Source organism: Mesorhizobium sp. P160927 (assembly GCF_057766385.1).
On record NZ_JBYMDW010000001.1, the window covers coordinates 2,271,599 to 2,329,269 of the forward strand.

The following is a 57,671-nucleotide window of genomic DNA, read 5'->3' on the forward strand; positions in this document are numbered from 1 at the left end:
CTCCCACAGTCTTCGCAGGTCCTCCAGCAGAGCTTCATGCTCAGCCTGATCGGGCGCAATTATATTGAGGTGATCGCTTAACACGGCTTCGCCCTCAATCCGCATCAGCAGATTAAACAGGTCGTTTGAAATTCGCACACTGTCAATGCTGGAGTGGTTCGGAATAATCTCGCAGACAGTCTCCTGATGATCTCGCGCTGTGTAAGCACGGGTTTGATGGAGGGAGACTGAGGGAGGCAAGGAAATCGCAAGCGCAGTCCAATCCTGCAGCGTTGCAGCCCGTTTTTTTACCAGGAAGGGCCCGACCACAAGTCCATCCAGCTCTGTCGTCAAAAATGTGGCAATCGCGTCTGCAACCGTATCCACGATCGGTTCAGCATTGTTGTTAAAGGACGTATTGAGCAGAATTGGAGTGCCTGTCCGCTTCTTGAACGCATTGATGACCTCCCAGTAAGCGGGGTTGGCATCGCGCGATACTGTTTGCAGCCGAGCCGTACCGTCGACGTGCGTAATGGCACCCAACAAGGCGCGCTTTGAGTCACGCACGCGAACGACGAAATTCATGAATGGAAATTCGTGCTTACCGTCCGGGAGGTCGAAAAATTCGCTCGCATCCTCTTCCAGCACAGATGGTGCGAAAGGCCTATAGCCTTCGCGCTTCTTGACCATGGCATTGATCCGGTCCTTGTTTGCAGCGGGCCGAGGGTCGGCAAGAATGCTGCGGTTGCCCAGCGCACGTGGCCCAAACTCCGAACGACCCTGCACCCAGCCGATCACGGCGCCGTTGGTGATCCAGTGGGCTGCACTGCTCGCTACGTCATAAGAGCGTTCAACCTCGAGATGTCCGGACCATGCATTCAGTTCCTGTTCCACGGCGCGGTCGCTCCCGAGATCAGGACCCCAATAGACCTCCTGCAGTCGCTCACGCGGCGCGGGGCGGCCCATCTCGTTAGAGACTATCAGCGCAGCTCCCAATGCGCAGCCAGCGTCGTGAGACGCGGGTTGCACGAAGATGTCTTCGAAAAGCCCTGAATACAGCAGCTTGCCGTTCATCGTGCAGTTGTGGGCTACCCCTCCCGCCAGACACAACCGCTTCATGCCGGTGGCCTCACGGTGGTGCCGGAGAATGTGGAACACGATCCGCTCAAGCGCTTCCTGCAGTGACGCACTCACATCTCGATGCTGCTGGGTGAAAGGCATTCCCTTTCGCCTGATCTCGATGTTGCGGAGCAACGCCGGACCGATGCGGTCGAGGTGAACACGGTAGCCACCGTTGGCGGAGAGCTCGTAGAACTGCTCGAAGAGCTCGCGATAGGGAGCGGGGTCGCCATAGGGCGCGAGTCCCATTACCTTATACTCGTCGAACATGCCGTAGCCGAGACAGCGGATCGTCTCGAGATAAAACAGCCCAAGAGAATTGTCCTCCGGGAAAGCCTCGATTTGCGTAATTTCTGTGCCAGACCCTACCGCCACAAGGCCCGACAGGAAATCACCACAGCCATCAATCGCTAGAATGAGACTTTGTTCGAAGCCCGACATTGCAAAGGCGCTCACGGCGTGCGCCTGATGATGACCTACGAATGAAATACGCGAACTGTCCAACTTAGTGCCGAACTCACGCGCTAACAGGTTCTGCACCAACATTTTAGCATCCAACGGAGTGGAGAGAATGTCCGGTTGGGAAGCGGACATACCTTCAAGCATGGCGTTGGCATAGGGCTCGCTGGCGTAGACCGCGACACGATCAATGTCGCTGAGCTGAACCCCGGCCGTCGAGAGACAGTATTGAATCGAACCACTTGGCAGCTTGTTCGAGTGCTTGATTCGATTGAGGCGTTCCTCTTCTACGGCGGCTATCACCTTTCCGTCTCGGACGAGCACCGCGGCGCCATCGTGCATAAAGGCGTTCGGACGCTCGAATCGGTTTTCATGGACTTGGTCAAGTCCGCCGCTGATTCCTAGGCACAGCATTTCTTTCTCCAAATAGTAACGGGAAGCCAAATTGGCTTACCTCGACTGTTTCCAACTAAATAGGCCGTGTTGTCGCCTGCAGCTGCGACCGCCCGTCAGGCATCAGCGGCATCGAAGAAAGCCTCATAAACGATCAATGAGATGCTTCGACTGTGACGCCTACGGTGCCATCACGCCGAGAGCTTGGCTGGATCATCCAATCCTGAGCGGCTGCTGACATGTATCCGGCGATGTCGTTTTCATCGGCAGAACCAACTTGCGATGCCGCCTGTTCTTGGGAAGGGCGGCCGTCGACGAATAACAGTACCGCCCCCGCGAACTGGCCCGATTTCATTCTCCGAAGCGACCATGGTCGCACCGCCCGACATTGTCGGCCAGTTGCAACTCACTTTCTCGGCACGACCTCCACTGCACGTCAGGGCGCATCGAAGATTTTCTCCTTTGGATTATTCCCAAGGCAGCTTTCGTCACGCGATAGAGCAGCGTGTGATTGGTGCGTGAGGCTCTTTTTTGTCCATGCACGATTCCGGAAGAGTGATGAAATCGATTGTTTTGATCAAAGTCATCCACGCTATGAATAACAGCCGCAGCACATGCGTTTTCAAAGCGCTTCAGGCTTCCCGGATGGCTACTCCGATGTGAAGCGCATGGCATTCCAAGCGCTCTGTCAACCAAACAATGAGTATCGGCGTCGACCCTCATTGCCTTCGTCTTCGCGACTCCGTGACAGCGGCTGACATTGTGTTTGTAGGGCATCGGGCGAAGATCATGTCGATCGGCCATCTCGCCTGCCTATCGGCAAACCCTTGAACAATGATCCACGCACCAGCGCGATTGTGATCACGAGCGCCTCTGAGCTCGGGAGGTTCGGTTTTCTGAGGGTCCTGGGTCTCCGAAGCGATGGAGGTAGCTAGCCTTCCTGGTGCTATACGGTTGTGCTCTTCATGGAGTGGACGCATTTGCGTCTCGAAAGCGGTTCTTCAGTGGAACCGGCGCCAAGGCCCGTCTGTGGTCGTTCAGACCACGGGGTGCCGTCTCCAAACGGGATATTGCAGCGGGCAGCCGCCGGAATTTGACCCATGGAAATGAGCGCCTGTCAGGAGGCGTTCGAAAACGGCGCGATCTTCATCGCGGCTGTTTCATGGTGTCATTTCTGACATGTTCTTTATAATCGGCAGCTTGCGGATAGTCTTGCCCGTCGCCGCCCGTAGCGCGTTGGCGACGGCCGGGCCGATCGGCGGCACACCTGGCTCACCAACTCCCGTGGGCGGCTCCTCGGACGGCACAATGTGCACCTCGACTCGCGGCATCTGCTCGATCCTGAGCGGTGTATAGGTATCGTAGTTCTCTTGGTCTACGACACCGCCATTCAGGGTCAGCTCCTCCTGGAGGATCGCGCCTAGCCCGAAGCCGATACCGCCCTCCATCTGAGCGCGAATCTGGTCAGGATTTATCGCGGTGCCGCAATCTACCGCGCAGACGACGCGGTCGACCTTGAAACCATTTTCATCGTTGAGGGTGATCTCCACCACATCGGCGACATAGGTCGAGAGGCTTTCATGCAGGGCCACGCCGCGGAAACGGCCTTCCGGCAGAGGCTTGTCCCAGCCTGCCTTCTCAGCAGCCACTTTAAGCACGGCGGCATGCCGTGGGTGGTGACCGAGCATTGACAAGCGGAAGTCGACCGGATCACGGTTCGCAGCGGCGGCCAGCTCATCGATCAGGGTTTCCACCGCGTAAGCGGTGTGGGTGGAGCCTACCGAACGCCACCACAGCACCGGGATGTTCACGTCCGTGGTGGTCAGCTCGACCTTCAGGTTCGGGATCGCATAGGGCAGGTTGGTGGCGCCCTCTACGGAGGTTGGATCGATGCCGTTCTTGATCATCGCCGCAGAGGTCGAACCGCCCAAGACCGATTGGCCCACGATGTGGTCATGGAGAGCGACGACATTGCCTTTCTTGTCGAGCCCCGCCTTGACTGCGTGCACATAGGCCGGCCGGTACCGCCCACCCCGCATGTCATTCTCGCGGGTCCACTGCACCTTCACTGGCTTGCCGCGTCCCAGTGCACGCGCTGTGGAAACAGCTTCGATAATGACATCTGCATCCAAGACCGCGCGGCGGCCGAAACTGCCGCCGGTCTTCATCACGTGCAGCCTCACCTTGTCCGGCGTGGTGCCGCCTACCTGAGCGGCAGCCGCCTGATAAAGGTCGGGCATCTGGTGTCCGCCCCAGACGTCGATGGTGCCGTCTTCGTTGATTCGGGCGGCCGCGTTGAGTGGCTCGATCGAAGCATGGACAAGATAGGGGAATTCGTAGTGCCCCTCGATGATTTTCTCAGCACTGGCGAACGCTGCGGGAGTGTTACCGTCGTCGCGCGCGGTGGCCGCGCCCAGATCGTCTGCTGCCTTGTTGTATTCGGCCATGATCTCGGCCGTGCCGCGCCCTTCGGCCTTCTCCTCGTTCCAGGTCACCTCCACGAGGTCGCGGCCCTTGAGCGCCGTCCAGGTGTCCCTGCCAACCACGGCAATGCCTCGCGGCGTCTGGACGACATCGACAATGCCGTCGAGTGCCTTGGCCTTGGTTGCGTCGAAGCTCTCGATCTCGGCGCCGAACTTCGGCGGATGGATCATAACGGCCGTCTGGAGCCCCTCCATCATGAGGTCGATCGTGTAGGTCTGCGCGCCGTTGGTCTTGCCGGCGGAATCGTAGCGCTTGACGCTGTCCGATCCGATCTGGGCCCACTTGTCGCGCGGCTTTAGCGGCACGTCGTCGGGAACCGGCATTCCCGCTGCGGCTTCAGCCAGGTCACCGTAGCGCGCCTGCATCCCTGAGGCGTGCGACACGACCCCGGAAGCGACTTTGACCTCGCCGGCTGGCACATCCCACCGCTGCGCCGCGGCCGCCACCAGCAAGGCCCGTGCGGCAGCACCCGCCTTGCGGTAGCGTTCCCACGACGAACTCATCGACGTGGAGCCACCAGTCGCCTGTGCGGCCCCGCCCCAGGCGAGATTGCCGTAGAGCGCGGTATTGCCATATCCGCCGACCACGTCCACCTGCGCCCAGTCGCCGTCGAGCTCTTCCATAACCAGGGTGGCGATGCCGAAATAGGAGCCTTGTCCCATCTCGAACTGCGAGGAGTGGATGATGATTCGGTTCTCCTTTGTGATCTCGACATAGGTCTGGAAGGGGTTCGCCTGAACCTTTGCAGTAGTCGTTTGTGCGATGTCGGACGCCGCCAGCACTAGCCGGTAGCCCACGGCGAGGCCAGCGGTGGTGGCGCCCGCGCCGACGAGGAACCGGCGGCGCGTGGGCCGCACGGAGTTATGCTTCGAGAGAAACTGCGACATGCCTCAAGTCTCCAGCCGGTTGGCGGTCTCGTGGATGGCCGCGCGGATGCGATGATAGGTGGCGCAGCGGCAGAGGTTGCCGCTCATCGCCGAATCAATATCATCGTCCGACGGCTTAGGCGTCTCTGTAAGGAGGGCCACGGCCGACATGATCTGGCCAGACTGGCAATAGCCGCATTGAGGTACGTCGAACTCGGCCCACACGGCCTGGACCGTTTCGCCTATCTTGCCCGACACACCCTCAATGGTGGTGATCGAGGCTCCTTCGATGTCGCCGACTGCGGTCTGGCACGAGCGCGTCGGCATGCCGTTAACGTGAACCGTGCAAGCGCCGCACTGGGCAAGCCCGCAACCGAATTTCGTTCCCGTGAGTCCGATGACGTCACGGACCGCCCACAGCAGCGGCATCTCTGGATCGACGTCGAGTGTTCGCGCCTCGCCATTGAGGGTAAAAGCGACCATTGCTTGCTCTCCTTGTCCTGAGCTGGCTATCTCGTTGAGCCTCCGCCCGCCTGGCAACCGAGCTCTTGTTGCTGAGGCCTAGCGACCACACACTAGGAACGCGCAGCTCAAGCAACAAGCCGCTAGGTTGGCGAGTTACGAGATCGTGAAGTGGGTCGTGTCGAAAGGCTGGAGGCAACTGAATGTCTTTGGGCGGACAGGCCGCTTTAGGCTGGGTTACACGAGACTGGACATTCGGGTCGTCGCGAACATCGACCGCTGGTCGGCCGCGTCCGGCAGGGCCCTGATTGGCTACACGAAATGAAATGGGACTACTATCGATGGGGGCCTACCTCGACCCGCAACCTCCACGACTGGACCCTCAGGTTTCCGGCTATCGTCCCGGGCGGTGGCCGAGCTCGGCGCCTCGGACGCGATAATAGACGGTGAGGCGTTCGTCGTTGACCAGAAGGCTTGTCGCGCATTCCCAGTCTTCAGCGGGCTCTTGGCCGCGGCGGGAGACGTCAGGACCATGCTTGCCGGCTTCGACCTGCTCGAGATCAACGGCGAGGGTCTTCGCGATCGGCCACTCGTCGATCGGCGCAAAGCGCTAGTTAACCTGCTGAGACGCCGCCAAACGGCATCGTTCTGAGCGACGAGATCAGCGGCGGCAGCGACATTCTCGCGCAAGTCTCCCAGTTCGGCCTCGAGGGCATCGTCTCCAAGCTGCGTGTCAGTCCATATCGATCCGGCCGGCGCCAAGAATGGGTGAGACAAAATGCGTGCTGAGTGATGAGTTCATCGTCAGCGGCTGCGAACCCGGCAACAGTTACGGCGGTCGGGAAGCGTGCTCTGGCGAATGTCGAGGACGGAAATCTGGTGTTCGCCGGCGGCTTGGCACCGGCTTCAATGCGCGCACCGGGCCGGAAGTAAAGCGCCGGCTCGATGCCATTCCAATGGATAAACCACCGATTCCTAGTTTGAAGGCGAACGGTGCGGCATGGGCGGAGTGCCCTGCGCAGTCTGTACCTCAGTCGATTGTCGAGTTCGAAGGGGGTGTGATTGGCGTCGAGACCGCTCCAGCCATGGCTATCAGCACGCCGAGTGCGTTGTTTTCGATCAGTTCTCGAAATGAGCGGGTAAATACCTTTCACTTGCCGAACGGGGTTTGCTGTTCACCGGCTGGCATCCGATGGCAAACCTTTCAACGCGGCGGCGATCTGGCGCTTCGCTGCTGGGGGCAGAGGTAGGATGGGACGCGGGGGTTCGGCACTGCAAACGTCGAGCAATTCAGCGAGTGCATAGACGACGCGAAGGCTCGAGAACTCCTTGAAGAGGCTCCAGATCGGGACCAGCGCGGCATTGATCCGTCGCGCTTCGGCCGCATCGCCCTGTTGCGCCGCTGTGACGATCGTCATGCAGACCTCGGGCAGGATGCCCGCGAGGACGCTGTACCATGTGTCGGCGCCGGCGATCATGGCCTCGGCGGCGTTCCAGTCGCCGCTGTAACCAATCGAGAACCCTTCCGGCAGTGTGCGCCTCTGGGCGGTCAGGTGGTTCTTGATCGCATCGCTTTTGTCTGTCGGATTCTTGATGGCGACAATCCCAGCCACCTTTGCCAGGCGGCTGACAAGGGGTGGACTGAAATGGAAATGCGTCGTTCCTGGATTGTCGTAGACGACGATCGGCAGGCCACTTTCGCGCGCCACAGTGGAGAAATGATCGAACACCTCGTCATCAGTAAGCGGGGTGTAGGAGGCGGCGGCAAGCAACCCCGCAGCTGCTCCAAGGGCCTTGGCGTCTTGCGCGAGCCCCACGGCTTCATCGGTGCGCAGCGCGCCCACACCCACCACGACCGGCATTTGCCCCGCCGTTTGGTCCAAGGTCTCGGAGAGCGCCCGCCGCCGTTGCTCGCGCGACAGATAGATGTATGTGCCGGTGCTGCCGAGAAGACCGATGGAATCGACCTGAGCAATGCCAAGCCGAGCAATCAGCCTGCGCAGGGCAACGCTATCGACGCGGCCGTCACGATTGGTCGGGGTGATGGGGAACGCGGAAAGACCGCTCAGGAATGCCATGGCAAGGCTCCAGATCTATGTGTGAGCGCAGAGGTGGCCGCACGCCAGGTCATTACAAGACGTCCAAAGCCCGCCGCAGATCGGCGATCAGGTCATCAGCGTCTTCAAGCCCCACCGAGAGACGCATGAGATCCTCGCCGACTCCATCGGCCAAATGGGCATCCTTGCGGATCGGCTGCCGAGCACGGGTGAGGCTTGCTGGATGATAGATGAGGCTGTCGGCATCGCCGAGGCTGACGGCGCGAATGATCAGGTTGAGCCGGTCCATCATCCGGCGCGCTCCTTCGTATCCAGCGTGGAGGCCAAAGGCCAACATGCCCGATCCGTTGGACATCTGTTTTCGCGCCGTCACCTGATCAGGGTGCGAGTCGAGGAACGGATAACTCACAAATGCCACCGCCGGGTGCGCTTCCAGCGCCCGAGCCACCGCAAGGGCTGTGGCGCTGTGCCGTTCCATACGCAGCGTCAGCGTCTTGAGACCGCGCAGGATTAGGAAAGCTGACATGGGCGAGAGCGCTGCGCCGGTGATGTAGCGCAGGCCCGTTTCATGCAGCGTACGGAGCGTTTGGGCGTCGCCGAGAAGCGCCCCGCCAAGGGCATCGCCATGACCATTGATGTACTTGGTCATCGAATGGAGCACGATGTCCGCCCCGTGCTCAAGCGGTCGCTGGAGCGCGGGCGAGGCGAAGGTGCTGTCGACTGCAACCCTTACACCGCGCGCGTGAGCGCGCTCGGCAATTGCCGCTATGTCGAGGATGCGGCTCAGCGGATTCACCGGCGTCTCGAAGAAAACCAGCCGCGTCCGCTCGGTGATCGCAGCATCGAGATTGTGGGGATTTGACAGATCGACCGCGACGACCTTGATGCCGAAGCGGGGGACCGCCTGTTCGACCATGGCAAGCGTGTTCGCATAAAGCGTCTTGTGGACGATGAGTTCATCGCCCTGGGACAGGAGCGACAGGATCAGAGTGCCGAAGGCCGCCATCCCCGAGGCAACAACCAGCCCCGCCTCGGCTCCTTCCAGATTCGCGAGCCGCTGCTCGAGGATCTCGGTCGTGGGATTGTATTCGCGCGCATAGAGCCTTCCACCAAGGGCGGCGGCGGCATCGTTTGCTGCCACGCTTTCGAACCCATAGGTTGACGTCAGGAACACTGGCGGCTGGACGGCATTGGAAAAGCCGGCCGGATCGTAGCCATGATGGATCGCCCGGGTGGCAAATCCGGGGCTGGTGCGGTTGAGCGACCCCGTGGGAGCATCGGTTTCGGATTGATGGGAGCTGGTCATTCGGCCTCTGCGATCTCTCTTGGGGTTCCGAAAGATTGACGGCAACCTGGCCAATGTGAAATATCCAGTTGGCGATGAAAGAGATGGTCCAGTCTTCAAGTGCCGGGTCTGCAGCGCGCTCGCACGCGATGGGTGCACGCCAGATATACGAAGCCCTTCGCGAGCAAATCCTCGGCGGCGTCTACGAAACCGGCAGTCAGTTGCCATCCTCCCGGGCCCTGGCAAATGACCTCGGCGTTTCGCGAACCACGGTGACGGTCGCCTATGAGCAACTGGCTGCGGAGGGTTTCATCGAAGTCCGTCAAGGCGCACGACCTCGCGTTGCGTCTTCGTTGATCGGCCATGGGACGGGGCGCACTCACGCGCAACGGGTCGGCCCGATCCACCTGTCCGCATATGGCGAGCGGCTGCGCGCGACGTCACCCTGGCCAGATTATCTGCCGACTGGGCTGAAGGTCGAGTTCCGCTATGGCGACCTGGCACCGTCGGATTTCCCATCATTGGTCTGGAAACGCGCGATGAACGAGGCGATGGGGCAGCGCCCGCTGCGTCTTGCCTATGACGATCCTCGCGGCTCGCGCCGGCTTCGCCAGGCGCTTCAGGGCTATCTCTGGCGCGCCCGGACCCTGAGCTGCGACCTCGACCAGATCATAGTTGTGAACGGTTCGCAGCAGGGCCTTGATCTGTGCGCGCGCCTGCTTCTCGATCCCGCCGACCGTTTCGTCATCGAGGATCCGTGCTACAGGATGGCGCGTCAGGTCTTTGCCAGTACGGGTGCCTCACCCATCCCGGTCATCGTCGACGAAGACGGGATGAGGACCGAGTTGCTGGCGGGGATCGGAGCACGACTGGCTTATGTGACGCCATCGCATCAGTTTCCGCTGGGCGGCGTCATGCCGATCGCGCGCCGCCATCAGCTTCTGAAATGGGCGCGGCACAACAACGCCTATGTGATCGAGGACGACTACGACAGCGAATATCGCTACGACATCAATCCGGTCCCTCCGCTGCACAGTCTCGAGGACCACGGGGCTGTCATCTACCTCGGCACGATCTCCAAAACGCTCTCGCCGATGCTGCGCATCGGCTACCTCGTCGTCCCGCCCGAATTGCAGGAGGTCTTCGCAACCGCCAAACAATTCGCAGACCGGCATTCGCCGGTCGCTGAACAGGAAGCGCTGGCATCGTTGATCGAGAGCGGCGGCTACGAAAGCCATGTGCGCCGTGTGCGCAGGCTGAACGGCGAGCGTCGGGAAACGTTGTTGGGTGCCTTGCAGCACAGCTTCGGGGATCGCATCACTGTCCAGGGAGCAGATGCGGGACTTCACGTCGCGGTTTGGTTCAATGACCTGCCACGATCGCGGGAAACGGCCTTGGTCGAATCCGCCCGCGACGCTGGCCTGGGGCTACACCTGATCTCGCCGCTCTACGAACGGCCATCGGACCAAGGCCGCACCGATCGCGTCGGACTTGTCATGGGCTATGCCGCCTTGAGCATTCGGCAGATCGGGAAGGGCGTTGAGGTCCTGCGAGAGGTTGTCAAGCAGGTGCAAGACGCGATGCCGGCGCGGAACAACTGAGCCGGGGCGACGCCGAAAGCTGGCGCTGAAAACGGTCCGAGGGCCCCCCGTATTTCTTTCCAAACAGCCAACTGGACCGGGAAAATGCCATGCAACTGGCGCTGTTGATCAGGCCAGTTTTGCAGCAGGTTTCCACGAGACGAATTTCCGAGAGCGATGATGACCTGGCGAGGAAAGCTGCTTCACGTCCATATCGCGCCTGCCGCCTCCTATGAAATGGAGGAGCTGGCGCAGGCGCAGCTTATTGCCGGCCAAGGCGTTGTCGGAGACCGCTACTACCTGGGGACGGGGACCTATTCCGCGCGTCCTGACGTTCGCGAAGTGACGCTGATCGAAGCTGAAGTCTTGGACGCCATCGCGCAGGGCGAACCCAGAATTCCGGGCTTCAAGGCCAAGCTCGCACCCGAAGATCACCGGCGCAATCTGACGACACGAGGCGTTCCGCTTAGCCATCTTGTCGGCAAACGCTTCCGGGTCGGGGAAACGATTCTCAGGGCCGCCCGGATGAATGTGCCGTGCAAGTATATCGAGGAGTTGCTCGGGCTTCCGGGTCTCTACGAGGGGCTTCTGAACCGCTCCGGCCTGAACTGCACAATCGAGGTCGGGGGCGTGATCCGCCCCGGTGATCTGATCTTGCCCATCGACGAGTGAAACGCCATGGCCTCGCCGCGCATCATCATGAAGCTGACCGTGACCGCCGCCCGCAAGGAGCCGGGCGACGTGCTGGTCATCGACCTGAAACACCCACGCAAACCTGCGCTGCCGGCGTTCGAAGCGGGTTCTCACGTCGACGTCCATCTGCCTGAAGGGAAGGTGCGTCAGTATTCACTTTGCGGCGACCCGACCGAGCTTGGCCGCTACACCATCGCGGTGAAGCGCGAGAATGACGGCCGTGGCGGCTCGGCGTGGATCCACGAAACCATTGCCGTCGGCTCCACACTGCCTGTCTCCGCGCCACGCAACCATTTTGCGCTCAAGCCAGGCGAGGGGCCGACTTTGCTGCTGGCAGGGGGAATCGGGATCACCCCGATTCTGGCCATGGCGCGCGCGCTCACCCGGCAGGCCAAGCCCTTCGAGTTGCACTATTTCACCCGCAGCCGGGCGCTCACGCCACTCTTGGCGGCGATCGGGAGCGATCTTCCTGGCGGCAATGTGCGGATCCATTTCGACGACGAGCCTCAGACCCGGCAGAACATCGCCGCGCTGCTGGCGAACCGTTCGGACGACGCGCAGACATACTACTGCGGACCGCCTGGCTTCATGGCGGTTGTGGGGCGCGCGGCTCAACACTGGCCCGAGGGTACTGTTCATTTCGAAACTTTCCAGCCTCCCGAGTTTGATGGCGCGCCACCGGAACCGTTCGTCATAGAACTGGCTGAGGGCAGGGTGGTTGAGGTTTCGGCTGAGACCACGGCACTGGCCGCCTTGCGTGCGGCCGGTGTGCCGTTGATGGCCTCGTGTGAGAACGGGGTGTGCGGGACCTGCGAATGCGCAATGCTGGCGGGACAGCCGATCCATCGGGATGCCGTCCTGTCCAAGGAGGCACGCGGCCACCGCTTCATCCCCTGTGTGTCGCGCGCGACAGGTGTGTTGAAACTCGATCTTTGACCATTTGGGCGGGGGTCCTGTGAGACCGGCAGCTGATTTGCGGGAAACTGAATGACGAGGAAACTGGAATATCTGAACGAGATCGAGCGCTGCGTCTCCTGGCTCGCAGCCTGGACGATCCACCACGCCAACCACGTCCGCGAGTGCGATGAGATCAAGGTCGGGGGGCATCAGGCCTCGTCCGCGTCGCTGAGTACCATCATGACCGCGCTCTACGGTTCGGTCCTGCGCCCGCAGGATCGGGTGGCGGTCAAACCCCATGCGGCGCCGATCTTCCATGCACTTCAGTATCTGGCGGGCAACCAGACCCACGAAAAGCTCATGAACTTCCGCGGCTACAAGGGCGCGCAGAGCTACCCTTCGCGGACGAAGGATGTCGACGATGTCGACTTCTCGACCGGGTCGGTGGGCCTCGGCGTTGCTCAGACGCTGTTCTCGTCGCTGGTGCAGGACTACGTCTCGGGTCACGGCTGGATGAAGGAGCGTGCCGAGGGCCGAATGGTCAGCCTGATCGGCGACGCCGAGATGGATGAGGGCAACATCTACGAGGCCCTGATCGAAGGCTGGAAGCACGGGCTCAGGAACTGCTGGTGGGTGGTCGACTACAATCGCCAGTCGCTCGACGCCGTGATCCGGGAGGGCCTCTGGCAGCGTTTCGAGCAGATTTTTCGCAACTTCGGCTGGGACGTGATGGTCCTGCGCCACGGCGCTCTGCAAGAGGCTGCCTTTGCCGAGCCGGGGGGCGAGAAGCTGCTCGAGTGGATAGAGCGCTGTCCGAACCAGCTCTATTCGGCGCTGACCTTCCAAGGGGGTGCTGCCTGGCGCAAGCGGCTGCTCGACGAGATCGGAGACCAAGGGCCGGTCACCACTCTGATCGAACGCCGCTCCGACGACGAGTTGCAGGCGTTGATGACGAACCTTGGCGGGCATGACATGCCGAGCCTCCTCGAAGCCTTCGAGGCGGCGTCCAGGCATGACCGTCCCGTCTGCTTCATCTGTTACACCATCAAGGGCTACGGTCTGCCGCTTGCCGGACACAAGGACAACCACGCGGGGCAGATGACGCCCACGCAGATGGAAGACTACCGCCTGCAAATGGGCGTAAAGCGGGGTGAGGAGTGGGACAAATGGGCGGCCGCCACCTTGCCGGAAGCGGAACTTGACGCCTTCTTCGCAAAGGCGCCGTTCTTCAGTGAGGGGCGTAGGAGGCTGTCTGCGCCGTCGGTGCCGGTGCCTGAAACCCTTCCGTCACCGGGGCAGCCCGGCAAGCCGCTCTCGACCCAGATGGGGTTCGGCCAGATCCTGAACGACATCGCACGCGAGCGCAGTCTGCTTGCCGACCGCATTGTCACCACCTCGCCCGATGTGACGGTCTCGACCAATCTCGGTGGCTGGGTCAACCGGCGCGGCCTTTTCGCCCGGGAGACCATGGCGGACACCTTCAAGGCCGAACGCATTCCGTCGACCTTTACCTGGGAATTTGGGCCGAAGGGGCAGCACATCGAGCTCGGGATCGCCGAGTCGAACCTGATGATCATGCTCGGGGCACTCGGTCTCTCGCACTCGATCAATGGCGTGCGCCTGCTGCCGATCGGGACAGTCTATGATCCCTTCATCTACCGATCGGCCGACCAGCTAAACTACGCCTGCTATCAGGATGCGCGCTTCATGCTGGTCGCAACGCCCTCGGGCGTGACGCTAGCGCCCGAGGGCGGAGCACACCAGTCGATCGGCACCCCATTGATCGGCATGGCGCAGGATGGGCTTTGCGCCTTCGAACCGGCCTTCGTCGACGAACTGTCCGTGATCATGCGCTTTGCCTTCGATTACATGCAACGTAATGGCGAGGGGGATCCGGATGAGACGACGTGGCTGCGTGATCAGACCGGAGGATCGGTCTATCTTCGCCTGTCAACCCGGCCGCTCGAGCAGCCGCTGCGCGACATGAACCCGGCGCTCGCGCGGGACATCGTCAATGGCGCCTATTGGCTGCGTCCGCCTGGGCCCAACGCGAGTGTCGTCATTGCTTATCAAGGCGTCGTCGCGCCGGAGGCGATTGCCGCGACGGGTCTTCTGGCGGAGGACCGGCGCGATGTCGGGCTGCTCGCGATCACCTCCGCGGACCGGCTTAATGCGGGCTGGCAGGCGGCGGAACGTGGCCGGCAGCGTGGCGCGATTGGCGCCCTGAGTCATATCGAGCGGCTGCTCGCGCCGCTATCGCGTGACTGCGGCATCGTCACCGTGATCGACGGCCACCCGGCGACGCTCGCGTGGCTCGGTGGGGTTAACGGGCATCGCGTGAAGGCGCTCGGGGTCGAGCAGTTCGGCCAGACGGGGACTATTGCGGACCTATACCGTCACCACGGCCTGGACACCAACGCCATCGTACATGCGGCGCAGGCGGTCAGTGCGGGACCGGCTGTTCGCTACCGGAAGGCGCTGCCTTGACCATGAGCGACCGGATGCTCCGTGGCTGGTACGGATCGGCTGTTTCCACGGGCGTTCCGGTTCGCTTCAAAGCGGACAGGGCCGGGACACTGTGGACGTTCTGATCGCGCTTGAGTAGCTTGTGCGACCCCCAGGGTCACCTGGGAATACGCAGGGAGGCGGCTTTTATTTAGCCTTGCGCCCAATTACGAATTCGATCCAATCCAGTCCGGAGCAAAAGCTCCGCGTCCTCCCGATTTTCGGCTTCGACGTAGCACCGCATTTCCGGGGCATTTCCGGATGGACGCAAATGCAAGACACGCTTATCCGCGAGAGTGATACGAAGTCCGTCAACATCGCTAACCTTGCTTACCACTCCAATCGACCCGACGAAGGCGGCGATGTTAGTTTCCGCTGTACGAAGGTATGTCATGAGGCGAGTGCTGCTTTCGACGGAAAAATTTTCCAAGCGATCCGCTGCCGCCGCCGGCAATTGAAAGGAACTGCCAATCTCCGACAGTGGCTGCCCACTTGTATTAACAAGGGAAAGTGCCGCGAGGATGGGGAGAAAACTGTCGCGTGTAGGTAGCGCTGGCAGTTTAGTTCCGTTCGGGTCAAAGTCCGTGCCGGTCAACAAACCACCGTTTGCTTCGAAACCAACCACGCGCTCGTGACCCGACGCAACCAAATCGAGCATGGCAGCAATAACAAATGGCGATCCAACCTTGGTACGCACGACTTTAAAAGAACCTGCGGTCTCGATACCAGAGTTTGATGTGACCGGCGTGACGACTGCCTTCGCTTGCAGGAAGTTCGCCGTAATCAGGCCTAACAAATCACCGCGAAGGGGGTCTCCGTGGTCGTCAGCTACCAGTGGGCGGTCACCATCGCCATCTGCCGAGACGACCGCATCAAGCCGATGCTCTTTGGCCCAGAGCTTGAACTGTTGAGCAGTCTCGTCCGAGACCGCTTCAGTGTCGACAGGAATGAAACCTTCCGAACGTCCCAGGGTTACGACCGTCGCACAGTGATATGAGAGAATGTCAACCAAGAGATCGCGCGCGACTGTGCTGTGCTGATATACGCCCACCGTTAAGCCCTTTAGAGCATTAATCTCCATAAGCTTTCGATTGCGCGCCATGAAAAAGGCCTTGCATTCGGCCTCCCGGTGCTGCCGACGTGCAACAGCACCTTCAAGGACGTATCCGCGCTTCTCCAACTGCAAGGCGATGCGCGTTATCTCCCGCTCATCACCCTTGTCGATCTCACCGTCGGGTCGATAGAATTTTATTCCATTACGGTCGGCCGGAATGTGCGAGCCTGTGATCATCAAACAACCACTCTTACGCGCCTGAGCATACAGTGCCAGGGCAGGGGTGGGGACGGCGCCGCAATCGACTACGATGAAGCCGAGCGCAGACAGTGCCGCCGCACAGAGGGCGGCGATGGCCGGACTCGAGGCGCGAAAGTCGCGCCCTATGAGTATCTCGTCGCCAATTCTGGCCAGGCCGGATTCCAGCAGGAATGTCGCGAATGCCGTTGCATATAGGGCAGAGGCGGCTCCTGCCAATTCTGTCGCCAGGCCCCGTAATCCACTTGTTCCGAATTTCATACCAAATCCGACGTTGCTAACCGGGTTTTGAAGGTAACATGCTCAAACTTTGGCTCGTCCGGAATGCCCATCGACAGATCCCTCGGACGAGAACAAGAAGTACATTCGGTTACCGTAGACGCGTTCGGTTATCGAGGGTTACCCTTGTGAGGATTGACGCAGTCGGCGTCGGCGTGGGCAGCGCACCGTGACCTTCACGGCGACGAGTTGGAGCGGATGGGGTCCGGGCCCGGCAGGGCTCCTCGCGGCTGGCGCTATCGCCATCGAGTGATTGTCTCAGTCTACATTAGCTCTGGGTCCCGAAAGCGCGTACAGGCCTGAGACGCAGCAAATCCTCTTATCTATCGCCGTTCGGTGTAGCTCCCGTTCAGAAATGCATGATAGACACTCTCGATGCCTTCCATGAGAGTGATCTTTGCTGCCCATCCCAAAGTGCGCAGCTTGTCGACGCTCATCAGCTTTCGCGGTGTACCGTCAGGTCTAGAGTGATCATGCGCGATCTCCCCAGTAAATCCGACTACACGGCAGATCATTCTGGTCAGCTCTAGGATCGTGATGTCCTGTCCGCAGCCGAGATTGACGTGATCATGGTCAGAGTAGTTCTTCAGAAGGAAGACTAATGCGTCGGCGCAGTCGTCGACGTGCATGAATTCCCGACGTGGTGTGCCCGTGCCCCAGATGGTGATTTGCTTATCACTTATGAGCTTAGCTTCATGCGCTTTCCGGATCAGCGCTGGGATGACGTGGCTTGACTGCAAGTCATAATTGTCGCCTGGCCCGTAGAGATTCGTCGGCATAGCGGAGATGTAGTCGCGGCCATATTGCTGGCGATAGGCTTGAGCCATTTTGATGCCGGTGATCTTGGCGACGGCGTAGCATTCGTTGGTGGGCTCTAGTGGCCCGGTCAAAAGCGCGCTTTCAGGAATGGGCTGTGGTGCCATCTTCGGATAGATGCAAGACGAGCCGAGGAAGAGGACGCGGTCGACATTGTTTTCGTGGGCTGCCGCGAAGATATTGGCCTCGATCATCAGATTGTCGTAAAGAAAGTCGACCGGATAGGTGGCGTTCGCGAGAATACCACCTACCTTTGCCGCCGCCATAATGATAGCGTCCGGTTTCATCACTGCCACGAAGTTTTCAACCTCGGTCTGTCGCCTGAGATCTAGCTCTCCCCGAGGGGCGGCCACAACTTTGCAGTCTTCAGACGCGAGTCGGCGTACAACAGCGCTGCCCACCATACCTTTGTGGCCAGCGACCCACACGGTTTTTCCGTTCAGATCATACATTACGCTTCCTTCATGACTACAGATGTCTGCATGACCTTCAGGTCTTCGCGTACCATTTCCGCAGCAAGCTCGCGCACGGATGTCTCATGCACCCAGCCGAGCTTCTCCTTCGCCTTGGTAGCGTCACCCAGGAGAAGATCGACTTCCGTGGGGCGGAAGTAGCGTGGGTCCACTTGGACTAGGCATCTGCCGCTCGCTACATCATAGCCCTTTTCGCCGACACCCTTGCCACGCCATTCGATTTCGACGCCGATATCTTCGAAAGCCCACTCGACGAATTGGCGGACAGGAGTCGTTTTGCCCGTAGCCAGCACGTAATCATCCGGTTGATCCTGCTGTATCATCATCCACATACCTCGCACGTACTCACGCGCATGGCCCCAATCGCGTCGAGCATCGAGATTGCCGAGATAAAGCTTGTCCTGCTTGCCCAGGTAGATAGCAGCGGCAGCGCGGCTGATCTTGCGCGTCACAAAAGTTTCGCCACGAAGGGGGCTTTCGTGATTAAAAAGAATGCCGTTGGAAGCGTGCATACCATAGCCCTCGCGATAATTGACGACCATCCAGTAGGCGTAGAGCTTGGCGGCGGCGTAAGGGCTGCGCGGATAAAAGGGCGTCGTTTCGTTCTGCGGTACGGACTGCACGAGGCCGTATAGCTCCGAAGTCGAGGCTTGATAGAAGCGGGTCTTGTCCGTCAGACCGAGGAGGCGAATCGCCTCAAGAAGTCGCAATGTACCGATACCGTCCGCGTTTGCTGTGTACTCAGGTGTTTCGAACGACACCTGCACATGGCTCTGAGCAGCCAAGTTGTAAATTTCGTCTGGCTGAGATTCCTGAACCACGCGGATGAGGTTAGTCGAATCAGTGAGGTCACCGTAATGCAAGATCAGGCGCGGATCGGATTCGTGCGGGTCTTGGTAGAGGTCTTCGATACGACCCGTGTTGAAGGAAGAGGAACGTCGCTTAATCCCATGAACGATGTAGCCTTTTTTGAGAAGAAGACGGGCAAGATAGGCACCATCCTGTCCAGTTATGCCCGTAATAAGAGCAACTTTCCTGCTATCGCCCATTCTATTCCTGCTCTATTAAAGTTTAAAGTTTCGGCTCCGGCTCGCCACGCCGACACAATGTGCGGCCAGCCCCGTGCGCTATGGAGCACTTCGACAGATGCGGCGCGAAGCTCGTCATTGACAGTCCGCCAGCCGAGCACACCTCTTGCTTGGAGTCACAGCAAAATAGAGTTGCGCCGCTAACCGTCGGCTTCGTACATGCGGTCTGAGTGCCGCTCAGCTCACGCCGTGAGCGACATGTACTCCCAGCACCTTGCAGCTGATTTGCTCATCCATCAGCGAGTGAGGACGCCTTTCTTTCTTGCTTCAGCGTCTTCTAATGGGAATTGTTTGGATCAGTGAAATCGATTGTTTGGATAAAGTGCATCCACAGAATGGATGGTCTGACCGAGCAGCGGGGGCGCATCGCCGGCCCGGAGTCGTAGGCGCGAGCTTCCGTTCGGGGCGAGGACAAAGTTCGTGGCCGCGAGCCCTCACCACAGCATCCGGCACAGGTCGTGCAGAACTTTGGGAGCAGACTGCAGATTCTGTCGATCAGCTGGTTCCAGGCGCGTCGAGCTGTCGACCTCATCTCGCCCGGTACGGTTGCTGTATGCAGCCTTGCACCCTTGGCGTATGGCGTCGACGGAACGATTTGCTCTGGCAGGCAGTGTCGCAGCGTTCCCGGGCTGTTTCGGCTCTATTGGCCGGGCCCGCGTCAGCCGAGCCCCTTCATCATGGCATCCAACGCATGGATGGCCGGCATCCAATCAATAGATTTTACATATGCCGCGGAGGCCCAGTAGAGAAGGCTGAACCGGAAGCGAGGGCATCGGCTTCAAGCTGTGCGAGCGTCACGGGATTAGTGGGCAGTGCTGAGTGAGCTCTTCTGCCCTATGGCCCGGCCTCTGCCAAGCGCCCGGCGTCAGGGTCTACGTGTCGACTAAGGATTCCAAACCGGATGCAACGTCCTCTCTGAACGAGATTTCCGAAAATGTATGTTAGTGGAGTGGAAAAGCGCCGGTTCGTCGTCTCTCGGAGGCGTACGGGGTTCGGTGATTGTCTGTGGTCGTTGGCGGCCGCTTGGCGCTACGCGCAGCGGTCGGGACGAACTCTAGTCATCGACTGGCGGGGGGCCTGCTACCTCGACCAACCCTTCACAAATGCGTTTCCGGTGTTCTTCCAGCCGATCAATGACATCGCTGGCGTGCCGGCTATTTCCGACGACCGGATCAACGACGTTTCCTTCCCTGGTCCATTCTTCCCGGAGTGGTGGAACAGGCCGGCGATCGAGTGCCTTTACCGGCCAGATGAGCAGATTTTCCAAGAGCGCGATGAGTTGGGCGAGCTCTTTCAGGCCGAACACGATGTCGAAGCGAACACAGTAGTGTGTGACGCTTGTCTGATGTGGCGGTGCGATGAGGATGCAGAGCGGCAGGTGTTCCAGAGTGTCCAGCCTCGGCCAGAAATTCAAGCCCGCATAGATGCCATTTATCAGGAATGTTTTGAGGGGCACAGCATCATCGGGATTCATGTTCGGCACGGTAACGGTGAAGACATCATGGAGCATGCGCCCTACTGGGCCGATCCGGAGCTCGCCGTTCGGCAAGTGTGCGCTGCAATTGACAAGGCTAAGGCGTTACCGCACCCCAGGCCTGTGCGGCTGTTCTTATGCACGGACAGCGCGCGGATACTGGATCTTCTGGCGGCCAGGTTTCCCGATCTGCTCACTGTCCCGAAGCACTTCGGATCCAATCAAGGTGGCCCCTTACACACTGCAGCACTCGGGATTGACGGCGGAATTTCCGCCCTCGTTGAGATGTATCTTCTCGCGCGCTGCGATACCGTAATTCGGTTTCCCCCGACGAGCGCCTTTACACGATATGCACGTCTATTCGCACCACGGGTAATTGAATTCGATCTGAAGGAGCCAAGTCATTTGACTTTGATAGAAGACAGCCAAGTCTCTGATCTCAGTTAAGACCCGCCACCTGCGCAATTCGGCAGAGGCAACCAACAGGCATCAGTGGAGGCGTCGTGCATTACCGATAGCGTCGTCATCTGACGCCGCCTGCAACGCACCAGAACTTCGCTGTTACGCGCGGCCGCAGACAAGCCAGAGCGACGGCGATCGTGACGCTGACGCTCGAAACAACGCGGGCGATCACTCCAGAGACGAGATTGAGGTTGGTTATGAAAGTCATTCCCGTGATCATCAGCGGCGGAGCCGGATCGCGGCTATGGCCCGCCTCAAGGCAATCGCACCCCAAACCTTTCCTCAAAGTAGCGGATGGATATTCTCTCATTCAGCACACTGTGCTGCGCGTCGCTTCGATAGAAGGTGTCGTGGAACTCGTCGCTGTGACATCCGGGGAACACCTCTTCCTGACCAAGGACGAATTTGACGAACTGGATTCCGTGGTCCTGCCACGCACCTTTCTGCTCGAGCCCGAACCTCGGGATACGGCCGCCGCCGTGGCTGCAGCCGCGATCCATGCGAGGGCAACGCAAGGCCCTGACGCGATCCTGTGCGTCTTCCCGGCCGATCACCTGATTGGCAACCTGCCTGCGTTTCTAGACGTCATGGGCCTGGCCATGGAACATGCGAAGCTCGGGCGGATCGCCACATTGGGCATCACCCCAACCAGACCGGACATAGCATTCGGCTACATCGAAGCAGATGGTGAGAACGTCGTCCGTTTCGTTGAAAAACCGGATCTGGATACAGCCAAAGCCTATGTCGCGTCTCAACGCTTCTTCTGGAACGCCGGCATCTTCTGCTTCAGTGCGCAAACCATGCTCGACGAGATGGCTTTGCATTGTCCCGAGGTGCTCCAGGCCGTCGCCGACAGCTACGAGAACGGCCGCGCCAGTCAATGCCAAGGCTTTGCCAAAATCGAACTCGCGCCTGAGCATTTCGGTTCCGCGCCGCGAATCTCGCTCGACCACGCTGTCATGGAGAAGACTAACAGACTTGCCGTGATTCCCTGCGACATGGATTGGAACGACATCGGATCTTGGAACGCAATGGCCGATTTGATCGCCCCCGACGAAAGCGGGAACAGGATACGCGGCGATGTGCACATGGTCGACACGACCGGCACCTATGTGAGCTCCGACAAGCGCGTCATCGGCACGGTGGGCGTAAGCGATCTGGTGATCGTGGATTCCCCGGACGCTTTGCTTGTCACATCCCGCGACCGCGTTCAGGACGTTAAGAAGCTCTTCGAGGGCCTCAAGGCTTCGGGACATGAAGCTCATCTGGTCCATAGCACGGTACACCGGCCCTGGGGTACCTATACGGTTCTGGAGGAAGGCGAGCGCTTCAAGATCAAACGCATCGAGGTGAAGCCCGGTCGCCAGTTGAGCCTGCAGATGCACTATCATCGTTCGGAGCACTGGGTCGTGGTCAGCGGCTCCGCCAAAATCGTCAATGGCGAGCAGGAGTTGTTCCTGGGGACAAACGAATCTACTTACATCCCCTGCGGCCATAAGCATCGGCTCGAAAACCCAGGCAGAATTGACCTGGTTATCATTGAAGTGCAGAGCGGCGATTATCTCGCCGAGGATGATATCGTTCGCTTCGACGACGAATATGGTCGAACGTAGATAACAGTACAAAAAACGTTAACGGCGAGCCGTCGCTCAAGCATCTCTGTCGTGGGTGCTGGGCCTGACATTGGCAAGCAGCGGGCCGAGCGTGTCATAGTATCCGCCCCGCACTGTCATCAGGCACTCGATCGTGGTCGAAAACATCGGTGAGCGCTTGACAGCGCGCCGTCCGCGGTAACGAAAACTTCAGATCTTTCTTAGGCGGACCCATTGCTCAGCTGTTCAACGGCACAGCCGGTTCACGATGCTTGTGAAGTTGGCGAGAAGGGACTCGGCGACCGTGGTGGCCGCTCTCGCGCAGAAGATCGGCTCATTGCCCGAGGAGTTGCGGCGCTCGTTGACCTGGGACCAAGGCAAGGAGATGGCTCGTCACAAGAGCTTCACCGTCGCAACCGATCTACAGGTCTACTTCTGCGATCCGCGCAGTCCCTGGCAGCGCGGCAGCAACGAGAACACCAACGGCCTGCTCAGACAGTACTTCCCAAGAACCACCAACCTATCCCTCGTCTCGCAGGATCAACTCGACGCCGTCGCTCGGAAGCTTAATCAGCGACCTCGAAAAACCCTGGACTTCGAGACCCCGGCCGATAGGTTGCAGAGGGTGTTGCGATGACAAGTTGAACTCACCGCCCAATCTCGGCCGTTCCTGGCGAAGTGCGGCTTTCCTGAAAGCGGGCATCGCTCAACCTGCGCCAGAAGGGACAAGTTGGGAGGGGCTCTGCTGGTCACTTTCGAGCATACGCGTCGCGACGCTGCGGGAGTTCCACGCCAGAACGCAGCGCTCGGAAAGTCCTCAGTTGGCCACGATCCCTAACGCAGTCAACGTTTCCGGGGTGATCGTACCTGTGACCTTGAGATTATAGTCCGACTGCAATCTCAATAGGCCGGCCCTCATTTCGGGGCTCATCGTTCCGTTCAACTCCCCATTGTAGTAGCCGAACGCAAGCATGGCGAATTGAACCTGGAAAACGATCTCTTTGAACCTGTCGGTATTTCCAGGAAGCGTCGCAAGAGGAGCCGGCGTCGGCGTCGCTACGGGCGGTTGATAGGCAGGCGCGGGTGCCTGATAGACGGGTGCTGAATCTGCCGGCGGAGGATAGTAAGTGCCTCCGGATGAAGATCGGTGGCTGCTGTGCGAGCTATGGCTGCTGTGCGAGCTATGGCCTGCTAACGTGTATTTGTGATCCAGTTTGAAGATATCAAAAAGCGATTTTGTCTTGCCGCCATCACCAGTTGGCGCGAGCGGCATTGCGACGCTTTCGATCGGTATAAACCCAGCAGCGATCAAGGATGGGATCGCGAAGAACCGCTTTTTCATGCGACACCAAACCTTCCATATCCGTGCACTTTCGGATGCCATTCGAAGAAGCCGCCGCACTCGTTGCGAAGACTGCAATCGACGCAATCCTCAACATAAGCCCGTTTCCAATCCGAAATCGTGGATGGTGCGAATGCGCGATAGTCAGCAGGGACGGTGCACAGCGGGAAATTGTAGAGTTTGGTGTCGATGCCACGGCTGATCGATAAGTCCAGCGCCTTGCTCACCAAGTCGAAGCCCAGGGAACTATCGAAGAACAGAGAATCCCAGTCCTTGCGGGCATAGCCGATATTTTCGAGCTGCATGATTGCCCATTTGTCGATGAATGGCAGGGCAACCGTCACGAACCTGGCCAGGTCCAACAGGCCGGGTGCGTTGGGCTTCATGAGTACGGTTCGCAACTCGATTTTTGCCCCAGCCTCGCAAAGGATGGAAAGGTTGTTCCTGACCTGATCGAAGGCGCCAGGCTTGCCGACGACATGATCGTGGATCGCGCTGTCGCCGGAGTAAACGGGTATCCCCCAAAGTACGCGACTTAAATCCAAATCACGGAGCCTGGCGAGATCATCGCGTTTAAAATGCTGCGCGTTGGTCAGGAGGTGAAAGTTGATGTCACGCCGCTGCTCCATCGTCTTTCGCAAGAATTCGAACAGCTCCGATTTGAAAAGCGTCGGCTCTCCGCCTGACAGGCCAATCGTTGAATTCTGCGGCGCCAGAAGCACGGCCGTCTCGAGAAACGGAAACATGTCGACGTGCTGCTTTTTCGGCGGCTGCGAGCACATCACGCATAGTTGGTCGCAGCGTTCGGTTATCAAAAGCGTGTTGTGGCGAGAGTTCGCCCGAATTAGCCGATATGCCGCTTTCCGAAATGGCACGACAAACACAACATCACCGTCCACCTCGGATGGGTCGATCCCGAACAAGTGAAGGCTGCCTGCCGCCCCCGTGAAGACCGACTTTTCACCGTCTGCGGTCTCCAATGTTGCGTCCAGGGAGCTGACGTCGGCCAGTGGCTCAGCCGTTCCTTCGCACGACCGCAGCCGAACCACATATGGGTCGACAGCGTCAGTCTCGATCTTGAGGCGGAGCGGGATCATGTATGCACCGGGATCATGTGATCCCCCCAAGATGGCACACGGGCCCATTTCGCAACCGAGCGAACCGCGGCTTTGTCCCGCCGACTGATAACCTCTACAACCTTGTCGAAAAGGTGCATGTGTCGTTGGCAGAACCAGGTATCGGTGCGGACCAAGTCAATTCGCCCGTCCCTTGACAGATCGTCGACAACGTCTGTCCCGCAGAAGGGCTGATAGACGCAGTGAATGCAGTCGGGGTCGAAGTTGTTCATCGAGGCATGGTTGAGCAACTGGATCTTGGCGCGGTCGATGCCGGCCGTCACTGTGCCGATCGACAGGTCGACGCGCCCTATGCGCGAAAGCATCCTTGCTTCGTCCGTCGGGTAAAGCTGCCCGTCGTGATCAATGACTATGTAGTCCGAAGCGAAGAAGTTGGGATTGCGGAGGTCGACATGATCGTCAGCCCCCGATCTGAGAAATCTCCTCAGGCACTGGCTGAAATAATATTCCTCGATGTAACGACCAGTGCGGTGGTTGCGATCAATCAGGTAGTCGATGAAGCTGGAATGCAGCGTATTCCACTTTTCTATCGAATGCGGGTCGCTTCTTCGGCGGCGCGCAAACCCTTGGTGATTTATCGGCCTGAGATAGATCGATTGCATACCATAGCGCTCGAAATTGCCGACGAGCTCCTCGAAATTGGGCGACGCATCAACGTCGATCGTCGGAAGCGCGGATACCTTACCCGGTCCAAGACGACGCACGGCGTCGGCGAGGTTTTTGAAGAACGTATCGGTTGTCGGATCGTCATGGGTGCGCTGACGCTGATGGGTATCTCGATCGCCGTCGAGCGACGTGCTGACGAAAGTATCGGCTTGTTCAACGAAGGCCCATTCTCGATCGCCCAGGCGTTGGAGATTTGTGCAGACCACAAACTGGCTGCCCGGAAACCTCGCCCGGGTGAATGACCGTATCCGTTCAAGTAGATCAACGCGCAGCAGAGGTTCACCGCCTTGAAACTCGACTTTAATCCGTGGCCCCTTCATCGCTCCGATAAAGCTCAGGGAAGCGTTCAGCGTCTCATCGCTCCAGTCGAAACCGCGTGCTGTTTCCGGCGCTCGGGAAACCTGACAATAGCCGCACGTCAGATTGCAGCGCAGCGTCGGCACGAGGATAACGTACGAAAGTTCCTGCTGCTTGGATTGGCGTCGAGCCCATCGGTAGGCAAATGCCGTCCAGTCGGGGTCGCCTTCTCGTTCGAACGAATGCCCATTTTCACGGAGAAAAGTCTGATCGGCCGACGATAGGGTGTTGCCGATATATCGTTCGAGAAATGACTGAGCGCTGAGGAAGAACCCGCCGGCATCGTCGGTTAGGAGAAATTCGCCGTCGCCGCGCTGACGAAACTTGAGTGGCCATACGGTCATTTCGCAGTCACCGCTTCGATCAAGGCTTGCCGAAGCGGCAGTGTCTCAACGTAGATCTTCTCTCGGTAAACGGCATGGAGCACGCTTTTGCGCACGTCGTCCAAATCACTCGAAGAGATGCAAGCCACGTCGATCCCATCAGCCGACACGACAAAGCGAAGGGATGGATATTGAGCTTGGACACGAACTAATGCGCCATCCACAAAACTGCGAAAGTTCTGCGGAATCCCGATTGTAAACTGCTCTGCGCCGTGCAGCCCCACTTGGCCGAAAATCTCCACCCAAGCCATTATACTTCAAATTCAGAGTTTGAATATCGAAGGATGGCTTTATTCAAAAAACATATGCCGGGGGCGGCCGTAGGCTCAATGATGCCCAAACTCTCGTGTGCTCTTCGTCGGCGAACCTACACATATCTCAGCATAGGCTCTCGCACGGAATGCCATCCTTGTCGCGGTCGAGCTTGCCGCCCCAGGGGCAGTTGGCCAAATACCAGTTCGCTTCATCGCAGGAGCTGATCTGCGAGCAGGTTCGGCGCGGCTGGCAGGAATAGCTCTGCGCGACCTGAGGGCGGCTGATGATGCCGAGCGGCTGACGGCTGGATGGCTTAACGCCCTCGGCATGCTCTGCGCGCCAATCCCAGGGCGCTTGAAACGCGCCAACCCACACGCCAACCTTCGCCGCCTCGGCCTTCGCCTGCTGCTCCGCAAAGGCCCCGTGGCTGTATTTGGGCCAATCCAGGGCTAGGCCATTCTCGACCAGCCAGCCGGCCACGCTCTTGCCGTCCGCGCGGTGGCAGTCGCCTACATAGCGGCCGTACCTGTCCCACGAAACGAACGTGCAATGCGTGGGCCTGGAGAGTGTGAGGAACGTATCAAGGGCAGCAGCAGATTTGGTGCCGCACTGATATCGAAAGCCCTTGCCGTCGTCGCACTGCTGGGCGGATTCAGGCGCATCGATACCATTAAAGCGGATGCGTTGTCCGTGGATCTCGATCGTATCGCCATCGATGACGGAAGCTACCCCGGCGATAGGCGCCGGCGAACGTTCAATCCAATGAGACAGGTTGAGGTCGGCGGCGCCTTCACTGTGCTGCACGACGAACTGCGTCGCGTAGGCGGCCATCGCCGCCACCGTCACGAATACGAGGCGTTTCGGAATGCCGGCCAATAGGCGTGCACGCCGTCGTTGCGCGCCTCTCCGTTTGCGCCATTGGTCGGACCGATTATCGTATCGGTATTTGTCCACACCCTCACTCCCCAAGAGGTAGCTGCTACCCCGCCCGCACAAGCCAAAGAGCTGCGCCTGCGCGCAGGCTGTGGTCGCCCAAGCTCGATGATCATCAATTCCCAGCAGCCTTGCTCCCCGAAGCCACCCCCTTGAACAAGGAAAGCGAGTTTACCTGATCCAGCAGCGAACACATCTTGTTCGGGGCGTCGAAATTGAAGCCCAAGCACTTCTGATCCGCGGCACATGCCATGACACAATCGGCATATGCGCTAGGGACGTTCGAATAGGAGTCACCCACCACAACGGTGTTCTTATAGAAAACGAGACTGGAGTATTGGAGCTTACCCGCAACCGCCTGCTTCGCGGCCATTGTGGCATCTGGATCCTTCACCAAAACCGCCGCGTCACCCTTCATGAAACATGCAGAATGCTTTTTGTCATATGTGATAGCTGCGCAACGATTGTCGTCCTCGCATTGCGTTTGACATTGGTCGAATGATACGTTCCACAGAGGCATACTCGGAAGGTCGAAACCCATCGCGTCCCAGCCATCCTGGGCAACGAGTTTATTCGCCATCTCGGCTCGGCCAGCGGGAGCCTCATAGTCACCAGCGCTGAAGGTGCCTTTGTCGAGCCATACGCATTTCGATCCAAGCTCCAGAGCGGATGCGTCATTCAGGCCGATGGATGCGAGAGTCATCGCGGGAGAAACCGGCGCTTGAGGCTTCGCCGTTGGAGAGGCTCGGTTCACCAGGTCCACGTTGACGTCGACGCCATTGACGAGCCGGCGTGTGTAGCACCAGGCACGGTCCCAAGTCGTATCGTGTTCGTCATTGAAATGATGGCCAGAAACCAAGGACCAATGCGAACCCTGCCAGTCGATTTCTCGAGTGAGGAACTTGTTGAAATCCGCAGTTACGACGTCAGGCGGTTTTGGAGGGGTCGGGGTTGTCGTCTCCGGTTTGGGAGTCACTTCGGGGGCAGGCGCTTCCGTGCGCTCCGTCTTACTGTCCTGGGGTACTGTCTCCGTTGTTGGTATCCTGTCGTCGCGTTTTTCGGTTTGCGTCGTGTCTATGACAGGTGGAAGTCTGTGGTCTCGTCCGAAGAACAGCGCCGCCCCGTAACCCATACCAACAGCGGCGACAGCGATCGCACCGCCCGTCATCATCCTCCTGAAGGCGTTTGCTCGGGCTATCTTGTCATGCGCCGCGGCCTCAGCCTGCAGCGTCGGGATGGCCGCCTGTTTGACGACCAGATCGACAGCTCGCTCAAGGAGCGCCGTGTTATGCCGGATCAGCACGTTTGCGACCACCCTTTGCAGACACCTTGACGAGATCGGCGACCTCGGCCGGCAAATCCTCGTTCAGCGCCTTTCGAAGAGCATCCGGATCGTCGGTCAAAACCGGCACATAGAAGATTTCTTTCACGACCTTTTCGACAGGAACCTCAACCCGTTTCTCGACCTCCCTGTCGACAACCACTTCAAAAGGGACCTTGACGGTGCGAACTCGGCGCCAGCGCCATCTTATTAGCATCCGTCTAATCAGTCTCGACAGTCGGCTCTCGGAGCGGTCTTCGGCCTGTGCTGCTATTCTCTGTAAGCCGAGCGCCACCATGGCAGTGATCGGACCAGCCAATCCGGCAATTACGGCGAGCGAGCCGAACCAGATTGCCGCAACCTTTCCTGCTTGAGCCTCGCTTACTTCTTCCGGCTTTTCGCCATACCAGCGAGCCGCGATGCGTCTGATCTGGTCTGTGCGAGCAAGCGGGATGCGCTTTTTTTCGAGTCCATTCAACTGGGTCGCTATTTCGTCGCGCCGCGCCTGATTTGCAGCCAATACCTTGTCCTGGGAGGCCTCCGCTGATTGGGCGGAAGCCAACGTACTCCGCGCCTGATTGAGACGCTGCTCCCAATCGGCGGAGGTGGCGTCCACTGACTTTTCGAGGTCACTTCGGCGGTTCTGAAGCACCTGTTTCTGGTCGGTAGTCATCTCAGGGCTTTCAGACCTAAGGCGGTCGAACTCTGTTCGGGCCGCCGCGATCTCTTGATCTATGGCGAGGATTTGCGCTTCGTATTTCGCCTCCATCTTGGCGCGAGGATTGGCAAGTTTTCCGATTTCGTCTTCCCAGTGCTTCACGGACGCAGCGTCGCCGGCTTCTCGCGCGTCTTTGATCCGCTGGACAAAACTGTCCCTTTGCCCTTCAAACTCCCCCACAGCCTGCTTAACTTTGCCGTCGCGCTCGGCGACCAAGTCCGCTCGCCTCTGCTCGCTCTCGTGGACTTGTTCCCGTGCTCTGGCCGCCTGGGGCGTCAATACGGTGGCAGCCTGGAGTTCGGTGTCGACGTCGGTGATACGGTCCTGGATTTCCTTACGAGCCTTGTCGGCAAGCGCACTCACCTCTTCCAGATCCGCTCTTGCCTTCGCGACCTGATCAGTCTGCTGAGCTGCCTGATCCGAGGCAGCCAGCTTCGCGCTCTCTCTGTTGAGCGAGTCGATCCCATCGGCCAGCTCCTCATATTGCAGTTCACGAAGGGTGCCGGCGCGCTCCAAGCCCAGCAAGACCGTCTCAAAAGTGATACCGGCCAGAAGCAGGAGAAACACCAGGATAAAAGGCTTCCAGACCCAGGAGGCGCTGTACAAGAGGGTCGCGATCGGAATCTTCGTAAGCTCTGCGATCGAGACGATGAAGAACGGCGCGCTGGCCAGAATGAGGTCCATCGCAGTCGCAGATTGACTTGCTTCGAAGGCCTGGACGCCCAATACAAGGCCGGTGGCAAGGCCAATGATTGAAGCGATGATCTCCAGTGCCCACGCGCCACGGTATGTCCACTGGCCATAGCTGGCCAGCTTCTGGCTCATACTTGCGTACATCAGGCTCCCGCCTCCCCTATATCCCCAGGGCACCTTGCCACTCAGCACAGGCCTTTGCATCAAAAATTGCCGTCCGCTTGGCTAATCTCCTTGATTTCGAGAAACATCGTTACTTTCACGCCCTGATATCGATAGAGATGTGCGAGACGACGGGCGTGAATTTAATTGCCCTTAGCGGTTGAGCAGCCTTGCGGCGAGAACAAGTGTCAACGCCCCCGGCAATCCACTCGAAATGCGCCGACGACGCACCGGACAAAAAAGCTTTGGCGAGGCGCTGGCATCTCGTCGATAGTTTCGGCTACCAGGATCGGGCGGGCGCTGTCCTCGACGAGGCGGAACGTAGCAATGGTGCTGTCCAGACCGCCTGAGAACAGAGAAACGAGATCACCGGCAACAAGGTTTATCCGACTTTGATGCTGCCGGATGGTCGTATCGTTGCAACTCTCAGAGGCCTTGAGCGAAAGTCGCGTAAACGAATCGATCGCGGTGATCGGGCTTCGACCTCAGAAATAGGGCACGCAGTCCAACAAGGCGGCCGGAAACCTGCGAGCCATCCAGATCCTGCTTTGAGATCGGATCAGAAACGGCGCCACTTCCAGAGTGGAGCCGTGAATGCACTTGATCTCGGACGCTGAGTTCAGCTGCGTCATTCCCGGAAGGAGACGGGGGCTTGGGCAAACCCAATCATAGCATTGAACAGCAAATCAAATTTGTATGATGTAGACCACTACAACGCTACTCTGGAGCGTATCGTGTTCGCTTGCTTTGGGCATTCGTGGGCTTGTGGTCGAATGAGCCTAGGCACATTGTACCTGCCAGCTACCTACGACGGTGGCGTCGGGTTCACGAAATGGTAAATCGTGCCTGGGGCAGGCCCAGAGAAGCGGCTACTCCTCAAAATCGACGTGCAGACTGCTGATCAATGAAATCGCGGCCATACTGTACGATTTCTTGGCTTTCAGTTTAGCATCGAAGGCGCCGTTTTAAGGCTCCTTACAGCTTTTGCTGGCCGAAACCAGTCGGTCCGCTCCCGGCCCATACAAGTCATTCGCTCGTCGCCCTTCGCGATGACACTTCTTGGCGCCCCAGTCTTCCAAGCCTGCAACGTTCACTGCATCGCACGGGCGCGTATATTGGGTATCTTCGATATTCTGAAACGTCACGTCATGCTGCTTCCATCTACTACCAAACAGTGGAGGCTGTGCCCGTGACACCGACGAAGCTCCTTGTCGGCCAGATCGTAGTTGTGTTCGCCATCGTCATCGTTGGCGTATGGGCGGCAACGCAATGGTGCGCCCACATGCTGGACTATCAGCCGCAGCTTGGCGCGCCATGGTTTGCCGCGGCGGCCCGGCCGATCTACAAGCCGTGGAAACTGTTCGAATGGTGGTTTCACTTCGACGCCTATGCGCCTGAGGTCTTCGACAAGGCCGGCATGCTTGCCGGAGCCAGCGGATTCTTGGGGTGTGCGGCCGCAATAGCTGGCTCCCTCTGGCGCGCGCGGCAGAGGGGGTTGGTCACCACCTACGGTTCCTCACGATGGGCCGCGGCTCGGGAAATCGAGAAGGCAGGCCTGTTTGAGCCGGCCGGCGTTTTCCTTGGCAAACTGAAGGATCACTATCTGCGACATGACGGGCCGGAACATGTCATGGCCTTTGCGCCGACACGTTCGGGCAAGGGCGTGGGATTGGTCGTTCCAACGCTTCTTTCCTGGACCGGCTCGGCCGTCATTCACGACATCAAAGGCGAGAACTGGCAGCTGACTTCCGGCTGGCGGTCGAAGTTCTCTTTCTGCCTCCTGTTCAATCCGACCGACTCGAGAACGGCGCGCTATAACCCGCTGCTGGAAGTGCGCAGGGGTTCAGATGAGGTCCGCGACGTTCAGAACATCGCGGACATTCTCGTCGATCCGGAAGGCGCGCTGGAGCGGCGGAATCATTGGGAGAAGACTAGTCATTCACTCTTGGTCGGGGCCATCTTGCACGTGCTCTACGCGGAAGAACAAAAGACGCTCGCGCGCGTCGCCACTTTCCTGTCGGATCCGCAACGCTCGTTTACCGCGACACTGCTGCGGATGATGACCACCAACCACCTCGGCACGGCGGACACACCTCGGGTCCATCCCGTCGTGGCCTCGGCGGCTCGCGAGGTGCTGAACAAGTCAGAGAACGAGCGTTCTGGCGTTCTCTCGACCGCAATGTCGTTTCTCGGGCTCTATCGTGATCCGACGGTTGCCTCGGCAACATCGGCCTGCGACTGGCGCATTGCCGACCTCATGGATGCGGAACGACCGATGTCGCTCTATCTAGTGGTGCCGCCATCGGATATTTCGCGCACCAAGCCACTGGTGCGACTGGTGCTCAATCAGATCGGCAGGCGACTGACGGAGCGGCTGGAAGGTGACCCGAAGAAAAGCCGCAAGTACCAACTGCTCATGATGCTAGACGAATTTCCGGCTCTTGGTCGCCTCGACTTCTTCGAGACCGCGCTCGCCTTCATGGCGGGTTACGGCATCCGCGCCTATCTGATCGCGCAATCCTTGAACCAGATCTCCAAAGCCTATGGCGAGAACAACGCCATTCTCGACAATTGCCATGTGCGCATTGCCTTTTCCTCCAACGACGAGCGCACGGCCAAACGCATATCGGATGCGCTCGGTACGGCGACGGAACTCAGGTCCATGCGCAACTACGCCGGCCACCGGCTGGCTCCCTGGCTTTCGCACGTCATGGTCAGTCGCCAGGAGACTGCTCGCCCGCTGCTGACGCCTGGCGAAGTGATGCAGTTGCCGCAAGCTGACGAATTAATCCTTGTTTCCGGGTTGCCGCCGATCCGCGCCCAGAAGTTGCGCTATTACCAGGATCCGAATTTCACCGAACGGGTGCTGCCAGCGCCGGTGCTGCGGGACGGTCTTTACGCGGATTGTCCTGCGTCGCGCCCGGACGGTTGGAGCGGACAGGTCCGCAGTGTTGACCGCCGTCTCGCTGCCGATGCCGAAACCGCCAGCGCGGCAATCGAAGAAGAGGGCGGCGTGCAACAGCAGCGTCATCCAGGCCTGCCTGAAGAACACGTCGTCGTCTCTCAGGAGCCAGATCAAGACGACCTCTTCAATCTGGCGGACGATGACGCCGAGGCACTCGCCGACAAGCGCGTCATGGACCGGGTTTCCACCGCGTCTAGCGCCTACGGTATCAACGAGGGAAGGGGCGACGACAAGGACATCATCCCCGGCTTCTAAGCGCTTCCGCAGCTCAGGCGTATCTCGGCGTAGATAACGCCCATAAGCGATTTTGCGGATCTCGACGATGTTCGTTGCCGCCGCCGGCGCATCAGCGCCGGCCAGTCGGAACGAGCCCCATGAAGCCCCATCGCATTCGCCACCAGTTTCTGCTCGAACCCGCGTTAAGCGCGAAGCTGGAAACCCTCAGTCGCAACCCGTCGACCACAAAATCGGCGATCGTCGCGAAAGCGGTCGAGGCCTTCATCGAGCGGCGTGGCGAGAACGAACTCGACCAGCGCTACGGCAGGCGGCTCGACCGTCATTCCCGCGACCTCGACCATATCCGAACCGATGTCGAGGTGATCCTGGAGAGCCTGGCGCTCTTCATACGCTTTTCGATTACGCTTCATGCCCACACGCCGGTCCCGGATCGGGCGACACAGGCGATTGCCCAAGAGCGCTTTGACAAATTCGTCGAGCAGGTCGGTCGCCAGATCGCCTCCGGGAAGCGCTTGCTTGGCAACGGCAATGGCAATGGAGGCGAAGGATGAGCTCTCATCCCGCAGCCGACCACCGCCGCCGCGCCATGCTGCGCACAGCCATGGGCCCCGCGATCACCGAGGCCCTTGCCGATCCGACCGTCATCGAGGTGATGGTCAACCCCGATGGCGCGCTGCGGCTCGACCGGTTGGGAGAAGGCCGGGTCGATACCGGCGTGCATATGCATCCTTCCGAGGCCGAACGCATCGTCCGCCTCGTTGCCTCTCACGTGCGCGCCGAGGCGCATGCGGACAACCCAATCGTCAGTGCCGAGCTACCCTCAGGCGAGCGTTTCGAGGGCCTGTTACCGCCAATCGTCTTGGCGCCATGCTTTGCCATCCGCAAGCCGGCAGCAAAACTCTACACGCTGGCCAACTATGTCGCCGATCGCATCATCCTCCCGCTGCAGGCCGATGCGCTGAGGAAGGCGGTCCGTGAGCGGCGTAACATCCTGGTCGCCGGCGGCACGTCGTCGGGCAAGACCACGCTTGCGAATGCGCTGTTGGCAGAAGTCGCCGAATGCGATGAGCGGGTGATCCTAATTGAGGACACCCGCGAGCTTCAATGCGCAGCCGAGGACTGTGTTGCCTTGAGGACGAGGCGGGGGTCGGTCACGCTTGGTGATCTCGTGCGCTCGACACTGCGGCTTAGACCCGACCGCATCATCGTCGGCGAAGTGCGGGGCGCGGAAGCCCTCGACATGCTGAAGGCATGGAACACCGGACATCCCGGCGGCATTGCCACGGTTCACGCCAATTCGGCACGCTCCGCACTCTATCGTATTGAGCAGCTCGCCCAGGAAGCCGTTGTCACCGTTCCCCGCCGGCTGATCGCCGATGCCGTCGACTTGGTCATCTTTATTGCCGGAAGAGGGCCCGCGCGCCGCGTTGACGCGATCGCCGAGGTCACGGGTCTCGACGGCAGCGGCGATTACGCCGTCACCCCGCTCACCCTTCCGCAACTCCAGCAGCTTTGAAAGGTCGTCTCATGCCCAGGAAAATTCGCTTTCTCTCGTCCGCCGCCGTCGCGCTTCTTCTCACGGCCCAGGCTCACGCTGCCGGCTCCGGCATGCCCTGGGAACAGCCGCTTCAGCAGATCCTGGAATCGGTGCAGGGGCCGGTGGCCAAGATCGTTGCCGTGATCATCATCATAACCACTGGCCTCACCCTTGCCTTCGGCGACACGGCCGGCGGTTTCCGCCGGCTCATCCAGATCGTCTTTGGCCTGTCGATCGCCTTCGCGGCTTCGAGCTTCTTTCTCTCCTTCTTCTCCTTTGGTGGCGGGGCGCTCGTCTGATGGCCGTCGGAGAGCAGCATATCGAAGGATTGGAGGTGCCCGTCTACCGGGCTCTGACTCAGCCGATCCTGCTCGGCGGTGCGCCGCGGGCGCTGGCGATCCTCAACGGCACGGTGGCGGCCGCAGTCGGCCTTGGCCTGCAGCAGTGGATTAGCGGTCTGGTGGTTTGGGTGGCCGGACACACGCTCGCGGTTTTTGCCGCACGGCGCGACCCGGACTTTGCCAGCGTGCTTGTCCGCCATCTTCGCCAGAAGGGCTGGCTCGAATGTTGAATATTTCTGAATACCGCGGCAAAGCCGACCGGCTTGCCGACCATCTTCCCTGGGCAGCACTGGTTGCGCCTGGGATCGTCCTCAACAAGGACGGCAGCTTTCAGCGGACGTTGCGGTTTCGTGGCCCCGACCTTGAAAGCGCGACGGAAGCTGAGCTCATCGGCGTTTGCGCCCGGGCAAACAATGCGCTGAGGAGGCTGGACTCTGGCTGGGCGCTGTTCTTCGAGGCCGAGCGCGTTGTAGCGCTGGGCTATCCGAGCTCGATGTTTCCCGACGCCGCCTCTTGGCTCGTGGACGAGGAACGGCGCGGCGCCTTCGAGGGCAAGGTCGCGCATTTCGAGAGCGTCTATCATCTGACCTTGGTCTTCATGCCGCCACCGGATGGCCAGGCGCGCGCGGAAAGTGCTCTCGTCGACTCGCATGACTTGGGAGGGGAAAGAGACTGGCGCCAGGAGCTTGCCCGGTTCCGAGACGAGACTGACCGCGTTCTCGATCTTCTTTCGGCATTCGTGCCCGAGGTGCGCGCGCTCGACGATGCCGAGACCCTGACGTACCTGCACGGCACGATCTCGACCCGCCGTCATCCGGTCGCCGTGCCGGAAACCCCAATGTATCTTGACGCTGTCCTTGTCGATGAGCCGCTCACAGGCGGCTTGGAGCCGATGCTAGGCGAGCAGCATCTGCGCACGCTCACCGTTCTCGGCTTTCCCAACCTCACCCGGCCAGGGATTCTCGATGCGCTCAATCACCAAGATTTCGCCTATCGGTGGATGACGCGCTTCATTCCTCTCGACAAGCCGGAAGCCACGAAGACGCTGACTCGGCTCCGCCGGCAGTGGTTTGCCAAGCGCAAATCGATCGCGGCTATCCTGCGCGAGGTGGTGACCAACGAACCGGTGCCTCTCGTCGACAGCGACGCCGACAACAAGGCGCTCGATGCCGATGCAGCACTGCAGGCATTGGGCGGCGATCATGTCGGCTTCGGCTATCTCACCACAACGGTGACGGTGTGGGATCAGAACCGTGAAGCCGCCGCGGAAAAGCTTCGCGCCGTCGAGCGGATCGTCAACGGGCTCGGCTTCACCACCATTCGCGAAAGCATCAATGCCGTCGAAGCGTGGCTTGGTTCATTGCCGGGTCATGTCTACGCCAACGTTCGCCAGCCGCTCGTTCACACGCTTAACCTTGCCCATCTCATGCCGCTGTCATCCGTGTGGGCAGGTCCCGCGGAGAACGAGCATCTTGCTGAGGTCACCGGCGATCACGCTCCGCCGCTTCTTTTCGCCGAAACCAGCGGGTCGACGCCGTTTCGGCTTTCGACCCATATCGGCGATGTCGGCCACATGCTGATTGTCGGGCCGACCGGTGCCGGCAAGTCGGTGCTGCTTGCCCTGATCGCCTTGCAGTTCCGACGCTACGCTGGCGCGCAAATCTATGTCTTCGACAAAGGCAATTCGGCCCGCGTCGCCACGCTTGCCATGGGCGGCGACCACCATCCGCTGGGTGCGGATGGTGCGCTTGCCTTTCAGCCGCTACGCAACATCGACGACCAGGCAACCCGTGGCTGGGCAGCCGAATGGATCGCCGGCCTCATTGCCCACGAGAATGTCACCGTCACCCCGGAGGTGAAGGAGGCAATCTGGTCGGCGCTCACCAGCCTCGCCACCGCGCCGGCGCAGGAACGCACGCTGACTGGCCTGTCGGTCTTGCTTCAGTCCAATGCGCTCAAATCGGCGTTGATGCCCTACACGCTCGACGGTCCATTCGGCCGGCTGCTCGATGCCGATGACGACCGGCTGGCCATCTCGGGTGTGCAGTGTTTCGAGACCCAGGAGCTGATGGACAGCCAAGGGGCTGTGCTGCCTGTGCTCACTTATCTGTTCCATCGTCTTGAGGACCGGTTTGACGGGCGGCCGACGCTGCTCATGCTCGACGAGGCCTGGGTCTATCTCGACAACCCGCTCTTTGCCGCCCGCATCCGCGAATGGCTGAAGGTGCTGCGTAAGAAAAACGTCTCCGTCATCTTCGCGACGCAGTCGCTTGCCGACATCGCCGGCTCTTCTATCGCACCCGCAATCATCGAGAGCTGCCCGCAGCGCATTTTTCTCCCCAATGATCGTGCGGTGGAGCCGCAGGCACGGGCAGCCTATGAGCGCTTCGGTCTTAATGAGCGACAGATCGAATTGGTCGCCCGCGCCACGCCGAAGCGCCACTACTATCTGCAGTCGCGCCGCGGCAATCGCCTCTTCGAACTCGGGCTAGGCCCGATCGCTCTTGCGCTTTGCGGCGCCTCCGACCCGGCCGCGCAGACCCTGATCGACAATGTTCTTTCCGAAGAAGGGCAGGGCAGCTTTGCCGCCCGTTTCTTCAGTGCGCGCGGCCTGGATTGGGCTGCCGAGCTTCTCCAGCAATTTCCTCAACCTAACAAGGAGCAATCGTCATGATCGGACGCCGCCTTTTTACTAGCCTGGTGACCGTTTCCCTGATCGCCAAACCGATGGCTGACTACGTCCAGCCGGCCTATGCGCTCATCGTGTTTGACCCGTCCAACTATACGCAGAATGTGCTGTCGGCAGCACGCGCATTGGAGCAGATCAACAACCAAATCCAGTCGCTTCAGAACCAGGCGACCATGCTGCAGAACATGGCGCGCAACCTTCAGCGCCTGGATTTCTCTTCCGTGGGCCAGCTTACCGGCTCGCTCCAACGGATTGACGGTCTGATGACCCAGGCGAGCGGCCTGAGCTTCGATCTCGACAAGCTGCAGGACCAGTGGCGCCGGCAATATCCGGAAAGCTACGACGCCACCATCAAGGTCAGCGATGTGGCGAGCGCCGCGCGCGAGCGCTGGCAGAGCGCCATGCAGGCGTTCCGCCAGACCATGAGCGCGCAGTCGCAGATCGTCGAGAACGTGCAGGCCGATGGTGACCTGCTTACCGATCTCGTCAATCGCAGTCAGGGCGCGGCAGGTGCCCTCGAGGCAAGCCAGGCCACCAATCAGCTGATCGCGCTTTCGACCAAGCAGCAGATGCAGATCCAGACGCTGCTTGCGACCCAGTTCCGGGCCGAGGCCGAGGATGCGGCGCGCAAGGCGCAGTCCGAGGAAGCCGCTCGCGAGACGACGAAGCGTTTCCTGGGCACCGGCACGGCTTATCCCGGCAACTGATCGGCAGTTCTTCAAGACAACGAGGAAGGCGGCGACATGAACGACCTCGGAGTCATCGATCGCTTCATGGAGACCTTTACCCGCTACATTGACAGTGGGTTCGGTCTGCTTTCGGGCGACGTTGCCTTTCTCACCACCATTCTGATCGGCATTGACATCACGCTCGCGGGCCTGGTCTGGGCGTTCGGCGGCGAACCCAACGTTTTTGGCCGGCTTGTCCGCAAAGTGCTCTATGTCGGCGCCTTCGCCTTCGTCCTGAACAATTTCAAGAACCTCGCCGACATAATTTACCGCTCCTTTGCCGGTCTCGGCATCAACGCATCGGCCGGCAACCTGTCCGCCGACAGTCTCCTGCGGCCAGGCCGCATTGCCGCGGCCGGCTTCGAGGGCGCCTGGCCGCTCCTCAATCAAGCGAGCCAGCTAGTAGGCTTCCCCGAGATCTTCGGTAACGCGCTCACCATCTTCGTGCTGCTTCTGGCCTGGTTCCTGGTCCTCATCGCCTTCTTCATTCTTTCCATCCAGCTCTTCATCACCATCCTCGAGTTCAAGCTCACCACGCTGGCCGGCTTCGTCCTGGTGCCCTTCGCGCTCTGGAACCGCTCGGCGTTTCTGGCCGAGCGCGTGCTCGGCAATGTGATTTCGTCGGGCATCAAGGTGATGGTGCTTGCCGTCATCGTCGGCATCGGCTCCACGCTCTTTGGCGAGTTCGCTTCCGCCCTGCAGGGCCAGGAGCCGGACCTGGCGGCGGCCATGTCTCAGGTACTGGGTGCGCTGGCGCTGCTTGGGCTCGGCATTTTCGGCCCCGGGATTGCCTCGGGTCTTGTTTCCGGCGCGCCGCAGCTTGGCGCCGGCGCGGCACTTGGAACAACGGCGGCCGCAGCTGGATCAACGCTCGTTGCCGGAGGCGCTGCGTTTGCCGGCGCGCGCATGGCAACAGGCGGCGGCCTCGCCGCAGTCCGTGCCGGCGCCGCCATGGGGTCCGCTGCCACCGTCGCTTGGCAGACGGGGCGCGCGACATCGCCCGAGTCCGGGCTGTCCGGGGTAGCTGCTGGGCTGCATGGGGTTGCGAGTGCCGCTAGCGGCGCCGCGATGCGGGGAATGCGATCCGCAGCAGAACCATTCCGCCGTAGTGCCGACGCCGGTCGCGATGCCGGCTGGACCGCGACCGGCGGCATGCCGACCGCGTCAAAGACAGGAACCTCGCCCGCTGCAGCCTCTGACCCCGCGCCGGTCTGGGCAAGGCGTCTGCGTTCCGAACAGACCGCACGCGCCCATCGCAATGCTGCCACGCAGGCGGTGCGCGATGGAGATCGGGGCGGAAGCGGCGCCAATCCCTCCCTCAATGACAAGGAAGACTAGATGCTCTTCAAGCGACCCGTTCAGCGTTATGGAAAGACGCCCGAACCCGTAACACCCTACCAGAAGGCCAGCCAACTCTGGGATGAGCGCATCGGCACGGCGCGCGTCCAGGCCAAGAACTGGCGCTTCATGGCCTTTGGCTGCCTGGCTCTGACGACGGGGCTTTCCGGTGGGCTTCTGTGGCAGTCGATGCAGGGCCGCGTCGTGCCTTATGTCGTCGAGGTCGACCGCTTTGGCGAGGCGCACGCGGTCGCGCCGGCAGTCCAAAAGTACCAGCCCGACGATGCCCAGATCGCCTGGCATCTCAGCCGCTTCATCCAGAATGTCCGTTCGGTTTCCACCGATGCGGTTCTGGTGCGGCAGAATTGGCTGTCGGCCTACGACTTTGCCACCGACCGAGCGGCGCTCTTCCTCAACGAATATGCCAAGGCGAACGACCCTTTCGGCCAAATCGGCACGCGCAGCGTGTCAGTGCAGGTGACCAGCGTGGTCAGGGCTTCCGACAGCTCGTTCCAGGTCAAATGGACCGAGCAGGTGTTCGAGCGCGGCAGCCTCGCCAGCACGACGCGCTGGATCGGGATCCTCACGATCCTCATCCGCCCGCCTAGGACAACCGAGCAGCTGCGCAAGAACCCGCTCGGCGTCTTCATCAACGCCATCGACTGGTCGCGCGAGCTCGACAGCGCCGCGCCAACCCCCGTTTCCCCTAAGGAGCCCGCCAATGACAAATAGAGCCCCATTGCTTCGTGCTGCCTTGATCCTGTCGGCGTCTGCTGCGGTTCTTTCGGCCTGTGCCTCGAAGCCAGTGCCGCCGCCTCAGATTTCCTATGACCACGAGGACTTCAAACCAGCCGCGATCGAGAAGGCGCCGGAGAAGCCGGTCAAGGTCGTGGAAGTGCCGAAACCGTTACCGTTGCCTGGTCAGTTGATGCCCGCACCCGGCAAGCCCGCCCCAGATAAGCGTTCGCCGGAAGAACAGGTCGCCGATGCCAACAAGGCGGCGACGCAACAACCCACCAAGTTTGGCTATGTCAATGCGGTGCAGGTTTACCCCTTTGCCGACGGCGCGCTCTACCAGCTCTACGCCGCGCCGGAGCGCGTCACCGATATCTCATTGCAGCGGGGCGAGAAGCTGACCTCGGTCTCAGCCGGCGATACGGTCCGTTGGGTGATCGGTGACACCGTTAGTGGCTCAGGCGATGACCAGCGCACTCATGTGCTGGTGAAGCCATTCGCGCCGGGGCTTGCCACCAATCTGGTCATCACGACGGACAGGCGATCCTATCACCTGCAGCTTCAAAGCACTGAGAAAACTGCCATGGCGGCGCTCTCCTGGATTTACAGCGAAGACCAACTCGTGGCGCTTCGGCGGCGCAACGCTCAGGCCGAGGCTGAAATGCCCGCGGCCTCGAACGTAGCACTCGAAAACATCCGCTTCCGCTATTCGATCGCCGGCGACACGCCACCATGGAGACCGACGCGCGCCTTTGATGATGGCAGCAGGGTCTATATCGAATTCCCGCGCCGTATAGACCAAGGTGAGGCGCCGCCGCTCTTCATCGTCGGAGCCGACGGGGACAACCAGCTCGTCAACTATCGCATGCGCGGCAACTACTACATCGTCGATCGCCTCTTTGCTGCGGCCGAGCTAAGGCTGGGCACCAAACAGCAGCAGGTGGTGCGCATTACGAGAACCGACGGTCGGAAACCGCCGCGGCGGGTTTCGCTGTTTTCGCGTTTTGGCAGGTGAGGGGAGGCTCATGACCGATACTTCCCATCCGAATGCTCCGCCGAAGCTCAATCCCGAACAGCTGCAGCTGCGAGCCTCGCCCCGCCGAGCGGTGCGGTTCAGGCGCGGCATAATCGTCGCGATCGCTGCTGTTGGTTCCGGCGCTGTTTTTGGCGTCACGATGATGGCGCTGCGGGGACCCGCATTGCGCCTGAAACAGCAGGCCGAAGAGCTCTACAGCACGGACCGCAAGCCGACCGCCGAGGGACTTGAATCGCTGCCCAAGGACTATTCCGGGAGCAAGCCGAAGGCTCCGGTGCTTGGACCGCCGCTGCCCGGGGATCTCGGCCGTCCTATTCTCGAGCACCAGCGCCAGCTTGGCATCGCACCTGGGCAAGACGTTTCCGCCGAGGCGCAGCGGCTTGCACAACAAGCGATTGAGGCGCGCGAGTCGCAAGTCCTCTTCCGCATCGAAAACCGGCCCCAGCAGGCGGAAGCTTTTGGCAATGGGCAGGGCGGACGTTCGCCTTTCGAGACGGCGTCTCCGCAGCCAGATGCCGAAGGCCAGCGAGCTTCCGTCGCGCCGGCCGAGGGCGACCAGAACAATCAACAGCGCAAGCTCGATTTCATCGACCAACGGAACACCGGCGGGATCTACAACCCGCATGCACTGCAGACGCCGGCTTCGCCCTATCAGATCATGGCCGGTAGCGTGATCGCTGCAAGCCTGATCACCGGCATCAATTCCGATCTGCCCGGCCTTGTCGTCGCCCAGATCACCGAGAATGTGCACGACAGCGTCACCGGCAGCATCCTGCTCATCCCGCAGGGCTCACGGCTGATCGGCACCTACGATAGCGTTGTAGCCTTTGGGCAAAGGCGCGCTCTGTTGGTGTGGCAACGCATCGTTATGCCGGACGGCTCCTCTACCGAAATCGACAATCTGCCCGTGACCGACGCGGCCGGCTATGCCGGGCTCGAGGACAAGGTGGATTTCCACACTTGGCAGCTGATCAAGGGCGTCGCGGTGGCCACATTGCTGGGGGTTGGCACGGAGTTGAGCTTTGGGGAAAACGAAAGCGACTTGGTTAAGGCAATTCGTGAATCCACTCAGCAGAACGTCAGTCAAGCCGGCCAACGGATCACTGAAAAGAACCTGAACATCCAACCCACGATCACCGTCCGCGCTGGTTGGCCGTTGCGCGTCATAGTGCACAAGGATCTAGTATTGCGGCCATACACGGGGTGAATAGGAGGACTTCATGGCGAACCTGAAACTCGGAAAACTTCCGGATCGGACACCTTCGAAGATCACCATCACCGTTGGCGCCGCGTTGAGCCAAGCACTCAACGACTATGCCGCTCTTTACCGTCGGACCTATGGCGAGTCCGAAACCGTCGCTGACCTGATCCCCTTTATGCTGGTCGGGTTTCTGGAAGGTGACCGGGCATTTGCCAAGGCCAGAAAGGAAGGTTTGCCGGGCGCCGGCGCGTCGGAGAAACCGCGAAGGCAATCATCTTCCACACCGGACAACGCGTAACGCTTGGTGTCGCACCGCTAGGTTCTTGATGCTGACCGCGTTGCCACCGATCCCAGCAAGCGCTTCGCAAAATTTGATATCAGGCGTTCGCTTTACGCTTGAGATAGGTTTCTTGGCCGGAGCAGCCTTCCTGGCCTGCTGCCGGTTCCATGGACACCGAGTTAAGGTGTTGAAGATGGAACCGGAGTTTTCCCATGGAGAGAAGAAAGTTCAGCCGCGAGTTCAAGCTTGAGGCTGTGAGGCTGGTGAAGGAACGGGGTGTTGCGGTCGCGCAGGCGGCTCGGGATCTGGACCTGCACGAGAATGTGCTGCGCAAAATGGATACGTGATCTGTCGGCCGATCCGCAGCATGCGTTTCCCGGCCACGGCCAAATGAAGCCGGAGCAGCTCGAGATCGACAAGCTGCGACGCGAAGTGGCGAAGCTCAAGGCGGAGCGCGACATCCTAAAAAACGATCACGGGCCTCGGTCCGCCTGTGCGCGGTAGAAACAGGCTGTGCTACGCTAGCCGCCGGAGGGGAGTTGCCGACTGCTTATTGGAGGCGATCGACCCCGTTAAAAAACGTGGCACATGGGTTGTTGCGGACTTGAGAGTGGTGACGCCGCCTCGGCGGTGATCCCGGTTAGGAAAATGACGAACTTGCTCGGCCCAGCCCCTCCCGATCCACAGGAGGAGAAGCCATGTCAAAGACAAGTGCATCCATGCCGCAGAACCTCACCCGCATGAACCCTGGAGCAGCGGCCATCGACATCGGGTCCACGATGCATATGGCTGCGGTAAATCCGGATTGTGCCGATATGCCGATCCGCTCATTCGGCACCTTCACCCACGACTTGCATGATCTGGCTTCCTGGTTCAGATCCTGCGGTGTCACGAGCGTGGCGATGGAGTCGACCGGCGTTTACTGGATACCGGCCTTCGAGATCCTCGAGCAGCACGGCTTCGAGGTGATCCTGGTCAACGCGCGTTATGCAAAGAACGTCCCGGGCCGGAAGACCGACGTTAGCGATGCGGCGTGGCTTCGCCAGTTACATTCCTATGGCCTGCTGCGCGGGAGCTTTCGGCCCAACGCACAGATCGCAACTCTGCGTGCTTATCTGCGCCAGGCGATCGCACCTACGGCGCGCGTCGCGTCTGGCAAGACGCTCTGGCAGAGGGGCTTTCCTGCGGACTGCATCGCATCGAACGGCTGATGCGGGAGAACGGCCTCCGCGCGCGTCCACGCCGGCGCGGACTGCCGAAGGACACCGGCGCGGCGGTGTTGGACAATCTACTCGACCGCGCCTTCGAGGCATCGGCCCCAAACCAGAAGTGGATTCCGGACTTCACCTACATCTGGACCGCCGAAGGATGGCTCTACGTGACCGCCGTCGTTGACCTGTTCTCCGGCCGTGTCGTCGGCTGGGCGATGAGGCCCGAGATGACGGCTCAGCTCGTCACTGACGCTCTCATCATGGCGATCTGGAGGAGAGGCAAGCCGGACAGCCTGCTGCACCACTAGAGCAGGTCAAGGCGCTCCAGGCAATGCGACCGCGCGAACTCCACGGGGAAGCGACGCAATTCCCTGTCTCGATCGCTCGGCTCCAGGCGACCAACGATTATTTCGCGGAGGGGCCACTTCTCATCGATCCACGCGAACCGATCCGGAGCCGGTCGCAAGGGGCATCCAATTGGATGAAACCCACAAAGAGTATGGATATTCCGAATCCGCTGTCACCATCGAGCAAGCCATGTCGTGGGTCTTGAGGAAAAACGTAGCCATGAAGCTCGTCATCTGATTGGCAGGTTCCTGGCTTCCCCCCCGGTAGCGCAGGCGGCTTCGACCTCAAAGGCACCCGTCATCGCAAGTGATTGCTTGGGCAGGGTTCGCCCACAAACGTCCCCTCCCGCTCGAACCGGAAATACTTCTGCGCGAGTTCTCAAAAGAACTCATCCCAGCTATGCTCAGAACCGGAGGGCGGGGCAAACGGGATGAGGTTGCCATTTCATTGGACGACGGCAGTCGCCTTGGCGACAGTGCTGAGTGTTGCAGGCACCGCAACTGCCCAGGATTCCCGATATTCTGCGCGACAGATTCAACAGGCCCTTGCTGAACATGGATACGATCTCGGGACCGCGGACGGAATTTGGGGACGTCGGTCCATCAGTGCGCTCAAGGCTTTCCAGAAAGCGAGCAACCTCCCTCAGACCGGTATTTTGGACCAAGCGACGTCAGCTGCGCTTTTTCCGCAGCTCAAGGTGACACATCATCCCTTGACGCCCATAGCCACGGATGCACGCCCGTCGACTTTGGAGCAGCCTAATGTTCCAACGAAGACAACTCCAGAGACAAGCAACGTGGAAGCCGGCAAAGCTGGTGGCGATGTCCGCCAGGCGCCGCCTTTGCCGGCGCACACCGACGGGGCTTCAGCCAAATCCGATCGTTTAGCGCCGGAGCCCAACAAAGCCAGAGAGGGGCCAACCACCCCAACGCCGCGTTTGATCTATTTGGGCCTGCTAGGGATCGCCGCCGCGTTCTTCTTCCTGCGGAGACGCCGAAGAAATCTAGCCGCGGAGTCGGCTCCAACGGCATCCGAAAGCAAGCGCAGCGAACCTGAGCGCACTCCGAACCGGTCGGCCAGAACCGATAGGCATCGCCTCCATGTCCCGACCATTCGCATGGTTCCAGCCAACAACACTGCTGGAAGGCAGCCAGTCGACAAAAAGCCGGTCCTGCCGGCGGACATTGCGGCTTCTCTCGCGGTACATAACGCCGCCGTCCACGAATTCATCCGTCAGCGAGGAGCGATCCGACGGCCCAAATCAGGGGCCAATCCTTCAGCCGGGCAGCCGTCCGTTCCCGCAAAAACGAGTTGGCAAAGCATAGAGGCCACCAAGGTCACCCCGGTGACGACTACATACGAGGGATCACCGGCATCGCATAATGCTCAGACAGCGGAATCCATTCGACAACGCGGCCCTGTTCTCATTCCCCCTACGGCCGCAACGGAGCAGACGCAGCCGTCGGGCTCCGAAAGCAAGGGCAGCCAACTTGGTAGCGGTCTCGACCAATCGGCCGGAAGCAACAGGCACCTCTTGGTTCGGAACGATCCGATCGTTCCAGCCAATATTGCAGTTGGAAGACAACCGGTCGAACAGAAACAAGCCTTACCATCAGATATTTCGACTTCTGTCGCGGCACATAATAGAGCTGTCCACGACTTCATCAGACAACGCGGAGCCATTGGACCGCCCAAACCCGTGCCCAATCCTTCAGCCGCTCCCGCAAAAACGGGTTGGCGAAGCATTGAACCCACCAAGGTCATTCCGGCAACGACCACAACCGATGGATCGCTCGCATCGGACAATGCTCAGGTTTCGCATCTCATTCGGCAGCGCGGCCTTATTTTTGTTCCCAACACGGCCCGGACGGACCAGCCGCGGTGGTTCGATCGGCCACCCGCAGTGCGAGCGAGTCCCGCCTCGCGCCAGTCGGCACATTGGATTCCGGCGAATACATCAGCAAAAGTGGGAAGCCACGACATTCCCGGCGGTATGATTTATGTAGGCGAGCACCTGCCGAGGCAGGGCAGTTCAACCGACCCGGAGAACTGCCTGATCGACCCGAGATTGACCGTCGCCACTCACGGCGATCCGCTGGGTCAGACGATGGGCTACTGGCCGTCCTACTCGAGCATTTCGCCCGCGGCGCGAAAATCCTATCTGGACTGGCTTGCCGGATCGCGATCCGATCCCGGCGCCTATATCGGATACGTGTTCCTCTATTTCTACGGTCTCGAACGCCGCCTCATGTTGGAGGAAAGCCCGCCCGACGCCTATGGTGTCGAGTTGCTTTCGGCTTACCAGCTAAAATCGGCTCAGTTGCCGGAAAAGTTTGATCTGGAGGTCGAGGAAAATAGTTACGAGATCCCAATAATGCTGAAGGTCGTGCGGGTGCGCAGCGGAGAGGCGATAGAGCCGGACCTTTTGTTGGCCTACGTCCTCGCCGATCCCGAAACGAGGGTGCGAACGCCGGCGCGACGGGCACAGACGCTCCTGCGAGAACTGTTTGCGGAAGCAGTGGAGAAGCAATATCCAAATGGCGTGCGCGTTCCGGCGGCCGGAGTGCGAAAGCTGAAGGTCAACTATCGTGCCTGCAGCGGGACGTTCGATCTGGCAATGCGCCCCTTTGGCGGTGACCTCCCGGACATCACCAACCGTGGCGAACCGATAGGCGGTGCACGCCGCATCTTCGAAGATTGTACGGATCGGCTCGACAACTACAGCCGCATACTCGGCCGTTCGGAGGGACTGAGACCTAGCCTTGCGGCGGTGGCTCAGCTGCCCCTGGGTTTGCGTGTGAAGACTTGCGAGAAGCTCGCTGGTCGCCCGCTGAGCCGGCTCCAGGAACTGGCGATTGAGGGCACCCTGATTCCCATTCAGAAACTGGCTGAGTTGGCCGGGATGGACCCCAACAAAATTGCCACGCGGGCAAAGCAGAAGGAACTTTCCGGAATTCTGGCCGCCCTTGGCTATGGCCATACCGCCGATCCTTCCTTTTCCCTGAAGTCGGCAAAACCAGACGAGCCGACGATGGTCTTTGCCCTGGAGCGCGAAGCTGAAGCTGATCTCGAACCGGGCGAGCATTTCCGTCCCATGCAACTTTCAATCATGCTCGGTATGGTGATCGCTTTCGCCGACGGTGTCCTCCACCCCCTGGAGGAACGCAGGCTCTTCGACAAGATCGACGAGGCGTCCGCTCTGTCGAGGGACGAACGTGTACGCCTCAAAGCCGAGCTGAAGGTCTGCGCAGCCGATGCTGGCCGCATAATGTACTGGACCAGACGCATAGGAGACGTGCCGGAAGACCGCCGCGAAGATCTCGCCGATGAATTGGTAGCAATCGCTGCGGCAGACGGAACCCTTCACGCACGAGAAGTGTCCCAGCTCGAGAAGCTGTTCAGGCAGATGGATCTGGACGAAGCCTCCTTCTACTCGCGCCTGCATGGCAGTGGTGCGCCACAGAACAGGCCGGGCGACGGAAATGACGATCTTCCCCTGGTTATCCCCGCCGGGATCCAGCCGCCGGGCATTCCGGCGTCGCCGGCGCCTCCGGCACGTGCCACGCGCGTCGACATCTCGCGTCTCGAAGCGATCCGACGCGAAACCCGCAGCACCTCCAGCGTCCTTGCCGATATCTTCGTGGACGAAACAGAGCCGCCGACCGAGTTTCAGCCCGCGACCGAGGAAATCGAGACGTCCAATGGGGATGCGCGCTTCGACGGGCTGGAGCGACGCTATGGTTGGCTCCTGTCGCAACTGATCGAACAGAGAAACTGGACAGCTTCCGATTTCGAGCGTTTGGTCCGCGGTGCCGATCTGATGCCGGGCGCGGCGAAGCAAGCACTAAACGATTGGTCCCTCGACCGCTTCGACGAATTGGTCTTGGACGGCGAGGACCCTGTCATCGTCAACGCCAGCCTGTTTTCCGAGACCACTGCCCAGTCTCCGTCGCTTACCGTCTCTGTCGAAGGAATGTCAGCATGACGACAAAAACCCCACCTATCAAACCAAGAGATCGAGACACCATTATCAGCGCCTTGCGTGCCGGTGTCGTGCCGCGCATCGGTCTCCAGCATATTCAGGTGGGTCGCCGGCGCGAGATCGAAGCGCTGATCCAGGATATCGAGCGGATTGGCAACGGCGGGTCGAGTATCCGTCTCGTCATCGGCGCCTATGGTGCCGGCAAGACCTTCTTCCTGTTTCTCATCAGGCAAATCGCACTTCAGCGTAAGCTTGCCGTCTGCCAGGCCGACCTTTCTCCGGATCGCCGCATCCACGCCACCGGCGGGCAGGCGCGTACGCTCTATGCCGAGCTCGCCACCAGTCTTGCGACCCGCACGGCACCAGACGGAGGCGCGCTCAGAAACATTCTGGAGAGCTACATACAGAAAGCATCCGAACGCGCTTCCTCAAGCGGGACGACTATTGAAATCACCATCAAGGAAGGCCTCGGCGATCTTCGCGAGATGGTCGGCGGCTATGATTTCGCAACCGTCATCGTTGCCTATGCGCGGGGCTACGAGGAAGGAAACAGCAATTTGCAGGACGCCGCGCTGCGTTGGTTGCGCGGCGAATACACGACCAAGACCGAGGCGCGAGGCGATCTGGGCGTGCGTACCATCATCGACGACGCGTGCTTCTATGATGGCTTGAGACTGCTCGCCCGTTTTACACGGCTCGCTGGTTTCGGTGGCCTGTTGGTCTGCCTCGACGAACTCGTCAATCTCTATAAGCTGCAGAGCGCCCAGGCCCGCAAACAGAATTACGAGCAGATCCTGCGCATCTTCAACGATGTCCTGCAGGGCACGACGCAAGGTATCGGCTTCATTCTGGGCGGCACACCGGAATTCCTGCTCGACACGCGGCGCGGTCTTTACTCCTACGAAGCCTTGCAGTCCCGCCTTGCCGGAAACAGTTTTGCCGGCAATGGTCTGGCCGACTATTCCGGTCCGGTGGTCAACCTGCCGAACCTGACCCCGGAGGAACTCTACCATCTCCTGGAGCGACTGCGCGACGTCTTCGCGGCCGGCGATCAGGAAAAATGGCTGGTTCCGGACGAGGCACTGCACGCCTTCATGGACCATTGCGCCAACCGGATCGGCGAGGCTTATTTTCGGACCCCCCGCAACACGGTGAAGGCCTTCGTCGATCTGCTCGCGATCCTCCAGCAAAACCCTGGCACAGATTGGAAAGACATGCTCGGCGCCGTGGACGTCGCGGAAGATCGAGGTGGTGCAGGCGACCAGCCCATCGATGACGCTGAAGGCGGAGCGGACGACGAGCTTGCAATCCTCCGCATTTGACACGCTTTCCGAGCCCGTCAGGCGCTGGATATGGCAGCGGAAATGGCGGTCGCTAAGAGATGTCCAGAAAAAGGCTATTCCGGCCATCCTCGCGGGCGGCGACGTCGTGATTTCCGCGCGCACTGCCGCCGGCAAGACCGAAGCCGCCTTCCTGCCATTGTTGACCCGGCATGCCGAACACGCAGGGAGCGCCGACGGGTTCGCCATCCTCTATGTCAGTCCGCTAAAGGCGCTGATCAACGATCAGCACCGGCGGCTGGAGAGCCTGTGCGAAGGCAGCGGTGTACTCCTGCACAAATGGCATGGCGACGTGTCGGCGGACGCCAAAATCCGTGCACGAAAACGACCTTCGGGTATCGTGCTGATCACTCCGGAATCGCTTGAAGCGTTGCTCGTCCGCAGAGGCGGTGAGGTAGCGCGAATGTTTTCACGCCTCGATGCGGTGGTCATCGATGAGTTGCATGCCTTCATCGGCACCGAGCGCGGTATGCAGTTGCAGTCGATCCTCAACAGGATCGAGGTAGCGACCGCGCGAGACCGCATCGATCGAATTGGGCTTTCAGCAACACTCGGCGACATGAGCCTGGCTGCCGAAGCGCTGCGGCCCGGCAAAGGGGCCAGCGTCACGGTCGTGGAAGGCAAAGACGAGGGGAACGGGGTCCGTTTGCAGATCCGGGGTTATCTGCTGGACGGCACCGCCCCAGGCGATCTCACGGCCACCACAGACGATAGCGGTCCGCCGGCAAAGCCGGCCGAACCTTTTGAACAATCGACGGTGCCATCGGCGCTTGCGGCCGACTTGTTTCGTCTGCTGCGCGGCCAGAGCAACCTGCTGTTTGCTGGATCTCGCGCCAATGTCGAGGTTTATGCGGACATGCTGCGTTCGATGTGCGACCAAGCGAGCTTTCCAAATGAGTTCTTCCCGCATCATGGCAATCTCGCAAGGGCCATGCGCGAGGAGGTCGAAGCGCGGCTTCGAGACGATCCGCGCCCGACTACGGCGGTCGCGACCACCACCCTGGAACTCGGAATCGACATTGGCGAGGTGGAGACAATCGCGCAGATCGGACCGGGCTTTTCGGTCGCGTCACTTCGCCAGCGCCTCGGCCGATCCGGCCGCAGGGCCGGAAAGCCGGCAACGCTGCGTATTTTCGTCATCGAGCCTCCCATTGGTAAGGGACGACACCCAATTGACCGGCTTCGCCTGGATCTGGTTCAGTCGATTGCGATGGTTGAGTGCCTGAGAGCGGGATGGTGTGAGCCGCCATTGCCAGCTGGGCTGCATCTTTCAACGCTCCTCCATCAAGTGGTGGCACTGATAGTGCAGACCGGGGGCATAAGCCCGACGGTCGCCTGGAAATTGTTGTGCGAGCGCGGCCCCTTCCGGGCCGTGGACAAGACGCTGTTTGCCGAATTGCTTCGGTGCATGGCCACGCCTGAAAACCAGTTGCTTGAGCAGTCGCCGGAAGGCTTGCTCATGATCGGAGAGACCGGGGAAAAGATCACGGAATCGTACGAATTCTATGCTGTTTTCGCCACGGAACGGGAATATCGGATCATTCACGATGCACGCACGCTCGGCACCTATCCGCTGAGCTCTCCGCTTGCACGTGGCGAGACGATCATTTTTGCGGGGCGCCGCTGGCAAGTCATCGAAATTGATGATCGCGCTCGGGTTATGATGGTAAAGCCGACACGGGCTGGAAAGCCACCGCATTTCAATGGCAAGGGGGCGGCCATCCACGATCACGTGGTGGCAGCGATGCGCGCGGTTCTCGTATCCGATGAGGCCTACCCCTATCTCGATCCTGCCGCGAAGCTACTGCTGGATGAAGCGCGCAGTTCGCACCTGGACCTGCAACTGGATCGCCGTTCAATCATTGCGCATGGAGAGGGGGTCCTGGTTTTCCCCTGGGTCGGAACCAGGAAGCTGCAGACCCTAACCCTGGCATTGCTGGCCCGCGAGTTCGAAGCATCGCATTTGGGGCATGCCATTGAGCTTCAGGAATGCGAGGCAGCGAAGGTAATGGAAGCTCTGCAGGATATAGCTGGCTCGCCGGCACCAGACGGGCAAGAACTTGCTGCACGGCTAGCACAGCCCGCATTGGCCAAGTTCGACACGTTCCTGAGCGATCAATTGATGACATTGGTCACAATGGTGGAAAGAATCAGCGCCAAGGACTTGCCCCTGATCGCCGCCAACGCGCTGGGAAATCATACGACGCATGAAGTCACATGACCTCCGGGACCGGTTGCCCGCACTCGCCTCTGGCAGCCTTTCGCACATGTCCGAGCCTGTTATAACGGGCACGTCGACTCGCACCTGCGCTCACCAGACTTGATCAAATGAAAACCAGCATCGATCATTTGCCGGAGCACAAGCAGGAGCAACTTGCCGTTTGGTCGAAAGGAGGCTGGTCGTCCGAGCGCATGGTCCATCCGCTCTCGCCAGTCAGCGGGCTCGACACAAGGCGCGAACCCGTTCGCGCCCATTCCGTTGTAATTTCTAGTTCTTAGGCTTATCCGGTTTCGCCTTGGTGATGATCGCTTTGGCGCGCTCGACAAGCTGCCCCAGCTTTTCGATGGTCGGAGGAGCTTCTGTGCCGGCCTCCGTATGGCTATGGCCTTCCATCATGGCCGAACACATCTCGAATACGTCGATGATTTCTTCGATCAGGATCTGATCCCACATGACGCGACGAAGTGCTGTCACCATGATGCGGTCGTCCCACCGTCTCACAACTTGCTTGAGCAACAGGTGCGGCACCACTTCCTCGATTGTGCGCCGTAGCTGCCCGGCGCCCTTGCGCACCAGATCTACCCGAGCCGAGCCGAGGAGCTGTTGCGCTTGGGCCAACGTTTCTTCCGCCAGCTTGGTTTTGAGATACTGGGGCGTGGAAATTGGGGCGTCGTTAAGGCTGACGAATCCAGGTTTATCGTTGGCGCCTCTTTGAACCCAGTGCATCATTGGTTCGATCTGGGCTTTTTCCGCTGCGCCGCAAACCTTGGTGAAAAATAAGAGATCGTGTGTGAATATGATGACCTGCCGGCTCTTTGCCTCCTCAACCAGCCGGCCAGCGATACGTTCCTTGCGCTGATGGTCCTGGGAATTTACCGGATCATCAAAAATTAGCCCGGCATTGAGCTCATTGAGAGCGGCCTCAGTCAGAAAGTCCGCCAAGGCAACGGCCCTTTGCTCACCCTCACTCAGGATTTGATCCAAAGCGAATTCCTTGATGGCAAGCGAGCGGATCGTTTGCCCCTTTTGGCCCTTGGTGCGAAACTCAACCGGGATGGCACATTCTAGTCCGGAGCATTCTTGTCCGAGTCGCGATCTGTAGGTTTCTGCAATGACCCTTGAAAACAGTTCCCCCTCTTTCTCGGTGAGGCGGCGGGGGCTCAAAGCCGGCTTGGCCTTAGAGTCAGCGACCTCACACCATTTGAGATCCGATACGTATTTTTCGATGTCATCGAGATTTTTGCTTAGAACTTCGCGATGACGAAGCTCCACCCTCTCTGCGTCGAGCTTGGCGATGGCATCCGCGACACTGAGAAGCTTCAAATCTGCTATATCCGCGTCAATCTTTGTAATCACAGCCTCAAATGCTGGCGCCAAATCCATGGTGCCGTCGCCTGGAAATGTCTCTCCTGCCTTTTGCAAGGCTACAACGATGGCATCCCGGTCAAGCTTGAGGATGGCAAGGAGCTGAAGAATCTGCTCATCGAGCGAGGGATGCGCAGCCTTGAGATATGTTCGCGCAACCGTGTCTTCGCCGAAAATATCGAGGGTTAGGCTCTCGAAACCTTTGATCTTGGCCTTGATCTGGGTGTCCAAGGCCATCAGCGCCGTTCGGTCCGTACTGGTGAGGAATTCCCAATATCGCCCGAAGAGTTCAACGGCCTGGTCGCCTAACGGCTGCTGGCAAAGCAAACAACTGTCACCGTCGTTTGGATAATGATCGTGTTCAACGGCAGCCGACTTGTAAGCGGCTGTAATGAGTTTTTCCCATTCCGGCCCACCGGCACCCTTCAGCTTTTCCGACTTGAACGATGCCGTACCGGTTGCCGCTACTTTCTTGGCAGTGTCGTTGAATTCCCTAAGTAGGCTTTTTGCCCCATCCCGCTCAGTCTGCGAAAGACCTGCGCGTACCTGCTTTAACGTGTCACGCAGAACCTCGACCGGCATACGCGCTTCCGTGAGCCGTCGAATGCTCTCCTCCGGCGAGGTGGACTGCAATTCCAACGTCAAACGCTGGATTTCCTCAAGTCGGGCATCTTCGTCCTTGCCGTACTCGGCTAGCTTCCGTAGAGCCACCAGGTCGGTCTTTGGCCCCAGTGCAGCAACCGCCGCCGAAGCGGCCGTTACGTTTCCGATGAAAGCGTTTACGAAGCGATTTTGCTTTGGTCGCACATCGATGGCGGCGGCCAGCTTCTGAGCCAACAGACCATACACCCTCGCCATCTCGGGAAATACGTCAAAACCTGCCGGCTTGAAGCCAAGAGGTCCTGAGTCCGACAAATGCTTTCCCGCCACCGAACTGTCGAAAACTGCAAAAGACCTCTTCAGCTCGGCATGCTCCGTCGTTCCATCGAAGACGAGCGGGATTTCGTTGCCAGCGTGATCGACCAAGACAATGGTGGCCGAGGCTTTTCTTGGAGCGGTATCGTCATAAATGTCGGGAATGATCGCGTGCCGAGTTCTGCTGAAACACACATTCGTCAGAATGCGCGCAAAGCCGCTTTTTCCAGCACCATTTCCACCATAGATGAGCGTCAGTTGGGGCGAAAAAGCCAGCTCGGCAGATGGGGTCAGCGCATTTACGCCGCTGACGTCATGAATTCGCAAGAGCCGGGGTTTTTGGGAGGCGAGCCCGCTCGCTTTGCCGGTTATTGTTGCCGGAAGCTCGAGCTTTGGACTTGGTTCGTCCGCCAGTCCGAATCCATGCAGGAAGACACTATAGACCTGCCCGATCTGCTCAGCAGTAAGAACGCCATAGCGCACCGCCCAAGCAAGTGTCAGCTTTTGCCAGGGCGAGAAATCTTTCGCCCAAATCTCCAGCTCATCCCAAACCGTCACCTGAGAGGGCGGGGCCGCCTGCACGTCCTGAACTGTCAATTTGTCTCCCCCGATCAGCCGTCACTCCGATAAGTAATCGGGCATAAAGTCAATATCCAACCGGATCAGGCGATACTATTTCTTGTATCCAACACTTGAACGTCCAGTACATGCCGACTGTGGTTTTTGTGACGCCATGAACCTAAGCCTCAGGTTTCTCCCTTGGCACATCGTGCTCGAACTGGCGTCGCTCGCAGGCATGCAAGAACGGCTTCGGTCGAGCGGTCGAAAGCATGACTGACGATCAACGAAAGCCGAGCGGCGTGAACCCATGCTCGGCAATGATGTGGTGGAGCAGGCAACGATACCGTCACCCGTTGTGGCCGGACGCCAAGCTCGGCAGTTTCACCTCCATCCGGCGCGATAGAAAGCCAATACAGCGTACCTTGAAATTCTTCTATCGGACCACGATCGAACATCGGTATGTTTGTGATCGGAGACCGCGCAATGGCATTTCGATTCGTACACACGGCCGACATCCATCTCGACTCGCCGCTGCATTCGCTGGCGATGCGAAACACCGACCTTGCCGAACTCGTCGGAGACGCCAGCCGTCAGGCGTTTGTCTCGATCGTGGATCTCTGCCTTGCGGAATTTGTCGATACCCTGGTCATTGCCGGCGATCTCTATGACGGCGATCAGACCTCGATGAAAACGGCGCGGTTCCTAGCGTCACAGATGACACGACTTCACCAGGCCGGCATCAAGGTTTTCAAGATCCGTGGCAATCATGACGCCATGTCGCGGATATCGAAGCAGTTGGTGTTCCCGGACACGGTCACGATCTTCGGCGGCCGTCCCCAGGCAGTGCTGCAGACAGCGGGCGGGCTCGACATTGCGTTCCATGGCTTGAGCTTTGCCAGCCCCAAGGCGCCGGACAGTCTGCTTCCCAAGTATTCAGCTCCGCGTGAAGGTACGGTCAATGTCGGCATCATGCATACGAGCCTGGCCGGATCGCCGGGCCACGACGTCTACGCTCCCTGCAGCGTCGCTGACCTTCATGGCCATGGCTTCGACTACTGGGCGCTTGGGCACATCCATGTCCGCCAAGTCCACGCCGGGGCGAGCACCGTGGTGATGCCAGGAATTCCACAGGGCAGGGACATCAACGAGGCCGGCGAGAAATCCGTCACCCTGGTGACGATACGAGACGATCGCACCGTCGAGATCGAGGAAAGGCTGACCAGTATCGCGCAGTTCGAGCGGTTGAGCGTCGACCTGACCGGAACGGTGGAATGGTCCGAAGTCGTCGGGCGGCTGCGCTCCGCGCTCGAAGATGTGCGCGCCTCCGTCAGATCCCGTCATCTTGTGGTCCGTCTCGGTTTGACCGGGGCGTCACCCTTATCCTGGGCGCTGATACGTGACCGCGACCTGCTGCTCGCAGAGGCCGAGCAGGTCGCGGAACACACGGGGGACACCTGGGTGGAGAAGCTCGAGCTCAATGTCTCTCCATCCGCGGGCGAAACATCGGAGGGCGTCGCTGATCCGATTTTCGAACTCGCTCAATCCATGCGCGCCGATGCCAGCTCAGAAGCTTTCCGTGCCGAGGCGAGGGCGTTGGTCCAGAAGGTGATCGCGGATCTTCCGCCCGACGGGCGAGATTTCGCCGGAAAGGATGAGGCTGGGCTGGAGTTGTTCCTCGATAGGATGCTTGCCAACGGCGCCGACCTGGTCACCGCCCGCCTCAAGGCCGGTGGATCACAATGAGGCTCCGGCGACTTGATCTCATCCGTTACGGCAAGTTCACCGACAGGACGATCGACTTCGGGCAGAAACCGGAATCCGGACCCGACCTGCATATTGTCTTCGGCCTGAACGAGGCCGGCAAATCGACGGCGCTTTCCGGGTATCTCGACCTGCTGTTCGGAATCGAGGAACGCAGCCGCTACAATTTCCTGCACGAGTACAGCGCAATGCGCATCGGCGGTGTGGTCGAACTCGGCGGCGCGGAGCACTCGTTCACACGCACGAAACAGCGCACCAACTCATTGCTGAGCGAGACGGGCCAACCGGTCAGCGAAATGGCGATATCAGCACATCTCGCGGGGCTGTCTCGCGACGCATACGAGACCATGTTCTCGCTGGACGACGAAACGCTGGAAGCAGGTGGAAAATCAATCCTGGAATCCCGCGGCGACCTGGGCAAGCTGCTGTTTACGGCCAGCGCCGGCCTCGGGCACGCAAGTGATACATTGAGCGTACTCGAGGCCGAAGCGGACAGGCTCTATCGCAAGCAGGCACACGGGACCGAGCTTGCGCTGCTCAAGAAGCGGCTTGCGGAACTGAAGGCCGGTAAGGACGCGATCGACACCTTGGCGTCGACTTATGAGAGCCTTGAAGCCGAGCGTCTCGACGCGACAGAAA

The 57,671-nt window shown here is 59.9% G+C and carries 40 protein-coding genes and 4 pseudogenes (2 of these 44 running past the window's edge); 28 read left to right on the plus strand and 16 right to left on the minus strand.

The window, feature by feature from the left end; all coding sequences use genetic code 11:
* The 3 genes from AC3CB8_RS11075 to AC3CB8_RS11085 form a co-directional block, all read right to left on the minus strand.
* Nucleotides 1–1,971: the 5' portion of a carbamoyltransferase family protein gene (locus AC3CB8_RS11075; RefSeq protein WP_023796259.1), read on the minus strand. The gene continues 93 nt to the left of window position 1, outside the view; the window shows 1,971 of its 2,064 coding nt (coding positions 1–1,971); it begins with the start codon at nucleotides 1,969–1,971; its stop codon lies beyond the left edge, outside the window.
* Nucleotides 1,972–3,110: 1,139 nt separating this feature from the next.
* On the minus strand, nucleotides 3,111–5,321 hold the full coding sequence (locus AC3CB8_RS11080; RefSeq protein WP_352726717.1) for a xanthine dehydrogenase family protein molybdopterin-binding subunit: 2,211 nt from the start codon (nucleotides 5,319–5,321) through the stop codon (nucleotides 3,111–3,113).
* A 3-nt stretch (nucleotides 5,322–5,324) separates the two neighbouring features.
* Nucleotides 5,325–5,783 carry a (2Fe-2S)-binding protein gene (locus AC3CB8_RS11085; RefSeq protein ID WP_023708041.1) on the minus strand — a complete coding sequence of 153 codons (459 nt, stop codon included), beginning with the start codon at nucleotides 5,781–5,783 and terminating at the stop codon, nucleotides 5,325–5,327.
* A gap of 388 nt (nucleotides 5,784–6,171) precedes the next feature.
* On the opposite strand from AC3CB8_RS11085, the gene AC3CB8_RS11090 reads away from it, so the two are divergent.
* Nucleotides 6,172–6,414, plus strand: coding sequence for an ATP-dependent DNA ligase (locus AC3CB8_RS11090; RefSeq protein WP_352550309.1), 243 nt, complete (start codon nucleotides 6,172–6,174; stop codon nucleotides 6,412–6,414).
* A gap of 523 nt (nucleotides 6,415–6,937) precedes the next feature.
* Here the strand turns inward: AC3CB8_RS11090 and AC3CB8_RS11095 are convergent.
* Complete coding sequence (locus AC3CB8_RS11095; protein WP_023685525.1) at nucleotides 6,938–7,840, minus strand: dihydrodipicolinate synthase family protein; 903 nt, start codon at nucleotides 7,838–7,840, stop codon at nucleotides 6,938–6,940.
* Nucleotides 7,841–7,892: 52 nt separating this feature from the next.
* Nucleotides 7,893–9,125, minus strand: coding sequence for a trans-sulfuration enzyme family protein (locus AC3CB8_RS11100; protein ID WP_023697828.1), 1,233 nt, complete (start codon nucleotides 9,123–9,125; stop codon nucleotides 7,893–7,895).
* Nucleotides 9,126–9,208: 83 nt separating this feature from the next.
* Between AC3CB8_RS11100 and pdxR the strand changes: the two genes are divergently transcribed.
* From pdxR to AC3CB8_RS11120, 4 genes are all read left to right on the plus strand, one after another.
* On the plus strand, nucleotides 9,209–10,705 hold the full coding sequence (gene pdxR, locus AC3CB8_RS11105) for a MocR-like pyridoxine biosynthesis transcription factor PdxR (protein WP_435053106.1): 1,497 nt from the start codon (nucleotides 9,209–9,211) through the stop codon (nucleotides 10,703–10,705).
* Between the two features lie 159 nt (nucleotides 10,706–10,864).
* Nucleotides 10,865–11,356 (plus strand): MOSC domain-containing protein, encoded by a 492-nt coding sequence (locus tag AC3CB8_RS11110; RefSeq protein WP_023704114.1) that lies wholly within the window; start codon nucleotides 10,865–10,867, stop codon nucleotides 11,354–11,356.
* 6 nt (nucleotides 11,357–11,362) lie between these two features.
* Nucleotides 11,363–12,313, plus strand: a complete 951-nt coding sequence (locus tag AC3CB8_RS11115) for a PDR/VanB family oxidoreductase (RefSeq protein ID WP_352726715.1) — start codon at nucleotides 11,363–11,365, stop codon at nucleotides 12,311–12,313.
* 51 nt (nucleotides 12,314–12,364) lie between these two features.
* Entirely contained in the window at nucleotides 12,365–14,761 is a 2,397-nt protein-coding gene (locus AC3CB8_RS11120; protein WP_352726713.1) for a transketolase, read from the plus strand.
* Between the two features lie 169 nt (nucleotides 14,762–14,930).
* Here AC3CB8_RS11120 and AC3CB8_RS11125 read toward each other — a convergent pair whose 3' ends face one another.
* The 3 genes from AC3CB8_RS11125 to gmd form a co-directional block, all read right to left on the minus strand.
* Nucleotides 14,931–16,352, minus strand: coding sequence for a phosphomannomutase (locus AC3CB8_RS11125; protein WP_031252537.1), 1,422 nt, complete (start codon nucleotides 16,350–16,352; stop codon nucleotides 14,931–14,933).
* Nucleotides 16,353–16,693: 341 nt separating this feature from the next.
* Nucleotides 16,694–17,638, minus strand: a complete 945-nt coding sequence (gene fcl / locus AC3CB8_RS11130) for a GDP-L-fucose synthase (RefSeq protein ID WP_352676367.1) — start codon at nucleotides 17,636–17,638, stop codon at nucleotides 16,694–16,696.
* Nucleotides 17,638–18,708: a GDP-mannose 4,6-dehydratase gene (gene gmd / locus AC3CB8_RS11135; RefSeq protein ID WP_023796270.1), complete on the minus strand. Its 1,071-nt coding sequence runs from the start codon at nucleotides 18,706–18,708 to the stop codon at nucleotides 17,638–17,640. The genes fcl and gmd overlap by 1 nt, the downstream gene beginning before the upstream one ends.
* A gap of 973 nt (nucleotides 18,709–19,681) precedes the next feature.
* On the opposite strand from gmd, the gene AC3CB8_RS11140 reads away from it, so the two are divergent.
* From AC3CB8_RS11140 to AC3CB8_RS11150, 3 genes and pseudogenes are all read left to right on the plus strand, one after another.
* Nucleotides 19,682–20,668: a nodulation protein NodZ gene (locus tag AC3CB8_RS11140; protein WP_352550314.1), complete on the plus strand. Its 987-nt coding sequence runs from the start codon at nucleotides 19,682–19,684 to the stop codon at nucleotides 20,666–20,668.
* A 212-nt stretch (nucleotides 20,669–20,880) separates the two neighbouring features.
* Nucleotides 20,881–22,296: a mannose-1-phosphate guanylyltransferase/mannose-6-phosphate isomerase gene (locus tag AC3CB8_RS11145; protein WP_352726730.1), complete on the plus strand. Its 1,416-nt coding sequence runs from the start codon at nucleotides 20,881–20,883 to the stop codon at nucleotides 22,294–22,296.
* Nucleotides 22,297–22,519: 223 nt separating this feature from the next.
* A pseudogene (locus AC3CB8_RS11150) lies at nucleotides 22,520–22,912 on the plus strand (IS30 family transposase); the annotation flags it as partial.
* Between the two features lie 180 nt (nucleotides 22,913–23,092).
* Here the strand turns inward: AC3CB8_RS11150 and hxsA are convergent.
* The 7 genes from hxsA to AC3CB8_RS11185 all read right to left on the minus strand — a co-directional run bounded on the left by hxsA (nucleotide 23,093) and on the right by AC3CB8_RS11185 (nucleotide 30,211).
* Nucleotides 23,093–23,617, minus strand: coding sequence for a His-Xaa-Ser repeat protein HxsA (gene hxsA, locus AC3CB8_RS11155; protein ID WP_352726712.1), 525 nt, complete (start codon nucleotides 23,615–23,617; stop codon nucleotides 23,093–23,095).
* A complete protein-coding gene (gene hxsC, locus AC3CB8_RS11160; RefSeq protein WP_352550375.1) occupies nucleotides 23,614–24,714 on the minus strand; it encodes a His-Xaa-Ser system radical SAM maturase HxsC in 1,101 nt (366 codons plus the stop codon). Before hxsC ends, hxsA begins: the two co-directional genes overlap by 4 nt.
* Nucleotides 24,711–26,120: a His-Xaa-Ser system radical SAM maturase HxsB gene (gene hxsB / locus AC3CB8_RS11165; protein WP_352550374.1), complete on the minus strand. Its 1,410-nt coding sequence runs from the start codon at nucleotides 26,118–26,120 to the stop codon at nucleotides 24,711–24,713. The genes hxsC and hxsB overlap by 4 nt, the downstream gene beginning before the upstream one ends.
* Entirely contained in the window at nucleotides 26,117–26,410 is a 294-nt protein-coding gene (locus AC3CB8_RS11170; protein ID WP_352550373.1) for a hypothetical protein, read from the minus strand. The genes hxsB and AC3CB8_RS11170 overlap by 4 nt, the downstream gene beginning before the upstream one ends.
* Before the next feature lie 127 nt (nucleotides 26,411–26,537).
* The gene (locus AC3CB8_RS11175; protein WP_352550372.1) at nucleotides 26,538–27,290 is read right to left on the minus strand and encodes a thermonuclease family protein; all 753 of its coding nucleotides are present in this window, start codon (nucleotides 27,288–27,290) and stop codon (nucleotides 26,538–26,540) included.
* A 172-nt stretch (nucleotides 27,291–27,462) separates the two neighbouring features.
* Nucleotides 27,463–28,662, minus strand: a complete 1,200-nt coding sequence (locus AC3CB8_RS11180) for a PAN domain-containing protein (RefSeq protein WP_352676615.1) — start codon at nucleotides 28,660–28,662, stop codon at nucleotides 27,463–27,465.
* Entirely contained in the window at nucleotides 28,634–30,211 is a 1,578-nt protein-coding gene (locus AC3CB8_RS11185) for a coiled-coil domain-containing protein (protein WP_352550370.1), read from the minus strand. Before AC3CB8_RS11185 ends, AC3CB8_RS11180 begins: the two co-directional genes overlap by 29 nt.
* Before the next feature lie 1,219 nt (nucleotides 30,212–31,430).
* On the opposite strand from AC3CB8_RS11185, the gene AC3CB8_RS11190 reads away from it, so the two are divergent.
* From AC3CB8_RS11190 to AC3CB8_RS11275, 18 genes and pseudogenes are all read left to right on the plus strand, one after another.
* A complete protein-coding gene (locus tag AC3CB8_RS11190; protein WP_352550363.1) occupies nucleotides 31,431–33,461 on the plus strand; it encodes a conjugal transfer protein TraG in 2,031 nt (676 codons plus the stop codon).
* A gap of 119 nt (nucleotides 33,462–33,580) precedes the next feature.
* Nucleotides 33,581–33,994 (plus strand): hypothetical protein, encoded by a 414-nt coding sequence (locus AC3CB8_RS11195; protein ID WP_023753798.1) that lies wholly within the window; start codon nucleotides 33,581–33,583, stop codon nucleotides 33,992–33,994.
* Complete coding sequence (gene trbB, locus AC3CB8_RS11200; protein WP_023753799.1) at nucleotides 33,991–34,959, plus strand: P-type conjugative transfer ATPase TrbB; 969 nt, start codon at nucleotides 33,991–33,993, stop codon at nucleotides 34,957–34,959. Before AC3CB8_RS11195 ends, trbB begins: the two co-directional genes overlap by 4 nt.
* 11 nt (nucleotides 34,960–34,970) lie before the next feature.
* Nucleotides 34,971–35,279 (plus strand): TrbC/VirB2 family type IV secretion system protein, encoded by a 309-nt coding sequence (locus tag AC3CB8_RS11205; protein ID WP_023753800.1) that lies wholly within the window; start codon nucleotides 34,971–34,973, stop codon nucleotides 35,277–35,279.
* Entirely contained in the window at nucleotides 35,279–35,551 is a 273-nt protein-coding gene (locus AC3CB8_RS11210) for a VirB3 family type IV secretion system protein (RefSeq protein WP_023796439.1), read from the plus strand. The genes AC3CB8_RS11205 and AC3CB8_RS11210 overlap by 1 nt, the downstream gene beginning before the upstream one ends.
* On the plus strand, nucleotides 35,545–37,995 hold the full coding sequence (trbE, locus tag AC3CB8_RS11215) for a conjugal transfer protein TrbE (RefSeq protein ID WP_352550362.1): 2,451 nt from the start codon (nucleotides 35,545–35,547) through the stop codon (nucleotides 37,993–37,995). The genes AC3CB8_RS11210 and trbE overlap by 7 nt, the downstream gene beginning before the upstream one ends.
* On the plus strand, nucleotides 37,992–38,717 hold the full coding sequence (gene trbJ, locus AC3CB8_RS11220; RefSeq protein ID WP_023697876.1) for a P-type conjugative transfer protein TrbJ: 726 nt from the start codon (nucleotides 37,992–37,994) through the stop codon (nucleotides 38,715–38,717). The genes trbE and trbJ overlap by 4 nt, the downstream gene beginning before the upstream one ends.
* A gap of 36 nt (nucleotides 38,718–38,753) precedes the next feature.
* Nucleotides 38,754–40,076, plus strand: a complete 1,323-nt coding sequence (gene trbL / locus AC3CB8_RS11225; RefSeq protein WP_023796437.1) for a P-type conjugative transfer protein TrbL — start codon at nucleotides 38,754–38,756, stop codon at nucleotides 40,074–40,076.
* Nucleotides 40,077–40,808 (plus strand): conjugal transfer protein TrbF, encoded by a 732-nt coding sequence (gene trbF, locus AC3CB8_RS11230; protein ID WP_352676604.1) that lies wholly within the window; start codon nucleotides 40,077–40,079, stop codon nucleotides 40,806–40,808.
* Entirely contained in the window at nucleotides 40,798–41,826 is a 1,029-nt protein-coding gene (gene trbG, locus AC3CB8_RS11235; RefSeq protein ID WP_023776469.1) for a P-type conjugative transfer protein TrbG, read from the plus strand. Before trbF ends, trbG begins: the two co-directional genes overlap by 11 nt.
* A gap of 10 nt (nucleotides 41,827–41,836) precedes the next feature.
* Nucleotides 41,837–43,054, plus strand: a complete 1,218-nt coding sequence (locus AC3CB8_RS11240; protein ID WP_352688653.1) for a TraB/TrbI/VirB10 family type IV secretion system protein — start codon at nucleotides 41,837–41,839, stop codon at nucleotides 43,052–43,054.
* A 13-nt stretch (nucleotides 43,055–43,067) separates the two neighbouring features.
* Nucleotides 43,068–43,346 (plus strand): DUF2274 domain-containing protein, encoded by a 279-nt coding sequence (locus AC3CB8_RS11245; RefSeq protein WP_023669268.1) that lies wholly within the window; start codon nucleotides 43,068–43,070, stop codon nucleotides 43,344–43,346.
* Between the two features lie 194 nt (nucleotides 43,347–43,540).
* Nucleotides 43,541–43,796, plus strand: a pseudogene (locus AC3CB8_RS11250) (transposase); the annotation flags it as partial.
* 230 nt (nucleotides 43,797–44,026) lie between these two features.
* Nucleotides 44,027–44,452: pseudogene (locus AC3CB8_RS11255) on the plus strand (IS110 family transposase); the annotation flags it as partial.
* A pseudogene (locus AC3CB8_RS11260) lies at nucleotides 44,452–44,844 on the plus strand (DDE-type integrase/transposase/recombinase); the annotation flags it as partial. The pseudogenes AC3CB8_RS11255 and AC3CB8_RS11260, both read left to right, overlap by 1 nt.
* A gap of 518 nt (nucleotides 44,845–45,362) precedes the next feature.
* Nucleotides 45,363–48,872 carry a TerB N-terminal domain-containing protein gene (locus AC3CB8_RS11265; RefSeq protein ID WP_352726728.1) on the plus strand — a complete coding sequence of 1,170 codons (3,510 nt, stop codon included), beginning with the start codon at nucleotides 45,363–45,365 and terminating at the stop codon, nucleotides 48,870–48,872.
* Nucleotides 48,869–50,191, plus strand: coding sequence for an ATP-binding protein (locus tag AC3CB8_RS11270; RefSeq protein ID WP_352726709.1), 1,323 nt, complete (start codon nucleotides 48,869–48,871; stop codon nucleotides 50,189–50,191). The genes AC3CB8_RS11265 and AC3CB8_RS11270 overlap by 4 nt, the downstream gene beginning before the upstream one ends.
* A complete protein-coding gene (locus AC3CB8_RS11275; RefSeq protein WP_352726707.1) occupies nucleotides 50,142–52,430 on the plus strand; it encodes a DEAD/DEAH box helicase in 2,289 nt (762 codons plus the stop codon). Before AC3CB8_RS11270 ends, AC3CB8_RS11275 begins: the two co-directional genes overlap by 50 nt.
* Before the next feature lie 267 nt (nucleotides 52,431–52,697).
* Here the strand turns inward: AC3CB8_RS11275 and AC3CB8_RS11280 are convergent, their stop codons facing one another.
* A complete protein-coding gene (locus AC3CB8_RS11280) occupies nucleotides 52,698–55,307 on the minus strand; it encodes an AAA family ATPase (RefSeq protein ID WP_352726704.1) in 2,610 nt (869 codons plus the stop codon).
* A 447-nt stretch (nucleotides 55,308–55,754) separates the two neighbouring features.
* Here AC3CB8_RS11280 and AC3CB8_RS11285 point away from each other — a divergent pair, with 447 nt between their 5' ends.
* On the plus strand, nucleotides 55,755–57,014 hold the full coding sequence (locus tag AC3CB8_RS11285) for a metallophosphoesterase family protein (protein WP_352688662.1): 1,260 nt from the start codon (nucleotides 55,755–55,757) through the stop codon (nucleotides 57,012–57,014).
* On the plus strand, nucleotides 57,011–57,671 hold the beginning of the coding sequence (locus AC3CB8_RS11290; RefSeq protein WP_488377306.1) for an ATP-binding protein. The gene runs 2,810 nt beyond the window's last position; the window shows 661 of its 3,471 coding nt (coding positions 1–661); its start codon is at nucleotides 57,011–57,013; the stop codon falls past the right edge of the window. Before AC3CB8_RS11285 ends, AC3CB8_RS11290 begins: the two co-directional genes overlap by 4 nt.

Bases quoted from the DNA above. Each gene is read 5' to 3' on its own strand.
- AC3CB8_RS11080 (WP_352726717.1), bottom strand. From the start codon at position 5,321: ATGTCGCAGTTTCTCTCGAAGCATAACTCCGTGCGGCCCACGCGCCGC.
- AC3CB8_RS11085 (WP_023708041.1), bottom strand. From the start codon at position 5,783: ATGGTCGCTTTTACCCTCAATGGCGAGGCGCGAACACTCGACGTCGAT.
- AC3CB8_RS11095 (WP_023685525.1), bottom strand. From the start codon at position 7,840: ATGGCATTCCTGAGCGGTCTTTCCGCGTTCCCCATCACCCCGACCAAT.
- AC3CB8_RS11100 (WP_023697828.1), bottom strand. From the start codon at position 9,125: ATGACCAGCTCCCATCAATCCGAAACCGATGCTCCCACGGGGTCGCTC.
- pdxR (WP_435053106.1), top strand. From the start codon at position 9,209: ATGGTCCAGTCTTCAAGTGCCGGGTCTGCAGCGCGCTCGCACGCGATG.
- AC3CB8_RS11110 (WP_023704114.1), top strand. From the start codon at position 10,865: ATGACCTGGCGAGGAAAGCTGCTTCACGTCCATATCGCGCCTGCCGCC.
- AC3CB8_RS11115 (WP_352726715.1), top strand. From the start codon at position 11,363: ATGGCCTCGCCGCGCATCATCATGAAGCTGACCGTGACCGCCGCCCGC.
- AC3CB8_RS11120 (WP_352726713.1), top strand. From the start codon at position 12,365: ATGACGAGGAAACTGGAATATCTGAACGAGATCGAGCGCTGCGTCTCC.
- AC3CB8_RS11125 (WP_031252537.1), bottom strand. From the start codon at position 16,352: ATGAAATTCGGAACAAGTGGATTACGGGGCCTGGCGACAGAATTGGCA.
- fcl (WP_352676367.1), bottom strand. From the start codon at position 17,638: ATGTATGATCTGAACGGAAAAACCGTGTGGGTCGCTGGCCACAAAGGT.
- gmd (WP_023796270.1), bottom strand. From the start codon at position 18,708: ATGGGCGATAGCAGGAAAGTTGCTCTTATTACGGGCATAACTGGACAG.
- AC3CB8_RS11140 (WP_352550314.1), top strand. From the start codon at position 19,682: ATGTATGTTAGTGGAGTGGAAAAGCGCCGGTTCGTCGTCTCTCGGAGG.
- AC3CB8_RS11145 (WP_352726730.1), top strand. From the start codon at position 20,881: ATGAAAGTCATTCCCGTGATCATCAGCGGCGGAGCCGGATCGCGGCTA.
- hxsA (WP_352726712.1), bottom strand. From the start codon at position 23,617: ATGAAAAAGCGGTTCTTCGCGATCCCATCCTTGATCGCTGCTGGGTTT.
- hxsC (WP_352550375.1), bottom strand. From the start codon at position 24,714: ATGATCCCGCTCCGCCTCAAGATCGAGACTGACGCTGTCGACCCATAT.
- hxsB (WP_352550374.1), bottom strand. From the start codon at position 26,120: ATGACCGTATGGCCACTCAAGTTTCGTCAGCGCGGCGACGGCGAATTT.
- AC3CB8_RS11170 (WP_352550373.1), bottom strand. From the start codon at position 26,410: ATGGCTTGGGTGGAGATTTTCGGCCAAGTGGGGCTGCACGGCGCAGAG.
- AC3CB8_RS11185 (WP_352550370.1), bottom strand. From the start codon at position 30,211: ATGAGCCAGAAGCTGGCCAGCTATGGCCAGTGGACATACCGTGGCGCG.
- AC3CB8_RS11195 (WP_023753798.1), top strand. From the start codon at position 33,581: ATGAAGCCCCATCGCATTCGCCACCAGTTTCTGCTCGAACCCGCGTTA.
- trbB (WP_023753799.1), top strand. From the start codon at position 33,991: ATGAGCTCTCATCCCGCAGCCGACCACCGCCGCCGCGCCATGCTGCGC.
- AC3CB8_RS11205 (WP_023753800.1), top strand. From the start codon at position 34,971: ATGCCCAGGAAAATTCGCTTTCTCTCGTCCGCCGCCGTCGCGCTTCTT.
- AC3CB8_RS11210 (WP_023796439.1), top strand. From the start codon at position 35,279: ATGGCCGTCGGAGAGCAGCATATCGAAGGATTGGAGGTGCCCGTCTAC.
- trbE (WP_352550362.1), top strand. From the start codon at position 35,545: ATGTTGAATATTTCTGAATACCGCGGCAAAGCCGACCGGCTTGCCGAC.
- trbJ (WP_023697876.1), top strand. From the start codon at position 37,992: ATGATCGGACGCCGCCTTTTTACTAGCCTGGTGACCGTTTCCCTGATC.
- trbL (WP_023796437.1), top strand. From the start codon at position 38,754: ATGAACGACCTCGGAGTCATCGATCGCTTCATGGAGACCTTTACCCGC.
- trbF (WP_352676604.1), top strand. From the start codon at position 40,077: ATGCTCTTCAAGCGACCCGTTCAGCGTTATGGAAAGACGCCCGAACCC.
- trbG (WP_023776469.1), top strand. From the start codon at position 40,798: ATGACAAATAGAGCCCCATTGCTTCGTGCTGCCTTGATCCTGTCGGCG.
- AC3CB8_RS11240 (WP_352688653.1), top strand. From the start codon at position 41,837: ATGACCGATACTTCCCATCCGAATGCTCCGCCGAAGCTCAATCCCGAA.
- AC3CB8_RS11245 (WP_023669268.1), top strand. From the start codon at position 43,068: ATGGCGAACCTGAAACTCGGAAAACTTCCGGATCGGACACCTTCGAAG.
- AC3CB8_RS11270 (WP_352726709.1), top strand. From the start codon at position 48,869: ATGACGACAAAAACCCCACCTATCAAACCAAGAGATCGAGACACCATT.
- AC3CB8_RS11275 (WP_352726707.1), top strand. From the start codon at position 50,142: ATGACGCTGAAGGCGGAGCGGACGACGAGCTTGCAATCCTCCGCATTT.
- AC3CB8_RS11285 (WP_352688662.1), top strand. From the start codon at position 55,755: ATGGCATTTCGATTCGTACACACGGCCGACATCCATCTCGACTCGCCG.